Consider the following 54,443-nt stretch of genomic DNA (forward strand, 5'->3'; position numbering starts at 1 on the left):
CCGATCGCCAGCAGCGATTCCCGTACGACCGCCTCGTAGAGCGCGGCCTGCTCGCGGGTGAGCGGCACCGGGTGATCCGTCTCGGTCTTGGGCGGGAGTTCGGGAACGATGCCCGGGTCGGACTTCTTCCGCCGCAGCAGGAAGGGGCGGACCAGGCGGGCCAGCCGCTCCACCGCCTGCGGGTCCTCGCCGCTCTCCACCGCCCGCGCGTGGCGGGCGCGGAAGGACTTCAGGGGGCCGAGGAGTCCGGGGGTCGTCCAGTCCAGCAGCGCCCACAGTTCGGAGAGGTTGTTCTCCACGGGGGTGCCGGTGAGGGCGACGCGGGCCGGAGACGGGATCGTGCGCAGCGCCTTGGCCGTGGCGGAGTAGGGGTTCTTGACGTGCTGTGCCTCGTCGGCGACGACCAGGCCCCAGGACTGTTCGGCCAGCCGGGGGGCCGCCGTGCGCATCGTGCCGTAGGTGGTCAGGACGAAGCCGCCGTCCACGTCGTCCAGGGTGCGCTCCGGGCCGTGGAAGCGGCGGACCGGGACTCCGGGAGCGAACCGGGTGATCTCCCGCTGCCAGTTCCCGAGCAGGGACGCCGGGCAGACCACCAGTGTGGGCTCGCGGCGTGCCCGGCGCAGATGCAGGGCGATGACGGTGACCGTCTTGCCGAGGCCCATGTCGTCGGCGAGGCAGCCGCCGAGGCCGAGCGAGGTCATGAGGTCCAGCCAGGCCAGACCGCGCAGTTGGTAGTCCCGCAGCCGGGCGGCGAGGCCCGGGGGCGGATCCACCGGGCCGATGCCCGCCGTGAGCCGGTCCCGGAGTGCGGCCAGTGCGCCGACCGGCACGGCCTGCACCGTCTCGCCGTCGACCTCCGCGGTCCCGGTGAGGGCGACGGCGAGCGCGTCGACCGGATCGAGCAGGCCCAACTCCCGCTTGCGGGCCTTGCGGACGAGCGCCGGGTCGACCAGCACCCACCGGTCGCGCAGCCGGACGACCGGGCGGTGGGCCTCCGCGAGGGCGTCCATCTCGGCCTCGGTGAGCGGATCGCCGCCGAGCGCCAACTGCCAGCGGAAGCGCAGCAGTTCCTCGCTCTCCATGAAGCCGGTGCCGTCGGTCGCCGAGCCGGGCGCGGGCCGTACGACCGCCGTCGCGGTCAGGTCGTGTGCCAGGTCCCGGGGCCAGTGCACCGCGACCCCGGCCGCGCCCAGCCGGGTGGCGGCGACGCCCAGCAGGTCGCTCAACTCGGCCTCGGACAGCGCCAGGACGTCCGGCACCTCCTGTTCGGCGAGCCGGTCCAGCGGCGGCCAGACCCGGGCCGCGCGGCGCACCGCGAGGGCCGCGTCCACGCGGGCGCGGGGGCCGAAGGCCGCGTCCGCCTCACCGGCCCACAGTGCCGCCGCGTCCACGACCAGCGTCGGGTCGGCGAGGCTGTGCACCTGCACGATCGCCGCACCGGCACGGCCCGCTCCCTCCCCTTCGTCGAACAGGTCGTACGCCGACAGGTCCAGGCGCAGGGAGATCCGCACGCCCGCGTCCATGCCCGCGGCGACCTCGGCGGCCCACTCGTGCGCCTGTGGCAGCCGCTGCGGCTCCCGGGCCGCGAACGGCCTGCCAGCGGTGTGAGCGGCGGCGGGGGTGCGCGGCAGGGTGTCCGCGACGGCGTCCAGGAAGGACCGGACGAGGGCCTCCGGCTCGGGCAGCAGCAGGGGGCCCTTGCCGGGGAGCGGGACGGCATGGCCTTCGTAGGGCAGGGCGGCGGCGACGGCCCTGAGGTGGGTGATGTCGTCCGGCTCCAGGGGGCCGGCCCGCCATGCGTCGTGTCCGTCCGGGGTGAGGCCGGGCAGCAGCCGGCCGCGCGCGACGAGCCGCAGGGCGTGCAGGGCGGCCGCGCCCCAGCAGGCGGTGGCGGGGTGGGCGGCGGGGGCACGGCGGGCCCGGGCGAGCAGCGGCAGGGCCTCGGCGAGGGGCAGGGTCACGGCGGGCACGGTGCTTCTGCGTGCTGCGGATCCGTGCGGCCGTACGACCGTCAGGTCCTCGGTGCGGACCGTCGGGTCCTCGGTGCCGTCCGACGGCAGCGGGCCGCCCTCCGGGTCCCAGAAGGCCACGCGGCTCCGGCGCGGCAGCGGTGCGGGCAGGAAGACCGCGGCCAGCCTCTCCCACGCGGGCGCCCGCCCGGGCGCGGCCGCCTCGGCCACCTGTTCCGCCATATGTCCGGTCACCTCCCGCCACCTGGTCGTGTCAGTCGTCTTCGACTCTACGGGCGGGGTCTGACAATCGGCTCCGGCCGGGGGCCGGGGCTTGACGGGTGGGCGGTGGGCGGGCGGATCACCGGTGGGGGGGATCGTCCGCCGGGGTCCGTCAGGGAATGGTCCGCGACACGACGTACACGGTCGGGTGCTGCGGCTGGGACGTGTTCACGACGACGTCGAGGGTGGGCGCCGGGTTCTTCTGCGCGTGGGTCAGGCCGTACCAGGGGCCCTGTCCCGTGAAGGACCACCTGACGACGTGCTGGTCGCGCGTGCTGATGGCGATGTCGTCCTTCTTCAGCGAGGAACGGTCGGCCTTGAGGGTCCACAGGAACCGGTTCAGTCCGTCGTCGCTGGTGGTGAACTGCACGTAGAGCCGGCTGGTCTTCCAGTTGTTCGTCTCGTACGAGGCGACCTTCGTCGCGTCGTACGGGATCCACACCTGGTACAGGCGGCGCTGCACACGCGAGGGCCACCCGGGGACGAGGCCGGTCGCCGAGTACTTGTCCTCCTTGTCCTTGCCGCTGTTGCGGGACTGGTTCGCGGAGATGATCAGGTACCCGGCGGGCACGCCGATGAGCAGCACGATGATCAGCAGGGTCAGCGCCCGGCGGCGGATCGTGCGCCCCCGGTCCTCCGGCGGACGCGGCGGCTCACCGGAGGCTGAGGTCTGGCGCGGCAGTGAGGCGGCTGCCGTCACAGCAGCCCCTTGGTGGTGCGGGACTGTGCGTAGCGCTCGTAGCGCTCGTACCGCTCCACACGGCGCCGGTTGGCGCGCCGGAAGCGGCGGGCGACGAGCCGGGCGAGGTCCGCGGCGCCGACCATGCCGGCCTCGGGGCCGAGCTGGGCGCGGGCGATGCGGGCCTCGGGGCGGTAGCCGCGGCCGGTGAGGTGGCGCTTGAAGGCGTCCCGGGCGGGGCCGATCAGCAGGTCGTCGGCCGCGCTGACGCCGCCGCCGATCACGAAGCAGGACGGGTCCAGGGCGGCCGCAAGGTTGGCGATGCCGACGCCGAGCCACTGGCCGATGTCCTGGAGCAGCTCGACGCACATGGCGTCGCCCTCACGCGCCAGCTCGGTGATCATCGGGCCGGTGATGTCGGAGATGTTGCCCTTGACGTGCTCGATGATCCCGTAGGCGACCGGGGAGTCGGCGGCGGCCAGCTCCCTGGCCTCGCGGACCAGGGCGTTGCCGGAGCTGTACTGCTCCCAGCAGCCGCGGTTGCCGCACGGGCAGCGGTGGCCGCCGGGCACGACCTGCATGTGGCCGAACTCGCCCGCGACCCCGTACTTGCCGCGCTTGACCTGGCCGTCCTCCAGGATGGCGCCCCCGATGCCGGTACCCAGGGTGATCATCACCAGGTGGTCCTCGCCGCGGCCGGCGCCGAAGCGCCACTCGGCCCAGGCGGCGGCGTTGGCGTCGTTGTCGACCAGCACGGGGACGGCGAGCCGCTCGGCGAGACGGTCGCGCAGGGGCTCGTTGCGCCAGGACAGGTGCGGGGCGAACAGGACGCGGTTGCGGTCCGCGTCCACCCAGCCGGCCGCGCCGATGCCGACGGCGTGCACGTCGTGCCGGTCGGAGAGGTCCAGGACGAGCTCGACGATGGTGTCCTCGACGACCTTGGGGCTCTTGGACTTGTCGGGCGTCTCGGTGCGGAGCTTCTCCAGGATGTTGCCGTCGGCGTCGACGACGCCGGCCATCACCTTCGTGCCGCCGATGTCGATGCCGACCGTGGGGACACGCGGCGCCGACAGATGGGAACGGCGCTCGCGCGTGCCGACGGTCCGCAGGACGGTGGCCCGGGCGGAGCCGCGGTGGGTGAAGTCGCGGTAGGTGCTCACCGGGCCGATTCTGCCGCACGCCGGAGCCCGCCCGCACCGTGGGCCCCTTCGCTGCGCCGGGGCCCGGCCGGGCCACGGTCGGGTGCGGAGTGCCGACGCGCTGCGGTTGCCGGCGCCCACGCGGACGCTGCCGCGCGGTGTCGCAGCCCCGCGCCCTGTGGGGCGCGCTCACGGGGCGCGTTCCAGCTCGTGGCGCAGATCGTCCGGTTCCTCGCCTCCCGCGATCTGGCGTGTCAGCTCCTCCGGAGTGATCTTCTCGCACACGTGGTCGGCGATCATCCTGCCGCGTTTGAGGGGGACGAAGCGGTCGCTTGCCAGGTACCCGCAGTGGGGGTTGTGGGTGATGAAGACAACGCCCAGGCCTGTGTCCCGTGCGGCGGCCACGTATGTGAGGACCACACCTGGCTGCTTGACGCCCAGAACTGATCGACGCCGCAGGTCAGGGCATGGGTGGGGTGGTGACGGGACCCGGAAGAGGCAGGGGGCAGGGGGATGGGGCGGGCGCGGGGTGGGGCGGCGCACCCCGGCGGCTCAGGAGCGTACGAGGAGCTGGAACTCGAACGAGTAGCGGGAGGCGCGGTAGGTGTGGGTGCCGAACTCCACGGCGCGGCCCGTGTCGTCGAACGTGGTGCGCTGCATGGTGAGCAGCGGGGCGCCCTCGGGCTCACCGAGCCGTTCGCCCTCGACGCGGTCGGCGGCGCGGGCCCCGATGGACTGCCGGGCGCTGTGCAGGGTGATGCCGGCGGCGCGCATCAGACGGTAGAGGCCGGTGGCCTCCAACTGGTCGCTGTCGAGATCGAACAGCCCGGTCGGCAGGTAGTTGCACAGATACGCCATCGGCTCGCCGTGCGCGAGGCGCAGCCGTTCGACCTGGTGCACCTCCGTGCCCTCGGGGACGCCGAGCGCGGCGGCGACCTCAGCGGAGGCGGGCGTGAAGGTGTTGCGGAGGACCCTGGTCGCGGGACGCTGCCCGGCCGCCTCCAGGTCGTCGTAGAGGCTGCTCAGCTCCAGGCCGCGTTTGACCTGGCTGTGCACGACCTGGGTGCCGACACCCCGGCGGCGCACGAGCAGGCCCTTGTCGACGAGGGACTGGATCGCCTGCCGGACGGTGGGCCGCGACAGGCCGAGCCGTCCGGCCAGTTCGATCTCGTTGCCCAGCAGGCTGCCCGGCGTCAGCTCGCCGTGCTCGATCGCGGCCTCCAACTGCTGGGCGAGCTGGAAGTAGAGCGGCACCGGACTGCTCCGGTCGACGCTGAGCTGGAGCGGGACGGTGGGGTCCCCATCTGGTTTCGGCACGGGGCGAGCGTAGCTCCGGTGCTTGTTGACGGGAAGTTGTGTAGTCCGGTTGTCCGGACAAAGCATTGACACAGCGGGAGAACGCGCCCACGTTGGACCCATGCGCATCGGACTCATCGGGGCGGGCCGTATCGGGACGTACCACGCGGCCACGCTCAACCGCCACCGTGAGGTCGGCTCGCTCATCATCACGGACGTCGACACCGCCCGGGCCCATCGGCTCGCGGACCGGCTGGGCGCGACGGCGGCGCCCGGCACGGACGAGATCTTCACCTGGGGCGTGGACGCGGTGGTCATCACCGCGGCGACCGCGGCGCACGCCGAGCTGATCGGCCGGGCGGCGCGCTCCGGGCTCCCGGTGTTCTGCGAGAAGCCCATCGCGGTGGACCTGCCGGGGACGCTGGCGGCGCTCGCCGAGGTCGACGCCGCCGGGACGGTGCTGCAGATGGGTTTCCAGCGACGGTTCGACGCGGGCTACACGGCGGCGCGGGAGGCCGTGCGCTCGGGCCGGCTCGGGCGGCTGCACACGGTCCGCGCGCTGTCGGCCGACCAGGCACCACCGCCGGCCGCGTACCTGACGGTCTCGGGAGGCATCTTCCGGGACTGCCTCATCCACGACTTCGACATCCTGCGCTGGGTGACCGACCGCGAGGTGGTCGAGGTGTACGCGACGGGGTCCGACGCGGGCGGGGCGATGTACCGGGAGGCGAACGACGTCGACACGGCGGCGGCCGTGCTCACGCTGGAGGACGGCACGCTCGCCACGGCGACGGCGACGCGCACGAACGGTGCCGGCTACGACGTGCGCATGGAGCTGGCCGGCGAGCTGGACACGGTCGCGGTGGGCCTCGACGACCGCACGCCGATCGCGTCCACCGAGCCCGCCGGCCCGCCGCCCGCGGACAAGCCGTGGACGGGGTTCCTGGAGCGGTTCGCGCCCGCGTACCAGGCCGAGGTGACGGCGTTCGTCGAGGTGGTGCGCGGTGAGCGTGCCAATCCCTGCGACGGCCGGGAGGCGCTGCAGGCCCTGCGCATCGCGGAGGCCTGCGAACTGTCCCGCCGGGAGCGCCGCCCGGTGAACCTCGGGGAGATCCCGGGCGCCCGCGACTGACCGCTCCGGGTGCGCGCCGGGGAACGGGACCGCACCGCCACGCCGGGCCGCGAGGCGTCCACCGCCCCGGGTACGCGCCGGGGAACGGGACCGCACCGCCACGCCGGGCCACGAGGCGTCCACCGCCCCGGGTACGCGCCGGGGAACGGGACCGCACCGCCACGCCGGGCCACGAGGCGTCCACCGCCCCGGGTACGCGCCGGGGAACGGGACCGCACCGCCACGCCGGGCCACGAGGCGTCCACCGCCCCCGGCCGTCCCGGTGCCGGACCTGCGCCGGGTGCGGCTCGCCCCGCGGCCGCCGGGGAGAGCGGTGCGCGGGGCGAGGCGGATGAGTGTGCGGTCAGCAGCCGAAGTCGATCAGGTTGAACGTGGCGTAGTGGTCCGAGGTGTAGTAGTCCTCCTGGTAGTCCTCGCCCGTGACGATGCGGCGGGCGCCGCGCGTGGAGGAGCGGGGCGTGATGACGGTGTACTCGTGGTAGTAGCCGGAGGGCTGCCGGGGCAGCACGCCTTCGCGGTTGGAGAAGACCGTGCCGTCCTGCGAGTACGGGAAGGGGCCGCCCTGGTCGATCAGGTCGAGCGTGTCGTACGCCTGGGACGGCAGGTCGCTGTAGCAGATGCTGCCGACGGAGGTGGCGGCGGCGTCCGCCGTGGTGGCGGAGACGGTGCCGCCCAGGAGGAGGGCGGACAGGAGCGCGGCTGCGGCGCCGGTGCGCATGGCGCGTGTGGGGGTTTTCATGGTGGCATGATGACGCGCGTAGATCATGGCATGTCAATGACAATCAGCGAGAGTTTCCCGCTCAAGTGCCATCTGTTCTCGGCGAGTTAACCCGCCGCCGGGCGACCCGGCGACGGGCGGAGACGGACGCGGCGCTCAGCCGTCCGTCGGCGGCCCGGAGGACCCGCCCCTGTCGGGTGCCCTCCTTCTCGGGCGGGGTCCGCCGTCATGAGCCGGGACCCGGCCGGCACCGGGAACTCATCGGATCACCCGACGTTCGTCGAGAACAGTCCACCCGTCGGCCCCTGCTTGTCGCCTCCCTGCGCCTTCTTCAGAGCGTTGGCGAGGCTCTCGATGGTGAGGGACTGCAGGATGACGCGGCCGTTGCCCTCGAGGGTGGCCAGGGACAGTCCCTCGCCGCCGAAGACCATGTTCATCAGCCCCTGGCGGTTGAGGCCGCCGACGCGCTGGACGCCGTACTGGATGCCCTCCTCGAAGGCGACGACGCAGCCGGTGTCGACCTCGATACGACCGCCGAAGTCGGCGGGGTTGAGGTCGATGAAATTGCCCGCGCCGGCGATGATCACGGTGCCGTGCCCGGTGAACTTCTCCAGGATGAAACCCTCGCCGCCGCTCATGCCGGTGCGGCCGCCGGCGAAGGCGATGCCGAAGTCGACGGTGGACTCGGCGGCCACGAACGCGTCCTTCTCCGCGAACCACGCCCGCGTGCCGTCGAGTTCCAGCGCCCGCATCTCTCCGGGCAGCACGCCCGCGAAGCCCACGGTGCCCTCGCCGCCCTGTGCCGTGAAGTACTGGAACGCCAGGCTCTCGCCCGCGAGCGCACGCTGCCCGACCTGCATGGCGGTGCCCATGGCCTGGCGCAGGAAGCCGCCCATGCCGCCGCCACCAGCTCCGCCCTGGGGCTGGCCGCCGCTGTTGGACGGGCCGGACAGGCGGGTCTCCATGGTGACGTTCGTGGTCTTGAAGAGGAACTTGCCCGCCTCGCAGTACACGGTCTGGCCGGGGTACAGGTTCACGACCGCCATCTGCATGGCGTTGCCGACGATTTCTTGCTGAAGAGTCACGTGGGGAGAACGCGATGGGCGGGGCGGAGAGTTCCGGCCCGCCCCAGGCCGGTGTCGCACAGGGTCCCGGGCCGGGCCGGACCGGCGGCGCAGAGCCCGGCAGGCGGTGGATCGGCGCCGGGCCGGGATCCGCGAGAGGCTGGCGCGGGCCGGGTCCACCCAGCACCGGACCGGCACCGTACAGGCCGTGTCCCCGACGCGCCCCGGAAGGCCTCAGCCGCCCAGTTCCCGATGGCGTGCCCTCAGGTGTGAGGCGCCCTCCTCCGTCAGGGAACCGTGCAGGCGCAGCCGGGAGATGCCGCCGTCCGGGAAGATGTCCACGCGCGCGTGCGTGCCGATCGCCGGGGACGGCAGGGCGAAGCGGTGGTTGGTGTCGGGCTGGAGGCGGGTGCGCGGGAGGATCTCGCGCCAGTCGCCGTCCTCTCCGTCCCTGACCGACAGCGAGGCCCAGCCCGCCGCGTTGCCCTTCAGGTACGCCGTGTCGATCTCGACCGCCCGGATCCGCGCCTGCGCCGCCAGCCGGTAGCGGATCCAGTCGTGGCCCCGGTCGCGACGGCGCCGCGTCTCCCAGCCGTCGTCCATCTTCCGGGAGCGGCCCGGCTGGATGGTGTTGGTGGCGGGCGAGTAGAACAGGTCCGAGGCGCCCTCCACCTGGCCCCCGTTCTCCAGGGCCACCACGTCGAAGGTGTCCAGCACCTCCAGCCATGCCGGGTCCGGCACGACCTCGCCGTACACGCGCAGGCGCGCGATGCCGCCGTCGGGATGCTGGTTGACCTTCAGGTGGGTGAAGCGCTGCGCCACGTCCACCTCGAAGCCGTTGGCCGCGTGGCCGCCGACCGGGGTGCGCGGCACCAGCGTCGTCCACTTCACGTCGCCCCCGAGCAGTTCCCGCGGGGACGGGGAGCCGGCGACGGACGCGCCCTCGACGGACACCGCCTGCGGGTGGTTGCCGCGGAAGTGGGCCGTGTCGACGACGATGCCCCGTACGACACCGGGTGCGCCGAGGCGTACCAGCGCCCAGTCGTGGTCGTCCTGCGCGGGCCAGGGGTGCTCGGCCGAGGCGCCACGGCGGCGGCGCGTCTCCCAGCCGTCCATGACCTTGCCCTTGTGCCCGAAGTGCTCGGGGTCGAACTCGGCGCGCCCGGGCAGGAGAAGGTTCTCGCGCTCGGCGAAGAACTCGTCGTTGGCGGCGACGACAGCGCCCCCGAGCCGGCGGTCGGCGAGGTCGGCGTACCGGGTGAAGGGAAAGTCGGCGGTGCGGTAGTCCGCGTACGGGTCTCCGCCCCGGTAGGGGTTCGCGTCGCCGGTGAAGGCCGTCCGACCTGGTTGATGCTGCGCCGTCACGGTGATCAGTTGTTCCCTTCGGTGCCGGCCGCTGCGGGCGCGGGAGTCGGCGCGGTGCAGTCGGTCCTGCGGAGCAGTCGCCCCTTCGGTTCGGTGAACTCGCCGTCCGCCATGATGCGTTCGCCGCGCAGCCAGGTGGATCTGACGACGCCGTACAGCGTCCTGCCCGCGTACGCGGTGACCCGGTTGCGGTGCTGGAGGGCCGCCGGGTCCACGGTGAAGGTCTCCTCGGGCGCGAGCACGGCGAAGTCCGCGTCACGGCCCGGCTCGATGGCGCCCTTGCGGTCCAGGCCCGCGAGGGCCGCCGTGCGCCGGGACATCCAGCGGACCAGGTCCTCGAGGCCGTGCCCCCGCTTGCGCGCCTCGGTCCACACCGCCGCCAGACTCAGTTGCAGGCCTGAGATGCCGCCCCAGGCGGTCGCGAAGTCGTCGGTCTTCAGGTCGGCCGTCGACGGGGAGTGGTCGGTGACGACGCAGTCGATCGTGCCGTCCGCCAGCGCCTGCCACAGCAGGTCCTGGTTGGCGGCCTCGCGGATGGGCGGGCAGCACTTGAACTCGCTGGCGCCGTCCGGGACTTCCTCGGCGGTCAGGGTGAGGTAGTGCGGGCAGGTCTCCACCGTGATCCGTACGCCCTCCGCCTTGGCGGCGGCGATCAGCGGCAGGGCGTCGCCGGAGGACAGGTGCAGCACGTGCACGCGCGCGTCGAACTGTTTCGCCCGGGCGATGAGGGACGCGATGGCGGTGTCCTCCGCGCGCCGGGGCCGGGAGGCGAGGAAGTCCGCGTACCGGGGACCGCCCTGCTGCGGGGCGGCGGCGAGGTGGCGCGGGTCCTCCGCGTGCACGATCAGCAGACCGCCGAATCCGGCGATCTCGGCCAGGGAGCGGCCCAGTTGCTCCTGGTCGAGGTGCGGGAACTCGTCCACGCCCGACGGCGACAGGAACGCCTTGAAGCCGAACACGCCGGCGTCGTGCAGCAGCCTGAGGTCCTTGACGTTGCCGGGGAGCGCGCCGCCCCAGAAGCCGACGTCGACATGGACCTTCGCGGACGCGACGTCCTGTTTGACGCGGAGGTGGTCGACCGTCGTGGTCGGCGGCAGCGAGTTGAGCGGCATGTCGATCAGGGTGGTGATGCCGCCGGCCGCCGCAGCGCGGGTGGCGGTCCAGAAGCCCTCCCACTCGGTGCGGCCCGGGTCGTTGATGTGCACGTGCGTGTCGACGAGGCCGGGCAGCAGCACGTCGTCGCCCAGGTCCTCCAGGCGGGCCCCGGCCGGTACGGCGGCGTCGTACGGCAGGACGGCCGTGATCGTGCCCCCGGCGACGGCGACCGACGCGGCGCACATGCCCTCGGGGGTGATGACGCGCGTGGAGCGCAGCACCAGTTCAGCGTCGGACACCCGGGCCCCTCTCTGCCGTTGCCCTGCCTCCGGTCGAGTTCCGGATGACGGGATTTACATCCGCGTAACGGAATTCAACGTTCTGTTGAAGGAGTCTTCCCTCCCGCACCCGCGCCGTCAAGGGCACTATTCCCCGTGACAGCCTCGTGCACGGGCCATCGACCGACCCTGGACCTTTCCGCTTAGCGGAATTAAACTTCCGTCAAGCAGAACGCATGCGAAAGGATCGCGCCGTGCCGAGGTCGACGTCCAGCGCCAGCGACGCCCCCGTCAAGTCCGCCGGGAGCGGTGGTGTCCAGTCCCTCGAGCGCGCCTTCGACCTGCTGGAGCGGATGGCGGACGCGGGCGGCGAGGTCGGCCTGAGCGAGCTGTCCGCGACCAGCGGGCTGCCGCTGCCCACGATCCACCGCCTGATGCGCACCCTGGTGGCCTGCGGCTACGTGCGGCAGCAGCCCAACCGCCGCTATGCGCTCGGCCCCCGGCTGATCCGGCTCGGCGAGTCGGCGTCCCGGCTGCTCGGCACCTGGGCCCGGCCGCACCTGGCGCGCCTGGTGGAGGAGACCGGCGAGACCGCGAACATGGCCCTGCTCGACGGGGACGAGATCGTGTACGTGGCGCAGGTGCCGTCCAAGCACTCGATGCGGATGTTCACCGAGGTGGGCCGGAGGGTCCTGCCGCACTCCACGGGCGTGGGCAAGGCGCTGCTGGCGAACACGCCGGACGAGGAGGTGCGCGCCCTGCTCGCCCGTACGGGCATGCCGGCGGCGACCGACAGGACGATCACCACGCCGGAGGCGTTCCTCGCCGCGCTGGAGGAGGTGCGCCGGCTCGGGTACGCGGTCGACGACAACGAGCAGGAGATAGGGGTCCGGTGCCTCGCGGTGTCCGTACCCGGCTCCCCCACGGCCGCCGCGATCTCCATCTCGGGACCGGCGGGCCGCGTCACCGAGGCGGCGACGGAACGGATCGTGCCGGTGCTGCAGCAGGTGGCGGCGGAACTGTCCCGGACACTGGCGGCCTCGGGCGGCCCGGCCGCCTGAGCCGCCCCGGCACCGCACACGGCCCTCTTAGCCGCGCGGCGGCTCCCCGAACAGTTCCACCGCTTCGCGGACCTCCGTCAGCCCCCTCGCCAGGGCGCTGACCGAGCCGATCGATCCCGCGATCAGCAGCAGGGAGCGGCGCAGGCGGGGGATCTCGGGGGTGCCGCCCGTGGCCATCGCGGCGAGTGCGGCCAGCTCGTCCTCGGCTACGGCCCGATCGGGGAACTCGGCCGGGTGTGCGGCGAGTTCACGGCGCAGCCGGGACACGGCGGTCCGCAGTTCCGCCACTCTGGGATCCTCTTCGCTGCCGGTCACTGGCCTCTGTCCCAAGCTCCGCACCACAGCCATCCCCCTCGAAACGCCGTTGTGCTCGTACGTCCCCCGGCGCCCCGCGCGTGGTCGGGCGCCGGGGACGCGGGCCAGTAAACGCCACCGGGCGCGCCGGGCGCCACCGTGTGGACCGAAATTCAGCCCCTGGAAACGGCGCGGCCGGCACGGGGTCAGGTATGCAGGACGTATGACGGGCGAGGAAGGGCGGATCGCCGGGCTGCTGCTCGCGGCCGGCGGTGGACGGCGGCTCGGCGGACGGCCCAAGGCGCTGCTCGGGCACCGGGGGCGACCGCTGGTCGAGCACGCGGCGGGAGTGCTGCGCGCGGCCGGATGCGGCCGTGTCCACGTGGTACTGGGGGCGGCGGCCGCCGTCGTGCGGGAGCGTGCCGACCTCGCCGGCTGTGTCCTGGTGGACAACCCGGACTGGGACGAGGGCATGGGCTCCTCGCTGCGGGCCGGGCTCGCGTCGCTCGCCGGGACGGACGCACGGGCGGCCCTGGTCCTGCTCGTCGACCAGCCCGGCATCGGACCGGAGGCGGTGACCCGCGTGCTGTCGGCGTTCCGGGACGAGGAGTCGCTGGCGTCGGCCGCGTACGCGGGGGTGCGCGGGCATCCGGTTCTGCTGGGCTCGGCCCACTGGGCCGGTGTCGCGCGGGCGGCGACCGGCGACCGCGGGGCACGCGCCTATCTGAAGGCGCACGCCGACGCGCTCACGCTGGTCGAGTGCGGGGACGTTGCACAGGCGTACGACATCGACACGGCGGCGGACCTGGCGCACCTCGAGTGACCAGGACGGCGGACCCGGCGCACCTCGGTGAACGGGACGACCGACCCGGCGCACCTCGGTGAACGGGACGACCGACCCGGCGCACCTCGAGCGAGCGGGACGACATGAACGGGACGGAACCGAGCGCCACGTCGTCTCGCCCCGGAGAACCCCGACGTCGACAGCAGACCATTGAACTTCCACCATGAGGAAACTAGTATCCATTTTCCAGAAGCGCTCGACCGTTCCCCAGGCGCCGCCGACCGCGTACGGGGCCCCTGGCACGCGGTGCCGCGACGCCCTGATGTCAGCTCGCCGAAGGAAGTGACAGCCTCATGTCCGCACCAGCGCCGTCCCCGGCGGCCATCGTCGACGCCGAGCCCCTGCCCCGGCAGGAGGAGGTCCTCACGGACGCGGCGCTCGCCTTCGTGGCCGAGCTGCACCGGCGGTTCACTCCGCGCCGCGACGAGCTGCTGGCCCGCCGCGCGGAGCGCCGTGCCGAGATCGCCCGCACCTCCACGCTGGACTTCCTGCCCGAGACCGCCGCGATTCGCGCGGACGACACCTGGCGGGTGGCCCCGTCACCGGAGGCCCTCGACGACCGCCGGGTGGAGATCACCGGACCCACCGACCGCAAGATGACCATCAACGCCCTCAACTCGGGTGCCCGGGTGTGGCTCGCCGACTTCGAGGACGCCTCCGCTCCCACCTGGGAGAACGTGGTCCTCGGCCAGCTCAACCTGATCGACGCCTACACCCGGAACATCGACTTCACCGACCCGGCGACCGGCAAGTCGTACGCTCTGCGCCCGAACGAGGAGCTGGCGACGGTCGTCATGCGCCCGCGCGGCTGGCACCTGAACGAGCGTCACCTCCGGGTCGACGGGCAGCCGGTCCCCGGCGCCTTCGTCGACTTCGGCTTGTACTTCTTCCACAACGCCCGGCGTCTGCTCGACCTCGGCAAGGGGCCGTACTTCTACCTGCCGAAGACCGAGTCGCACCTGGAGGCCCGCCTCTGGAACGACGTCTTCGTCTTCGCCCAGGACCACCTCGGCATCCCGCAGGGCACCATCCGCGCCACGGTCCTGATCGAGACGATCACGGCGGCGTACGAGATGGAGGAGATCCTCTACGAACTGCGCGACCACGCCTCCGGGTTGAACGCGGGCCGCTGGGACTACCTGTTCTCCATCGTGAAGAACTTCCGCGACGGCGGGCCGAAGTTCGTCCTCCCGGACCGCAACGCGGTGACGATGACCGCCCCGTTCATGCGCGCGTACACCGAACTCCTCGTGCGCACCTGCCACAAGCGCGGCGCGCACGCGATCGGCGGCATGGCCGCGTTCATCCCCTCCCGCAGGGACCCGGAGGTCAACAAGGTCGCCTTCGAGAAGGTCCGCGCCGACAAGGACCGCGAGGCGAACGACGGCTTCGACGGCTCCTGGGTCGCCCACCCCGACCTGGTCCCGATCGCGATGGAGTCCTTCGACAAGGTCCTCGGCGACCGGCCGAACCAGAAGCACCGGCTGCGCGAGGACGTCGACGTCAAGGCGGCCGATCTGATCGCCGTCGACTCCCTCGACGCCAAGCCGACGTACGCGGGCCTGGTCAACGCCGTCCAGGTCGGCATCCGTTATATCGAGGCCTGGCTGCGCGGCCTCGGCGCGGTCGCCATCTTCAACCTGATGGAGGACGCCGCCACCGCGGAGATCTCCCGCTCGCAGATCTGGCAGTGGATCAACGCGGGTGTCGTCCTCGACAACGGCGAGCGGGTCACCGCCGACCTGGCCCGCGAGGTCGCCGCGGAGGAACTCGGGAACATCAGGGCGGAGCTCGGCGAGGAGGCGTTCGCGGCCGGCCGCTGGCAGCAGGCCCACGACCTGCTGCTGAAGGTCGCCTTGGACGAGGACTACGCGGACTTCCTGACGCTGCCCGCGTACGAGCAGCTCGAGGGCTGAGGTCTCACCTCTCCGAGTGGCCCAGGGGCTTCCCCGGGGCCACTCGGTCGCGTACGAGCTGCTTCACGGCGGTCGGCTCCGGGAACCCCTGCTCGCGCCGGTCCCACACCACCTCGTCGTTCACCCGGACGACGAACACACCGCCGGTACCGGGCTTGAGCGACAGCTCGGTCAGCTCCGACTCGAACGTGGTCAGCAGTTCCTGCGCCAGCCAGGCCGCCCGGGGCAGCCAGCGGCACCGGGTGCAGTACTCGATCTGGACGCGGTGGGTCATCCCAGATGCACCGACCAATCCTGTTCCGCGGCCGGTTGGCCGTGCAGGTCCGGGACCCGCTTGAGCCAGTCCGGCCGGCCTTGCCGTGTCCGCGCCGCGCGCCGGGCCTCCTCGGCGGCGCGCTCCTCCTGGGTGGGGAAGTCGGTGGGCAGCCACGTCTCCGACGCCTTGACCCGGGCCGAGAGGTAGTCCACATAGGCGTCACGGACGTCGCCGGGCGTGGCGAACCCCGGCTCGCCCGTCAGCCAGGCGTCCGGAACCTCCTCGGTGACCTCGCGCAGCAGTTCCTCGGTGACGAGCGGCGCGAGGGCGTCCTCGGCGGCCCGCATGTCCGGGGCGAAGTGGCCGAGGGCGTGGTGGCGGAAGTCGTAGGCCTTCTCGGGTGCGGAGGCGTCCCAGCGGTGGTGGAAGACGAGCGCGGCGCCGTGGTCGATCAGCCACAGTCGCGGGGGTGCGGTGCCGAACGTGGGCCAGACCATGAGGTTGGAGCTGTGCACCGTGCGGTCCACGTTCACGGTCAGGGCGTCGAGCCAGATGATCCGGCCGGCCTCCACCGGGTCGACGGGGAAGACCTGGGCGACCTCGGGGGTGAAGTCCCGGCCGCCCGGCAGGTAGTCCATGCCGAGGTTGAGGCCGGGGCTGGCGTTCAGCAGGTCGCGTACCTCCTGGTGCGGTTCCTGCGCGCCGAGCGCCGGGTCGAAGTGGGCGAGGACCAGTTCGGGTACGCGCAACCCGAGCCGGCGCCCCAGCTCCCCCACGATCACCTCGGCGACCAGGGCCTTGGTGCCCTGCGCGGAGCCCGTGAACTTCACGACGTAGGTGCCCAGGTCGTCGGCCTCGACGATTCCGGGGACGGAGCCGCCGGAGCGGAGGGGTTCGATGTAGCGGGTGGCGGCGACCTCTCTCAGCATCTTCAAAGGCCCCACAGCTCGATTGTCCTACATTTCATGGCACGCTCCAACGCGGTGGGAATCCGGGAACCTCCCCGCTCAGCCCTGGGGAGAATCCGGCGAGTTTCGGCCGGCCGGCATGCTCGTCTCCCGTTCTCCCCAGCAGTCCGACAATGACGCCGCGCCCCTTGCTTCCGGCCTCCCGCATGAAGTGAGCATAGTAACCAAGCGTGACAGCCGGGGAGGAATGCCCGAGCCATCGTGCGGGCGTCACGTCTTCACCGGTTCCGAAACGGATCACGGTCCCTTCGCGGTGCACGTACGCTCTGAATGCGCGCGGTCGACCGCGGCGCGCCGGGCCTGCGCTCGAGAGGTTGGACGAAGGGAGCGTTCCCCTGTGACGCCTGCTCACGAGGAAGAAGTCCTGGCCCGGATCGCCAAGGGGCTGGTCTACACCGAGTCGGAAGCCGCCTTCCAGGCCCCTCGGCGCCGCACCGAGCAGATCTTCGAGTACAACCACACGCCACCGGGCGAAACCGACAAGCGTCGATCGCTGCTCGTCGCGATCTTCGGCTCGGTCGGTGAACGCACGGTGCTGCTGCCGCCTTTCCACGCCGGGTTCGGCAGCAACGTCCACATCGGCGACGACTTCTTCGGGAACGTGAACCTCACGTTCGTCGACGATGTGGACATCCGCATAGGTGACGGTGTCATGATCGCCCCCAGCGTGACACTGACCACGACGGGACACCCAGTGCATCCCTCACGACGGGCTGACTTCGGACGGTTCTCGGAACCGATCGTGATCGAGGACAAGGTGTGGATCGGCAGCAACGCCGTGGTCCTGCCCGGCGTTCGCATCGGATACGGCTCGGTCATCGGCGCCGGCAGCGTCGTCAGTCGCAGCATTCCCCCGATGACCGTCGCGGTCGGAACCCCTTGCCGGGTGGTCCGCCCCATCACGGACGAGGACCTCACCACACGTACCGCCTGACATCAGGGCGTCGATGTGGAGGCCGCCGTCAGTAGCGGTAGTGGTCCGGCTTGTACGGGCCCTCCACCGGCACACCGATGTAGGCGGCCTGCTCCGGGCGGAGCTCGGTGAGCTTGACGCCGAGCGCGTCCAGGTGGAGGCGGGCGACCTTCTCGTCGAGGTGCTTGGGCAGCACGTACACGCCGATGGGGTAGGCGTCGCGCCTGGTGAACAGTTCGATCTGGGCGAGGGTCTGGTCCGCGAAGGAGTTGGACATCACGAACGACGGGTGTCCGGTGGCGTTGCCCAGGTTCAGCAGGCGGCCCTCGGAGAGCACGATGATCTTCTTGCCGTCGGGGAAGGTCCAGGTGTGGACCTGCGGCTTGATCTCGTCCTTGACGATGCCGGGGACCTTGGCGAGGCCGGCCATGTCGATCTCGTTGTCGAAGTGGCCGATGTTGCCGACGATCGCCTGGTGCTTCATCCTCGCCATGTCCGAAGCGAGGATGATGTCCTTGTTGCCGGTCGTGGTGACGAAGATGTCGGCGGTCTCGACGACCTCGTCCAGCGTGGTGACCTGGTAGCCGTCCATGGCGGCCTGCAGCGCGCAGATCGGGTCGATCTCGGTGACGATCACGCGGGCGCCCTGTCCGCGCAGGGACTCCGCGCAGCCCTTGCCCACGTCGCCGTAGCCGCAGACGACCGCGGTCTTGCCGCCGATCAGGGTGTCGGTGGCGCGGTTGATGCCGTCGATCAGGGAGTGGCGGCAGCCGTACTTGTTGTCGAACTTCGACTTGGTGACGGCGTCGTTGACGTTGATCGCCGGGAACAGGAGGGTGCCCTCGCGCTGCATCTCGTACAGGCGGTGGACACCGGTCGTGGTCTCCTCGGTCACGCCGCGGATCTCGGTGGCGACGGTGGTCCAGTCGAGGGTGCTCGCTTCCAGCAGGGCGCGCACGACGGCGAGTTCCTCGTTGTCGGCGGGCGGGAGTTCGCCGGTCTTCTGGTAGGCGACGCCCTGGTGGACCAGGAGGGTGGCGTCACCGCCGTCGTCCAGGATCATGTTCGGGCCCGCCCCACCGGGCCAGGTGAGGGCCTGCTCGGTGCACCACCAGTACTCCTCCATGGTCTCGCCCTTCCACGCGAAGACCGGGACACCGGCAGCGGCGATGGCGGCGGCCGCGTGGTCCTGGGTGGAGAAGATGTTGCAGGACGCCCAGCGGACCTGTGCGCCGAGCGCGACGAGAGTCTCGATGAGGACGGCGGTCTGGACGGTCATGTGCAGGGAGCCGGTGATGCGGGCGCCGGCCAGGGGCTGCGCCTCGGCGTACTCCTCGCGGATCGCCATCAGGCCGGGCATCTCGTGCTCGGCGAGGGTGATCTCCTTGCGGCCGAACTCGGCCAGCGAGAGGTCGGCGACCTTGAAATCCGTGAAGTCAGCGGTCGGCTGAGAGGACATACTCGGCACTCCTTGGAATCACGATGTTCTGGATGTTCAGAATGTTCTGGTGGATCTCGAGCGTCGCCAGGGACCTGTTGAGCGTGATGTAGTGCAGCCCGGGAGCGCCTTCGGCGAGCAGTCGGTCGGCCATGGCGGTGGCGTGGTCGACACCGATGCGGTGCCCGGCGGCCGGATCGTCACGGGCCGCCTCCAGGCGGTGGGCCAGCTCTTCCGGGAAGGTCGCGCCGCTGAGTTCGGCGAAGCGGCTGATCTGGCGGACGTCGGTGGCGGGCATGATCTCGGGGATGATCGGGGTGTCGCAGCCCGCCGCGGCGACCCGGTCCCGCAGCCGCAGGTAGTCCTCGACGCGGAAGAACATCTGGGTGATGGCGTAGTCCGCGCCTGCGCGGCACTTGGCGACGAAGTGCTCGATGTCGCTGTCCCAGTCGGGCGAGCGCGGGTGGCGTTCGGGGAAGGCCGCCACGCCGATGCCGAAGTCGCCCAGCTCCCTGATGAGGGAGACCAGTTCATGGGCGTGGGTGAAGCCCTCCGGATGAGCGGTCCAGGGGGCGTTCGGGTCGCCGGGCGGATCGCCGCGCAGGGCGAGCACGTCGTGGACGCCCGCATCCGCGTACTGACCGATGATGTGCCTCAGTTCGGCCACCGAGTGACCGACGGCGGTGAGGTGGGCGACGGGCCGCAACGTGGTCTCCGTCGCGATGCGCTTGGTCACCTCGACCGTACGGTCACGTGAGGAGCCGCCCGCGCCGTAGGTGACGGACACGAAGGTGGGCGACATGGCCTCGATCCGGCGGATCGCGTTCCACAGGGTGCGGGCGCCCGCCTCGGTCTTCGGGGGGAAGAACTCGAACGAGAAGGACCGGGTGCCGGTCGCGAGGATGTCGCGCAACGTGGTCATGTGCGGCCTCCCGCGTTGAAATAGCCCGCCTCGGGGTGGTGGACGACCAGGGCGTCGGTGGACTGCTCGGGGTGGAGCTGGAACTCCTCGGAGAGGTGGACGCCGATCCGCTCCGGCTGAAGGAGCTCGGCGATCTTGGCGCGGTCCGCCAGGTCGGGGCAGGCCGGGTAGCCCAGCGAGTAGCGGCAGCCCTGGTACTCGGTGCGGAACATGCCGTCCATGGACTGCGGGTCGGCGGCGGAGATGCCGAGCTGCTCACGCACGCGGGCGTGCCAGTACTCGGCCAGCGCCTCCGCCAACTGGACGGACAGGCCGTGCAGTTCGAGGTAGTCGCGGTAGGAGTTCGACTCGAACAGCCGCGCGGTCTCCTCGCCGATCCTCGAGCCGACGGTGACGACCTGGAGGCCGACGACGTCCGTCTCGCCCGACTCCTCCGGGCGGAAGAAGTCGGCCAGGCACAGGCGCCGGCCTCGCGACTGGCGGGGGAAGGTGAAGCGGGTGCGTTCGGAGCCGTTCTCGTCCAGGATGATCAGGTCGTCGCCCTTGGACACGCACGGGAAGTAGCCGTGCACGACGGAGGCTTCCAGGAGATGGGCGGCCTGCAGGTGGTTCAGCCAGCCGCGCAGGCGGGGCCGGCCCTCGGTCTCGACCAGTTCCTCGTATGTCGGTCCCTCGCCGGTGCGGGCCTGCTTCAGCCCCCACTGGCCCTTGAACAGGGCGTCTTCGTCGAGCCAGCCCGCGTACTCCTTGAGCTGGATGCCCTTGACGACACGGGTGCCCCAGAACGGCGGCTTCGGCAGCGGGTTGTCGATGGCCACGTCCGAACGGACCGCTCCGGCCGGCTCCTCGGTCCCCAGCGGCGCCGCGGCCCTCCTGGCGACGCGGCGTTGTCTGAGTTCCGGCAGCTTGGCCCCGGGCACACCTCTCTTGACCGCGATCAGGGCGTCCATCAGGCGCAGGCCTTCGAACGCGTCGCGGGCGTAGCGGACCTCGCCCTCGTAGATCTCGTGCAGGTCCTGCTCGACATACGCGCGCGTCAGGGCGGCGCCGCCGAGGATCACCGGGTATTTCGCGGCCAGACCGCGCTGGTTGAGCTCCTCCAGGTTCTCCTTCATGATCACCGTGGACTTCACCAGCAGCCCGGACATGCCGATCACATCCGCACGATGCTCCTCGGCAGCCTCCAGGATCGCCGACACCGGCTGCTTGATACCGAGATTGACCACGTTGTAGCCGTTGTTCGACAGGATGATGTCCACCAGGTTCTTACCGATGTCGTGCACATCCCCACGCACGGTGGCCAGCACGATCGTGCCCTTGCCCTCGGCATCCGACTTCTCCATGTGCGGCTCCAGATAGGCGACCGCGGACTTCATCACCTCCGCGGACTGCAGCACGAACGGCAACTGCATCTGACCGGAGCCGAACAGTTCGCCGACGACCTTCATGCCGTCCAGCAGGGTCTCGTTGACGATGTCGAGGGCCGGGCGCTCCTGAAGAGCCTCGTCCAGGTCGGCTTCGAGGCCGTTGCGCTCACCGTCGATGATCCGCCGCTTCAGCCGCTCCTCCAGCGGCAGCGCGGCCAGCTCCTCGGCCTTGCCCGCCTTCAGGGACTTGGCGGTGGCGCCCTCGAACAGCGCCATCAGCTTCTGCAGCGGGTCGTAGCCCTCACCACGCCGGTCATAGATCAGATCCAGGGCCGTGGCCACCTGCTCCTCGTCGAAACGAGCGATCGGCAGGATCTTCGAGGCGTGCACGATCGCCGAGTCCAGCCCCGCCTTCACACACTCGTCCAGGAACACCGAGTTCAGCAGGATACGGGCGGCCGGATTGAGACCGAAGGAGATGTTCGACAGGCCCAGCGTGGTCTGCACCGCCGGGTGACGCCTCTTCAGCTCCCGGATCGCCTCGATCGTCGCGATCCCGTCCTTGCGGGACTCCTCCTGCCCGGTGCAGATCGTGAACGTCAGACAGTCGATGAGGATGTCCTCCTCACGAATACCCCAGTTCCCGGTCAGATCGGCGATCAGCCGCTCGGCGATCTCCACCTTCTTCTCAGCCGTGCGGGCCTGGCCCTCCTCATCGATCGTCAACGCGATCAACGCAGCCCCGTGCTCCCGCGCAAGCTCCGTCACCCGCACGAAACGCGACTGGGGCCCGTCACCGTCCTCGTAGTTCACCGAGTTGATCACCGCCCGGCCGCCCAGCTTCTCCAGCCCGGCCCGCAACACCTCCACCTCGGTGGAGTCCAGCACGATCGGCAGCGTGGAAGCGGTCGCGAACCGGCCGGCCAGCTCCTCCATGTCCGCCACACCGTCCCGGCCCACATAGTCCACACACAGGTCGAGCATGTGCGCGCCCTCACGGATCTGCTCCCGGGCCATCTCCACACAGTCGTCCCAGCGGCCCTCCAGCATGGCCTGACGGAACTTCTTCGACCCGTTCGCGTTCGTCCGCTCACCGATCGCCAGGTACGAGGTGTCCTGCCGAAACGGCACCGCTTGGTACAACGACGCCGCACCCGGCTCCGGACGCGGATCCCGCACCGGCGGAGTCATCCCCCGCACCCGCTCCACGACCTGCCGCAGATGCTCCGGCGTCGTACCACAACAGCCACCCACCAGCGACACCCCGTACTCCCGTACGAACGCCTCCTGGGCGTCCGCCAGTTCGGCAGGGGTCAGCGGGTAGTGGGCGCCGTCCTTGCCCAGGACCGGCAGGCCCGCGTTCGGCATGCACGACAGCCGCACGCGGGCGTGCCGGGCGAGGTGGCGCAGGTGCTCGCTCATCTCCGCCGGGCCTGTGGCGCAGTTCAGGCCGATCACGTCGATGCCCAGCGGCTCCAGCGCCGTCAGGGCCGCGCCGATCTCCGAGCCGAGCAGCATCGTGCCCGTCGTCTCCACCGTCACGGAGCAGATCAGCGGCAGGTCCGCGCCCGCCGCCCGCAGGGCCCGGCGCGCGCCCAGCAGCGCCGACTTGGTCTGCAGCAGGTCCTGGGAGGTCTCCACCAGCAGCGCGTCCGCGCCGCCCGCGATCAGGCCCTCCGCGTTGCGCTGATAGGCGTCGCGCAGCACCGTGTAGGGGGCGTGGCCCAGGGTCGGGAGCTTGGTGCCCGGGCCCATGGAGCCCAGCACCCAGCGCTGCCGGCCGGTCCGCCGCGTGTAGGAGTCGGCGACCTCGCGGGCGATCCGCGCGCCCGCCTCGGACAACTCGAAGATCTGCTCGGAGATGTCGTACTCCCCCAGTGCCGCATGGTTCGCACCGAAGGTGTTGGTCTCGACGCAGTCGACACCCGCCTCGAAGTACGCCTCGTGGACCGAGCGCACGATGTCCGGGCGCGTGACGTTCAGGATCTCGTTGCAGCCCTCCAGTTGCCGGAAGTCGTCGAGGCTGGGGTCCTGCGCCTGGAGCATGGTGCCCATCGCGCCGTCGGCCACCACGACACGGGTGGCGAGTGCTTCGCGGAGGTCTGCGCTGCGGGAGTCTGTCATGGGGTGCCGTCCAGGGCCGGGAGGAGTTCTCGGGCCGCGGCCTCGCCATAGGCGCGCGCGGCGGTCGTCAGGATGTGCGAACGGTCGATGCGGTAGGCCTGGGAGCCGACCGTCGACAGGGCCGTCGACGCCACCACGCAGCCCAGGCGGGCCGCGGCGGCAGTCGGCAGTCGGTGGCTGAGGGCGGCGAGGAAGCCCGCCCGGAAGGCGTCGCCCACGCCGGTCGGGTCGGTGATCGGCACCTCGGGTACGGCCGCGACGTCCACCGGGGGCAGGCCCGCGCGGTCGACGCGCACGCCCTCGCCGCCCAGGGTGGTGATCCAGGCCCCGACGCGTTCGAGGACGTCGTCGCGGTCCCAGCCGGTGCGTTCGAGGAGCAGGGCCGCTTCGTACTCGTTGGTGAACAGCCAGCGGGCACCGCTCACCAGGTCCCGCACCTGCGGGCCGTCGAGGCGGGCGAGTTGCTGGGAGGGGTCGGCGGCGAAGGGCAGGCCGAGGTCCCGGCACTCGCGGGTGTGGCGCAGCATCGCCGCCGGGTCGTTCGGGCCGACCAGGACCAGGTCGGGGCGCGCCCGCCCGCCCAGCACCCGCCCCAGGTCGATGTCGCGGGCCTCCTGCATGGCGCCCGCGTAGAACGAGGCGATCTGGTTGGCGTCCTCGTCGGTGATGCACATGAAGCGTGCGGTTGCCCGCTCGGCGGAGACCTGGACGGCGCTCGTGTCGACACCGTGCTCCTTGAGCCACACCTCGTACTCCGCGAAGTCGCTGCCCACCGCCCCGACCAGAAGGGGGGCGAGGCCCAGGCTGCCGAGGCCGAAGGCGATGTTGGCCGCGACTCCCCCTCGGCGGACCTCGAGGGCGTCCACCAGGAAGGAGAGGGAGACGCGGGCGAGCTGGTCGGGGAGGAGCTGGTCCGCGAACCGGCCGGGGAAGACCATCAGATGGTCGGTGGCGATGGATCCTGTCACCGCGATACGCACATCAACTCCTGCACTCCTGTCGGGTGGCCGGCGCGGTCGGGTCGCCGGCCGGCTGCGTGGGGCCGTTCCAGAGGTCGGGTTCCTGCGGCTTGCCGGGTCAGATTCCCGCGGCGGTCCTGAGCGCCTCGGCCCGGTCGGTGCGCTCCCAGGTGAAGTCGGGCAGCTCACGGCCGAAGTGGCCGTAGGCGGCCGTCTGGGAGTAGATCGGCCGCAGCAGGTCCAGGTCGCGGATGATCGCAGCCGGACGCAGGTCGAAGACCTCGGCGATGGCCCGCTCGATGCGCTCCTGGGCGACGGTGCCGGTGCCGAAGGTCTCCACGAACAGGCCCACCGGCTCGGCCTTGCCGATCGCGTACGCGACCTGCACCTCGCAGCGGGCGGCGAAGCCCGCGGCGACCACGTTCTTGGCGACCCACCGCATCGCGTAGGCGGCCGAGCGGTCGACCTTGGACGGGTCCTTGCCGGAGAAGGCGCCGCCGCCGTGCCGGGCGTATCCCCCGTACGTGTCGATGATGATCTTCCGGCCGGTGAGTCCGGCGTCGCCCATCGGGCCGCCGATCTCGAAGCGGCCGGTGGGGTTGACCAGCAGCCGGTATCCCTCGGTCTCCAGCTTGATGTCGTCCTCTGCGAGCCGGTCCAGGACGTGTTCGACGACGTGCGTACGGATGTCGGGGGCCAGCAGCCCGTCCAGGTCGATGCCCGGGGCGTGCTGGGAGGAGACGACGACGGTGTCCAGGCGGACCGGCCGGCTGCCCAGGTACTCGATGGTGACCTGCGTCTTGCCGTCGGGGCGCAGGTAGGGGACCGTGCCGTCCTTGCGGACCTCGGCCAGGCGACGGGACAGGCGGTGCGCCAGCTCGATCGGCAACGGCATCAGGGTGGGCGTCTCGTCGGTGGCGTAGCCGAACATCAGGCCCTGGTCACCGGCGCCCTGGCGGTCCAGCTCGTCCACCTCCGCACCCGCGGCGGCACCCCCGACCCGGGCCTCGTAGGCCGCGTCCACGCCCTGCGCGATGTCCGGGGACTGGGTGCCGATGGACACCGACACACCGCACGAGGCGCCGTCGAAGCCCTTGGCCGAGGAGTCGTAGCCGATCTGCAGGATCTTCTCGCGGACGAGCGTGGCGATGTCGGCGTACCCGGCCGTCGTCACCTCACCGGCGATGTGCACCTGACCGGTGGTGATCAGGGTTTCCACGGCGACGCGCGAGGACGGGTCCTGGCGCAGCAGTTCGTCGAGGACGGCGTCGCTGATCTGGTCGGCGATCTTGTCGGGGTGGCCCTCGGTCACGGACTCCGAGGTGAACAGGCGGCGGGACATGTCTCTCCTGGGAAGTGAGTGGTGACAACGGTCGGTGTGCGGGGCGGTCCACGGGCCGGGTGGGTGCCGGGGCGTCCCGCGGGCGGCTCAGTCGGTGCCGCGGTAGATCCACGGGTCGGGCGCTTCGCGCTCCTCCCCCGCCAGCAGCGCGGGCCATACGGCGGCGGGCGCGGGCCGTACGACGGCGGGCGCGGGTTCGTCCGGGGCGTCGTGGTCGGTGGCCAGGCCCGGCTCAAGGGTGTCGATGCTCATCTCTGCCTGTCTTTCGGTGGCGTGTGTCTCCGATCGGATCAGCGGTGCCTTCGGGCGGCCGGGAACGGCGGGTGGGTCAGCGGTGCCGTCCGGCCGTCGGGAACGGCTGGTGGGTCGGCGGCTGGTGGGTCGGCGGCTGGTCGCGGCGGCTCACAGGGCGGCGGCCGGCCGGCTCACGGGGCGTGGGCTCCGCCGGGCGGGTGCCGCGTCCTCGGCGAGGAGGCAGTCCTCCAGAAAGCCGAGGGCCTTGAGGTGGTAGGCGCGGGCTGCCCAGCCGAGGCTGAGGTTGTGCCCGGCGTCCGGCTGGTGGTCGACCACGACCTTCGGTGCGGCCAGCGGTCGCCGCAGGGCGGCCACGGCCGCATCGTCGAACAGCCACCACTGCTCCTGCTCGGCGAAGGTGAAACGGACCGGTATGCGCACCTTACGGGCGATGCGCGGGTACATCCGGGGCCACAACGGCCCCTCGCGCGCCTCCAGTTCGGGTACCGGTGACACCAGGTGCCGCCCCTGCCGGAAGGCGTCCGGCGGGTAGAGGCGCAGTGAGCCCCAGTGTCGGCGCCAGTCACCGTGCCCGTTCTGTCCGGGCAGTTGGTGCGTGCGCACGGCGAGTCGGCTGCCGAGGCCGGAGATGTCCAGGCCGAGCAGGGTACGGCCGCGCTCCTCGGCTGCCGCGGCCAGGGCGAGTTTGCCGCCGTTGGAGTGGGCCACGAGGAACAGCCCGGCGCCGGTGTCATGGGTGGCCGCGAAGGAGGCGAGCGCGTCGTGCAGTGTCGCCGCCTGTTCCGCCAGGGTCTGCCCGCGTGGCAGCCAGGGGGCCGAACTGCCGTATCCGGGGCGGTCGACGGCCAGGACGGTGTATCCGAGGTCGGCGCCGAGAGTGAGCAGGGAGAGGCCGGGGCGGACCCGGCTGTCGAAGTATCCCGCCCGCATGCCGCCGCCGTGGACGGCGACCACGACGGCCCTCGGGGGCCCCGGCCATGCTTCGGCGATCAGGCCGGACAGCGGAATCCCGCCGGCGTCGAGGGTGATCTCACGGGTCGGGGAGGCAGCGGTGTTCAACGGCTGTGACATGTGATCATCGATGCTTCGCTCCGGATGCCCACGTCAGCGGCGCATGTCGTCGCGCCAACTGCGTGGCGTGCCGGGTCCGGAGCGGCGTTCGAGCCGGCGCCAGCCCGCTGTGCGGCGGCCTGCCTGCTGCACGTCGTCGTCCGATTCCGCGCAGGCGGCCGCGCGGGCGAGCAGCACCGAGGTGAGCGCCGCCAGTTCGCACGCGTCGGGGTTGCCCTTCTCGATGCGCAGCAAGGTCTCGGGACCGGCCGGGGCGGCAGGGGTGGCCGGCGCGTCCGTGGAAAGTGGCATGACGTCGTCTCCATGGGTGGGGTGGGACGGAAAACACGAACGCCGCGCGAACTCGCCGGTCCAAGGCGGGGGATTCCAGAAGGACCGTCGAATTCGCGCGGCGGGCTGGGTGTCGCGGCAGGTCAGGCGGCGGTGGGACCGAACTGGCCGACGAAGCGGCCGGTGAACAGATCCGCACCCTTGAACTCGGAGACCATCGAGGCCGGGGCGACGAACGGGCCGTCGGGCGAAGGAAGCTGTCCGACACCGCCCTTCGGGCCGAGCGGGAGCAGGATCATCGGGAAGCCCAGCGGCTGGTAGGTGGCCGTCGGCTGCTCGCCCTTGAGCTGGGCGGCGATGTTCTTGGCGACGACCTCGGCGTGCTGCATCGCGAAGCCGGCCATCTTGGCCTCGGCGACATCGGTGAGGTCACCGATCGCGTAGACGTGGTCGTGGCCCTTGACGTTGAGGGTCTCGGTCACGGGGACCTGGCCCTGCGGGGTGAGGGTGGTGAGCTTGCCGTCGGCGAGGTAGCCGCTGTTGATGGTGGTGCCGTAGGCGCGGTACCAGACGTCGGCGGTGATCTCGTCGCCGTCGGTGGTGGTGACGGTGAAGGTGCCGGCACGGCCGGACTCGACGCCCGGCTGCGCCGCCAGGCCGGTGCCGAGGCGCACCTCGACGCCCAGCGCGTCGAGCTGGCCGCGCAGGTCCTCGACCACCTCGGGCTTGAAGCCGGGGAGCAGCTCCTCGGCCGGGTCGACGATGGTCACGCGCTTGTCCGGCCAGATCTCCTTGATCTCTCCGGCGAGCTCGAGGCCGACCGGGCCGGCGCCCAGGATGAGGACCCTGTCGGCCTGCAGCAGTTCCTTGTGCGACCGGCGGAAGTCCTCCAGCGCCTCGGCGACGGTGTCCGCGGCGGGGTTGGCCGGGTAGGCGTAGCTGGAGCCGGTGGCCAGGACCACGTAGTCCGCCGCGACGTGCTCGCCCGAGGACAGCGTGACACCGGTGGGGTCGACCGAGACGGCGCGGTCGCGGATCACCTTGCCCTGCGTGAGCAGCGTCTTGAAGGGGTAGAACATGTTGCCCGCCCACTCGGGCTGGGCCAGCGCGCGCAGGGACCCGGCCACGTTGACGAACGCGTCACGGGGGTCGATGAGGACGACGTCGGCCTCGGACTCCAGCGCCTTGGCGACCGCGGCGCCCCCGTAGCCTCCGCCGACAACGGCGACTGTACGACTCATGATTCACGCTCCAGAGACCAAGAAAATCACTTCGGTTTCGAGTTCAGAACCTAACTGATTCGCAGTACGAACCACAACCAATAAGACCCACAAGAACTACAGATGTTGGTTAAGCGACTACAGGAATACGTCAACCGACTTCCAGAAGTTCTTGCTGCGAACTTTCCCCGTTTCCGTGGTACGCTGCCCGCGTGGCTGAGCGTGAAGACGGCGACATGGGACTGGTGGCCGCACTGGTGCGGTCCTCGTTCCTGGTGAATGCCGTGTATGCCCAGGCGGGCCGGGAGCACGGCCTCACGCCGCAGCAGGGTCAACTGCTGTGCGTGTTGATGGCCCAGCCGTACGGCATGGGCGAGTTGTGCGCGATGCTGGGCCTGGCCAAGTCGAGCCTCACCGGTCTGGTGGACCGCACGGAGAACAACGGGCTGGTTCGACGGGAGGCGGACCCGCGGGACAGCCGTGCGGTGCGGGTGGCGCTCACCGCGCGGGGCGCGCGGCTCGCCGACCACTTCTACACCGAGGCCTGCCGCCGGATCGAGGAACTGCCGGCCGCCCTCGACGAGGCGGAACGCGACACGCTCGCCGGGCTGCTCGGCCGTGTCGTGCTGGACAACAAGGTTCCCGTGGTCTTCCTGGAACCGGACTCCGGGAACGCCGCCCGCGGTTGAGCCCCTGTGCTCCGAGTTCCCCGATGAGGACCGGGCCTTCTCCGGCACGGACGAGGCGTCAGGAGGCGACCAGCCGCTGCGTGTAGGCCAGTGCCGCCGCCTCGAACTGGAGGGCGGCGTGCGAGCCCGCCGCGTGGACGTCCCGCCAGATGCGCTGCATCCCGTGTGACGTCGCCTGCCCCCGGGTCCCGGTCACGTGGAAGAGCCGGTCCACCGCCCCGACGAGGAGCTCCACCGCGAGTGTGCTGTCGCGATGGCTGCGTGCGGCCACCCCGTCCTCCCCGAGCCGGCCCTGATCGGCGGTCTCGGCGACCCGTGACAGCAGCAGGCCCGCCGCGTCGATCTCGCCCGCCGCGCGGGCGAACGCGATCCGGCTCGACTCCCGTGCCACCGCGCGTGCCCCGCTCGGCTGGTGGGCGAGGTGCCGCTCGACCAGGCGCAGGGCGCCGCGGGCCGCGCCGAGGATCGGTGCCGCGAAGGTGAGCCCGTTCACCGCGAACAGCGGGGCGGAATGCACCGTGGAGCGGGAACCGGGCAGGTTTCCCCGCCGCATGTCGTCCCAGAGGAACGACCGGTGCTCCGGCACGAACGCCCGGTCCACGACGAGGGTGTGGCTGCCCGTGGCACGCATGCCGAGGGTCGACCAGGTCTCCTGGTGGGTGAACGAGTCCTTGGGAACGGCGAACACCCGGATGGAGCGGTCGCCCTCGCGCGGGGGCGCCGAGCTGAGCAGCGCCCAGTCGGCGAACTCGACGCCGCTGACGTAGAGCCACGTCCCGGACAGCGTCCAGCCGCCGTCCACCGGTTCCGCCTCGACCCCGGCCGCGACCATCGAGCTGACCAGGCGCGTGTCCGGCCCCTTGGCCCAGACGTCCTGCCGTCCCTCCTCCGGCAGGTAGGCGCTGAAGCGCCCGTTGTACGCCCACAGCGAGGCGATCCAGGCGGCGGACGTGCATCCTTCGCCGATCGCGGCGACGGCCCTGGTCACCTCGTCGAACGTGGCCCCGGTGCCGCCCTGGCCCACCGGCGCGAAGCCGCCGGGGAAACCGGCCGCGGCCAGCGTCCGGACGGTATCGGCGGCGAGCTTCCCGGTCGCGTCCGCGTCCGTGGCGTGCCGGCCGGCCGTCTCTGCCGCGGTCCGGAGCGTGGTCGCGTCCGGCCAGGTCCCGTGGTCGTTCACGACCGCTCCCGGATGTACTCGATCTCGCTGAAGTACAGCTCGACCTCGACGGACAGGTCGTCGAGCGGCGAAGGAGCCTTCGGCCTGCTCATGAAGGCGTGGAAGCGCTCCTCGTCCTCCCACTGGGCGTACTTGATCACGTGCTCGCCGGACAGGCCCCGGTGCACGGCGTGGGACACGTAGCCCGGTGTCCCGGCCAGTTCCGGGGGATCGTAGGTCATCTCCTTGAGCACCTCGGCCTGGTCCTCCGGAGCCGACTTGACGACGATCACCACGGTGTACCAGGGCTTGTCGAGCGAGATGCGGGGCGCCGGGTCCCAGGTGTGGACCACCTCGCAGGCGATGCTGTCCAGCCGGGAGACGGTGAGGGCGCTGCCGAGCCGGCCACGGGTGCCCTGCTCGCTCATGAAGGCGTCGTACGCCGCCCTGCTCTCCCACTGCGCGTAGTTGATCACCGAGGTGCCGTCGAGGCCCCGGTGGAAGTTGCCCGAGACCAGGCCCGGCTGGACGTTCGCGGGCGGCAGGCTGCGCCACTGGTCGAACAGCAGCTTCTGCCCCTCGGGCCCGTCCGTGTGAAAGATGTTGAACAGCGTGAAGTAGCCGTCCTCCACCCTGATGGAACTCATGTGCTCTCCCTAGTCGAGCGCCGTGGGTGTGTGCCGGGAACGCGAGTGACGGGAACCGGGGTGCGTGGACGCCAGGCGGTCCCCGCGGCCGAAGAACTTGTGGCGCAGCGTGCCGTCGGAGTACTTCTTCTTGTAGGCGCCGCGGCGCTGGAGTTCGGGCACGATCAGGTCGGCGAAGTCCTCGTAGGTCGAGGGCGTGACGACGTGGCCGAGGTTCAGGCCGTCCGCGCCGGTCTCCTCGATCCACTGCTGGATCTCGTCCGCGACCTTCGCCGGCGAGCCGACGATCACCGGCGGATGGCCGAGCGCGAGCCGCTCCAGAAGGTCGCGTACCTTCCAGTCGCCCTGGCCGAGGGTTTCCGCGATGGACTGCACGGCGTGGTTCGGCACGACGCGCACCGGGTCGTCCAGGCCGTAGGGGGACAGGTCGAAGCCCAGCCAGCCGGAGAACAGCGCGAGCATGCCCTTGGGGTCGATGTAGCTCCGGTAGACGTCGTACTTGGCCCTGGCCTCGGCATCGGTCTCGCCGGTGATGACGGTACAGCCGCTGAACACCTTGATGTCGTGCGGATCCCGGCCTGCCGCAGCCGCGCGGGCACGCAGGTCGTCGACCTGCTTGCGCAGCATCGACGCCTCCGGCGCCACCGCGAACACGGCCTCGGAGTGCAGCGCGGCGAAGTCCTTGCCCCGGTGGGACGTGCCGGCCTGGAACAGGAGGGGGGTGCGCTGCGGGGACGGCTCGCACAGGTGGATTCCCGGCACCTTGAAGTGGCGTCCGTCATGGCCGATCGGGTGGATCTTCGCGGGGTCCGCGTAGCCGTCGTCCGCCCGGACGGCGTCGTCCTCCCAGGAACCCTCCCACAGCTTGTACACGACCTGGAGGTACTCGTCCGCGATGTCGTACCGCTCGTCGTGCCCGGTCTGGCGGTCTAGCCCGAGGTTGCGGGCGGCGCTGTCCAGGTAGGAGGTGACGATGTTCCAGGCGACCCGGCCGCCGGTGAGATGGTCCAGTGTCGACATCCGGCGGGCGAACGGGTACGGGTGCTCGTACGAGGTCGACGAGGTGACCGCGACACCCAGATGCTCCGTGACGTGCGCGATCGCGGAGACCAGCATCATGGGGTCGTTGACCGGGACCTGGGCGCCGCCGCGCAGCGCCGCGTCGGGCGTGCCCGCGTACACGTCGTACACGCCGAGGACGTCCGCGATGAAAAGACCGTCGAACAGCCCGCGTTCGAGGGTCCTGGCGAGATCGGTCCAGTACGTCAGGTCCTTGTACCTGCGGCCCTGGCTGTCCGGGTGGCGCCAGGTTCCCGGTGACAGATGGGTCGGGGTGTTCATGTCGAAGGCCGTGACGAGGATCTGCTTGTCCATGACGCTTCCCCTCAGGCGGCGTACGGGCGCCGGGTGCGGGCGTCCCTGAGCGCGGCCGCCCACCAATGGAGCTTCTCGAGCATGACCTTCGCGGGGACCGCGGCGTCCGGCGCGCGGAGCGAACCGTCCTCACCGATGTACTGCCACACGCCGTGGAAGCTCACCGTGTCCCGGATCGTGGTCGCGTGCAGCTCGGCGAACACCTGGCGGAGCTGCTCCACGGCCCGCAGGCCGCCGGAGAGCCCGCCGTAGGAGACGAAGCCGATCGGCTTGGCCTGCCACTGGGTGCGGTGCCAGTCGATCAGGTTCTTCATCGGGGCGGTGAAGCTGTGGTTGTACTCCGGAGTGATCACGACGAACGCGTCCGCGGCCCCGAGGCGTCCGCCGACGCCGGCGAGCACCTCGGCCGATGCGCCACTGGAGTCCTGCGTCAGGGACAGCGGCAGTTCCACCTCGGCCAGGTCCATGACGTCGACGTCGTACATCGCACAGGACTCGGCCTCCTCGACGAACCAGCGCGCGACGGCCGGGCCGGTGCGTCCCTCCCGGGAGGAACCGATGATCACGGCCAGCCGCAGTTTTTCCTCGGACATGACTTTCCTTCCTGTGGAGAAGCGACAGACGGGTGCGGGGCGCGTCGCACGCGCCCCGCACCCGCGGTGACGGTCGGCCCGGTCAGGTGTCAGGGGCGGCCACCGCTGCGGATCGCGCGCATCTGTGCCACCCACTTGTCGGCGTCGTCGGCGCGCAGGCGGAAGGAGTCGGCCGATCCCTTGTGCGTGAAGATGTGCATCCGGTTCTCCTCGATGCCGGCGAGGGCGGCCTGCGCCACCTGCTCGGGCTCCAGCACCTCGGAGTTCTCCTTCAGCAGGGCGAGCTGCTCGTTGCTGCTGACGCTGGCGGCCAGCATCGGGGTGTTGACCGCCTGGGGCAGCAGACAGGAGACGCCGATGCCCCGGTCCCCGTACTCGACGGCGAGGTACTCGGCGAACGCCACAGCGCCCTGCTTGGCGACCGCGTAGGGCGCCGCACCGAACGCGGTGAGGACTCCGCAGGCGGCGATCGTCTGCAGCAGATGGCCGCGGCCGGCCTCCAGCATCGCCGGGAGCACCGCACGCGCTGCGTACACGTGCGACATCATGTTGACGATCATCGCGCGCTTCCAGTCCTCGTCCGGCGCGTCGAAGCTGCCCGTCACGGTGAGGCCCGCGTTCGAGACGAAGATGTCGACCTCGCCGAACCGCTCCCGGGCGCGCGCGACGAGTGCCTGCACGGACGCCTCGTCGCCGACGTCGGCCTGCACCGCCAGCGCGCCCGCGCCGATCCCGGCGGCCACCTTCTCGGCGCCCTCGGCGTCGATGTCGGACACGACGACCCCGCGGGCGCCGGCGAGACTGAGCTGTTCCGCGATCGCCTTGCCGATGCCGCTCGCGGCTCCGGTGACCACCGCGACACTGCCTTGTATCTTCATGTCACAGGCTCCCGAACGGGTTGGTGATGATGTAGCGCCACTCGCCCCTGGCGTTCTTCTTCAGGACGTCGAGCCCGCGCCCGGTGCCGGTCATCTCGGGAGCTCCCGGCACCTCGATGCTCCAGTCGACGACGAGCGCGGCGGTGTCGCCGACGATGTAGCTCTCGCTGACCTTGGCCGACAGCTTCGGCTCCCGCTTGAGGAACTCGGCGACGGCCTCCCGGTGTTCGGCGCCGCTGACCGCCTTGCCGGGCTCCCAGACCGCCGCGGCATCCGGCGCGTACACCGCCATGATCGCGTCGACGTCACGCGCGGCGTAGGCGTCCAGGTACCGCTGGTTCATCTCCGCCGGGTCGGCGGGCTCGGTGGGCTCGGCGGGCTCGGGAGAGGGGCCGGTGAGGTGCAACTGGCGCACCTCCAGCTCCTTCTGCAGGTACTCCGCCCGGCCGGCCAGGAACTCCTTCATGTACGGCTGGGCGAGGTGGCGGGCCAGGTCCTTGCGGGTCGCCCAGATCTCGTAGAAGACGAAGAGGTGCGGGTCGTTCGCGTCCTGGTTGATCCAGCTACCCAGGCAGCCCTCCTCGGTCCGCGACCGTTCGGCGAAGTCGACGAGGAGCGCACCCAGCTCCGCCGCCTTCTCCGGCTTGGCGTGGGCGAAACCCACCGCCGACTGCATCTCGTTCTGCATGCGGGGCTCCTCAGCCGAGTAGGGTGCCGCCGGTGGCGTCGATGAACGCGCCCGTGATCCACCGGGCCTCGTCGGAAGCGACGAACGCGACGATGTCGGCGACCTCGGAGACCTCGCCGACCCGGTTGAACACCGACAGGGCGGCCATCTGCTGGACCGCCTCGGGGTCGTCGAACACGGGGTCGCCGTTGTTCGTGATGCCGGGGGCCACGGTGTTGATGGTGATGTTCCGGGGCGCGAGGACCGGGGCCATGTGCAGCGTGATCTGCTCCAGGGCGGCCTTGCTCATCGCGTAGGCGATCTGGATCGGGAAGGCGGAGTGCGTGACCCCGGACGAGACGTTGACGATGTGGCCGCCGTCGGGGATCAGCTCCAGCGCCTTCTGGATGAGCAGGAACGGCGCCTTGGCGTTGATGTTGTAGCAGTTGTCGAGGATCTCCTCGGTGACCGAGCTCGGACCTGCACCCGCGAATCCGGTGGCGGCGGCGTTGTTCACCAGGATGTCCAGCGTCGCGGCGCCGGTGTGCTCGACCAGGCCGGCCTCCACACCGGCCAGCAACTGCTCCACCGCGCCGGGCGTACCGAGCTGTGCCTGCACGGTGAAGGCACGGCCGCCCGCCTCCTCGATGAGGGCCACCGTCTCCTTCGCCGCGGTCTCGTTGTTCGAGTAGTTCACGGCGACGACGGCACCGTCCTGTGCCAGGCGCAGCGCGATGCCGCGCCCGATGCCCCGGCTGGCGCCGGTGACGAGCGCCGTCTTGTTCTTCAGCCTGCTCATGGATGACCCTTCGGGATCTGGGAATGCGGAATGCGGATCGGGAAGAAGATCTCTAGCGGTGGTGCTTCGCGACGGCCTCGCGGATCGCCGGGACGATCTCGCCGGCCCAGCGGCCGAGGGAGGCGACGTCCGGTGTGCCGCCGCGGGGCGAGAAGAGCATGAAGCCCGACGCCCCGTGTTCGAGGACCGCGCCGGTCAGTTCCTCGACCCACTGGTCGACGTTGCCGCCGATCCAGCGGCCGTCCCGGTCGCGGGTGGCGGGCAGCGGCTGGTCGGTGATCCGGCCGGGGAAGTTGAAGATGGTGCGGACCTCCCGCGGGTCACGGCCCACGGCCGCCGCCGCCTCGTCGATGACCGGCCGCGACGCCCGGTAGCGCTGGCTGAGCCAGTCCGCCGCGTGGCCGGGGATCCAGCCGTCGGCGACCCGGCCGGTGGCGGCCAGGGACTTCCGGCCCACCGAGCCGGTCCACACCGGGGGCGCGGGCACCGGGGCGGGGTCGATCTGGTTGACCTGGTGGTGACGGCCGCGGAAGGTGACCGGGGGCCCTCCGCCCGACAGCTTCTTGATGAGGACGATCGCCTCCTCGAAGGCCTCCACGGCCTCGCCGGGCGTGAGCGGCTCCCGGCCCATGTCGGCGATCCGCTGCCACAGCCCGCCGGCGCCGAAGCCGAGCACGACACGGCCGCCGGAGAGCGCGGACAGCGTCGTCACCGTCCGCGCCAGCATGGCGGGAGGCCGCAACGGCACGTTGCTGACGTTCGCGAATCCGGCCAGGCGCCGGGTCCGTCCGATGACGAACCCGACGGTGGCGTACGCGTCCAGACGCTCCCCGATGTAGGGGTGGTCCGACAGGGAGAAGAGGTCGAGCCCTTCGCGGTCGGCCAGTTGCGCCATGCCGAGCAGCTCCGGTGCTTCCTGGATGGTGCTGTGCGCACCGAAGCCGAAGACGACTTCGCGTGTGGACAATGTGCTGCCCTTCAGTTCGTTCGGTGTCCTGTCGCCTCAGCCGGTCGCGGAGACGGTCGCGTGGAAGGTGTAGCGGCGGCCCGCTCCGGCCTCGGCCTGTCCCATGTATTCCAGGAGCGGTTCGATCTCAGCCTTGATGTGCACCAGCGCCTCGGCCTCGGAGGCCCACTCGGACAGCAGGAAGATCCCCGTGTCGTCGGCCGAGACGTGGAAGTTGGCGGCGATCGCCCCCGGGTACGCCCGGTCCTCGCCGACCGTCTTCTCCTCGGTGCCGAGCAGCCCGTCGACCCAGGCGCGCGCCGTGTCGCCGTCGTTCATGGAGAAGAACGCGGCGGGGTAGCACCCGACGGGCGGCAGCGGGTCCGGCAGTACGGTGGGCTGGACCCTGCGGTACAGCCGGAACGTCCGGGGCTCGCCCGGGGCGAAGCCCAGCGCCCGCCAGTCGGGCCGCAGCGCGTCGAAGGCCTTCCGCAGGGCCTCTTCGGCTCCGCCGTCCGACGACCACTGCGCGTAGGTCAGCAGCGACGTGCCGTCGGTGCCGGTGAACAGGGACAGGGCCACCAGGCCGGTGGGCCACTCGGCGGACTCCCAGTGCCGCAGGACCGCGGCCGCGGCGGCCTGAAGGCGTCCTGGGTCGCCGGTGACGACTTCCTCTACCAGTGCGGCGGTGACGTCCGGGCGGCCGATGACCGGCCGGACGTCGGAGGTGGTGGGCATCGTCGACTCCTCGTTCTCGTGGGTCACTCGGCCTTGCGCCCGATGACCAGGACGTCGTCGTGCAGGCCCTCGACCTCGACGGTCTCGGGCCAGAAGCCCGCCTCGCGCAGCCAGCCGTGCAGTTCGTCGGCGGTGTACTCGTGGCCGCCGCGGGACCAGACGAGCATGGTGAGCCCGGCCAGGGCGCCGTGCATCGACGGCTGCTGGCCACCGGCCATGGGGTCGTAGACGAACACCGCGCCGCCCGGCTTCAGCGCGTCGTAGGCCCGCTTCAGCAGCGTGATGCGGTCCTGGACGCCCCAGTTGTGCAGCACGTGACCGAAGACCAGCACGTCCGCCGCGGGGAGGTCGTCCTTGAAGAAGTCACCGCCGTGGAAGGCGATCGGCGAGGCGGTCTCGCCGAGCCGCTCCATGTGCCTCTTGAAAGCCGGCTCCAGGGGCGGCAGGTCGAAGACGGCGCCCTTCAGGTGGGGGTTGTGGGTGACCACCTGGTGCGCGAAGTTGCCGCGCGCCCCGCCGATGTCGACGAAGGAGGTGTAACCGCTCCAGTCGAAACCGCTCATGGCGCCGGCGATCGGCGCGTTGAGCAGGTCCATGCTGTCCAGGAAGCCGTCCGTGGCGTCGGCGTCCGCGTACAGCGTGTCGTACGGGTTTCCGATGACCGCGGCCTGGTTCTGCGGCCTGCCGGTGCGCAGCGAGGCGGCGAGGCCGTTCCACGCGGGGTTCAGCTCCTGCTCGCAGAAGTGCAGGTAGCCGCCGAGGTACGCGGGGCGGCCCCGGACCAGGAAGTGGTCGCTGACGGCGGAGTTGGTGAACTTGCCGTCCGTCACCTCCAGCAGGCCGAGGTGGGCGAGGCCGGAGAGCAGGTCCTTGGTGCCGAGTTGCACCAGGCCGATCCGGTCGGCGAGTTCGTCGGACGTCGCCGCGCCCTTGGACAGTTCGGTGAAGATGTCGTGCTCGACGGCTGCCAGCAGCATCCGGGACTGCCAGGAGCCGAGGATCAGGCCCATGATCGGACCGGGGTTCGGGGTGCTCTCGGGTGATTCGACGGCCATTTTCGGTGAGCCTCCGTGTGGTGAGGAACGGGTGGGAACGTGGGTCACGGACCGGAACGGACCGGGCGGCGCGCGAGCGCGGCGACGAGGCCGAGCGCTCCGACCGCCGTGATGAGCGCCAGCGCCGGGCGGAGGCCGTCGCCGTGGGTCATGAGGAGCGCGACCAGCGGCAGGAGCACTCCGGCGCCGAGCTGGACGCAGGTCTGGTACAGCGACACGGCCGGGCCCCGGTCCTCCGCGTCGAATTCCGCCGCCGCCTGCGCGTTCAGGGCGACGAACGCACAGCAGAAGCCGGCCTCGACCAGCAGCAGGGTCGGCAGCATGCCCAGCGCATAGCCGCTGCCGTCCGGCCGGGCCAGGTAGAGGCCGTAGCCGAGGAGCGGGAAGAGCGCGCCGAGGGTGATCAGCCGGCGGGTGCCGTACCGGGCGATGAACCGGCCGGCGAAGGGCACGGTCAGCGCCAGTGGGACGCAGGCGGGCAGCAGGGCCAGCGCGGCCCGCCAGGCGGACCAGCCGAACTCCTGCCGCATCTGGAAGACGATCAGCACCAGCAGCGCCTGGTAGGTGCCGTTGAGCGAGGCGGCGCCCACCGCGGAGCGCAGCAGCGGGCCGCGCTTCAGCAGGGCGAGGCGCGGCGGCCGCGGCGGGCTGCCGCCCTGCTCTCGCGGCAGGACGTACAGGCCGCACAGCAGCAGGACCAGGGCGACCGGCGCGGGGAAGACGAAGACCCAGCGCCAGCCGGTCTCCAGCAACGCGCCCGCGAGCAGCAGTCCGGCGGTGAAGCCGGCCGCGCCGAACAGCGAGTAGACCGACAACGCCCGCCGCCGCTGCGGCCCTTCGGGGAACAGGTCGTTGATGATGGCCAGTCCGGTCGGCGCCGTCAGGGCCGCGCAGCAGCCCTTGACCGCCCGGACCAGGACGAGCAGCGCCGGGCCGCCGACGAGTCCGCCTGCCACGGAGGCCAGGCCGAACAGCAGCATGGCGCCCAGGTAGCTGCGTCGTCGTCCGATGCGGGCGGCGAGGGCCGGCCCGAGCAGCAGCAGTGCGGCGAAGCCGAGGGCGAAGCCGCTCATCAGCCACTGGGCGCCCCACGGCGTCAGGCCGAACCGGTCGGCGATCGTGGGCAGGGCGATGAGGACGACGGACACCTCGACGGCGTCCAGCAGCATGTTGCCGGACAGCACCAGCAGCCGGGCCCACTGCCGGACTTCCCAGCGCTCCCGCGTCGCGGGGGTGTCGACGAGGGTGCCGGTCACCAGGGCAGCACCTGCCCCTCGGGGGTTCCGTCCTCACCCAGGAAGGTCGCGGTGGGGCCGTCGTCGTCGAGGGTCGCGAGCAGTACGGGGATGCGCGCGCCCTGCTCGGGGGTGAGAACGCCGTTGTGTCCGTTGATGTCGGTGGCCACGAAACCCGGCGAGGCCGCGTTGACGAGGATGCCGGTGCCGCGCAGTTCGTTGGCGTACGTCAGGGTGACCGCGTTGAGCGCGCTCTTGGACGTGGCGTACGAGAGCATGACCGGGAACTCGCCGGGCGGGTGCACCCCCGTCGGGTCGAGGTTCTCGGCGGCCGCCGACAGTGAGCCGATCGCGCTGCTGACGTTGACGATCCGGGCGGACGGGGCCCGGCGCAGCAGGGGCAGCAGGGCGTTGGTCACCGTGATGACGCCGAACACGTTGGTCTCGTAGACGGTGCGCACCTGCTCGGCGGGGGTCTCGCTGGGCGGCTGCATGGGGCCGCCGATGCCGGCGTTGTTGACCAGGACGTGCACGACCCCCGCCTCCTCCTTCAGCCGTTTGGCGGCGAGCGCGACGGATGTCTCGTCCGTGACGTCGAGGTGCAGGAACCTCACATCCAGGCCGTCGGCGCGCAGGGAGCTCTCGGCTGCACGGCCACGCTTCTCGTCGCGGGCTCCCAGATAGACGGCCAGGCCGCGTTCGGCGAGCTGCCGGACGATCTCGCGGCCGATGCCCTTGTTGGCCCCGGTGACTACGGCGATGCGCGCGGTCTCAGTGGGCATTGATTCCCTCTCACACTGGTCGGGTCGGAACGTCGACGGCTCAGCCGAGCAGGGTGCCGCCGGTGGCGTCGATGAAGGCGCCGGTGATCCAGCGGGCCTCGTCGGTCGCCAGGAAGGTGATGACGTCGGCCACGTCGCCGGGCTCACCGACCCGGTTGAAGGCCGAGAACCGGGCCATCGCCCGGACCGCCTCCGGGTTGTCGAAGATCGCGCCGCCGTTGTTGGTGATGCCCGGTGCGACGCTGTTGATCGTGATGCCGCGCGGCGCGAGGATGCGGGCGAGCTGGAAGGTGAGCTGCTCCACCGCGCCCTTGGTCATGGCGTAGGCCACCTGGTCGGGGACGGAGGTGCGGGTGACGCCCGTGCTGATGTTGATGATGCGGCCGCCGCTCGGCATCACTTCCAGGGCGCGCTGCACGATGAAGTACGGTGCTTTGGCGTTCACGGCGAAGTAGCGGTCGAACTCCTCGGGGGTGAGGTCCTCCGGCGCCGAACCCGTCGAGGTGACGGCGGCGTTGTTGACCAGGATGTCGAGGCGGGTCTCGCCGATGCGCTCCTTCAGGCCCCGTTCGAGGCCCAGGAACAGCTCGTGCACATCGCCGGGGACGCCGAGTTCCGCACGGACCTTGAAGGCGCTGCCGCCCTCCTTCTCGATGAGCTCGACGGTGTCGTCGGCCGCCGCTTCGTTGGCCGTGTAGTGCACCGCGACCAGCGCGCCCTCGCGGGCGAGACGGAGCGCCGTCGCCCTGCCGATGCCGCGGCTGGAGCCGGTCACGAGGGCCGTCTTGTCGGTGAGCCTGTCCACGGTTGACCTTCCGGGTAGGTGGGTGTGCGAGAGGGGCGGCCGGGGCTTCGGCGGGTTGTCCGGCCGGGGCTGTTCCGGTACGTCGAGGCCGCTGATCATGCGTGCGAGGTGCCGGCGGACCGCGGCGGACTCCAGCAGCTCGCCGAAGACGTCGCGCAGCGCGGTGACCTCGTCGGTGCCGAACAGCAGGTGGGCCTGTGCCTGGATGTTGGCCAGCGTGCGCGCCCCGACCGGATGGCGCTCGGCGTGGTAGGAGTCGAGCAGTTCGGGCCGGGCGCGTCCGGTGGCCACCCGGGCGAGCTTCGGGCCGAGGTCGGCCGCGTCCTGGAGACCGAGGTTGACGGCCTGCCCGCCGACGGGCATCTGGGTGTGCGCGGCGTCGCCGGCGAGCAGCACCCGGCCTCTGCGGTACTCGGTGGCCTGGCGGGAGGCGTTGTCGAACCGGTTGAGCCACAGCGCCCGCCCGTGGCTGATGTCCTCGCCCGTCACGGCGGCCCAGGCCTCGACGACCTGCTCGAAGGTGACGTCGCCGGACGGCTGCGCGCCGAACCGGTGGATCATGAGCCGGGTGGTGCCGTCGGGCCTGCGGTAGGCGGTGGCGATCCCGCCGCCGAACCGCTGAAGGCGCCGGTTGTCGATCTCTATGCCCGCGATGTCGGCGCGCAGCATCACCTTGTCGGCGTCGCGTCCGGCGAACTCGAAGCCGCCGAGTTCGCGTACGGTGCTGTGCTCGCCGTCGCAGCCGGCGACGTAGCCGGCCGTGAGCGCGTACGTCCCGCCGTCCGGCCCGCGCACCTCGACGCGGACCCCGTCGCCGGTCTGCCGCAGCCCGGTCACCGTGTGCCCGCGCCGGATCTCGGCGCCCAGGTCGAGCGCATACGTCTGGAGTTCGGCCTCCAGGTGGTGCTGCAGGCACTCCCACTGTCCGGCGAACGGATGGTCCGGGTCGGCCTCGGCGAGATCGAGGCGCAGGCCGCCGAAGTGGCCGACGCCCACCGCCGGCAGCTCGCCGAGCCGGGGCAGGAACCCGCGGTCGGCGAAGATCTCCATGGTCCGCGCGTGCAGGATGGAGGCCCGTGATTCACCGCTCGGCTCCGTCAGCCGCTCCACCACGACGGCGCGCGCACCGCCTGCCCGCAACTCGGCCGCGAGGAACAGTCCGACGGGCCCGGCGCCGACGACGACGACATCCGTGTCGTGTTCGTGCCGTGCCATCAGCGCTGCCCCAGGGCCGGCCCGAACCAGCGGGTCAGTGCGGAGTTCAGGTCCCCGTGGCTGCCGGGGGCGGCCCAGGCGACGTAGCCGTCCGGGCGCAGCAGCACCGCGGCGGTCCCCGCCAGGGGGCCGTCCTCCGGGACCGGGTCCGCGGTCGCGGTCACGATGTCGACGCGGTCCCGCCAGGCGTGGGCGCGGCGGCGGAGCACGGCGTTGTCGTCGAGGTCGAGGAGCACACCGCGTCCGGTGCGCAGGAGTTCGGTGCTGCTGGTCCGGCCGCGCGACGTCGTGACCGGCAGGTGCGGGAGCCGCCGCCCGAGCAGCGGGTTGGTGCCGCCGCCGACGTCGTAACGGATGTCCAGGCCGCTGACCTTGGCCGCCAGGTGGCGGGCGACGTCGGGGTAGCGGATCAGCTCGGACAGGATGTCGCGCAGTGGCTGTGCCTCCTCGCCGCCCAGCACCAGCAGGCTCTGGGCGCGTGTGTTGGCGAGGAGTCCCTTGCCCACCTCGTGGCGCTCGGTGTGGTAGGTGTCGAGCAGTTCCTCGGGGGCGTCGCCGCGCAGCACCGCGGCGAGTTTCCAGCCGAGGTTGTGCGAGTCCTGGACGCTGGTGTTCATGCCCTGGCCGCCCGCGGGCAGATGCACATGGGCGGAGTCGCCCGCCAGCAGGACCCGGCCCCGCCGGTACTCGGTGACCTGCCGTGTGGCGTTGCCGAAGGCGCTGATCCAGACCGGCTCGGCATGCGAGATGTCGCCGCCCGTGAGCCGTTTCCACAGGTCGGCCACTTCGGCGAAGGCCGGGGGCTCGGTGCGCCGCTGCGGCGGGATCCCGTGCTCCCCGACGATGATCCGGTGGATCCCGCCGGCCAGCTTCGCGACCATCACGAAGCCGCCGCCGACGTGCCGGCCGGTCATGCGCGGCTCCAGCTCGACACCGCGCAGATCGGCCAGCAGCATCTCGGTCGTGGCGGCGGTGCCGGGGAAGTCGAACCCGGCCGCCTTGCGCACCGCGCTGCGTCCGCCGTCGCAGCCCACGAGATAACGGGCCCGCAGCCGCTCCTCACCGCCCGAGTGGCGCACGGTGACCGTCACGCCGTCGCCCGTGTCGTCGTACGCGACGAACTCGTGCCCGCGCCGTATGTCGGCGCCGAGTTCGCCGGCCCAGGACTCGAGGGCCTCCTCGGTCACCGACTGCGGGACGGTGCGGGCCGCCTCGTGCACCGCCCCGAGGACGCTCATGTCCAGCGGCAGGCCACCGAAGTGACCCATGCCGCCGGTCTCGTACTCACCGAGCCTGCGGAGGAGTCCGCGCTGGTCGAACACCTCCATGGTGCCGATGGTCAGGCCGATCCCCCGGGACTCGCCGGTGCGGCGGGGATGCCGTTCGAGCACCGTGACGTCGATCCCCGCCAGACGGAGCTCCCCGGCGAGCATCAGCCCGGCGGGTCCCGCTCCAACAACGACCACCGAAGCGTCCATGAACCTCTCCTTCTCAGAGCCATTAGCGGAGCCGCGGACAGTGGCAGTCCCGCTTCGCCGTCGTACAGGCACGCCACCGGCAGCGTGCGCAGCGTGATGAGCGGTTCCGCGGGAACGGCCAGGGCGGCGGCGGCAGCGTGATGGGGCCCGGCCGGCACGTCCCGGACGATCCAGCCGGGCGGGCCGGGCGGGGCGTCGGCGTCGGTACCGACGCCCAGGTAGTCGAGGCCGGGTCTGCGGCCCAGGCCCGTGCCCAGGCCCTTCAGGTACGCCTCCTTGCGGGTCCACAGCTGCGCGAAGGCCGCCGGTCGTCGCGCTTCGGGAAGGACAAGGAGTTCACGCCACTCCGCCGGATGCAGAGCGGGTCCGCATACCTGCACCGCCTCGATCGTCGGCGTGCGCTGCACGTCCACGCCGACGGCCGTGGCCGCCGTACCGATGAGGATCAGCCCGTGACTGTGCGAGAGCGAGAAGTGGACCGGTACGGGCGGATGCCGCAGAACGGGCCGGCTCGTGCGGAGCGAGCGGGCCGTGCCGGGTTCCCGGCCCAGGCGCAACAGCCCTGGCGGGTAGCCCGTGGAGGCGGCGAGGATCCGGCGCAGCGCGATGTGCGCCGACAGGTACTGCACGCGGTCCTTGGGCCGCACGAACAGCTCGGCCCGGCGCACTTCGTCGGCGTCGAGCTCGCTCACCGCCAGCCGGGCCGCGGCGGCGCTGCCCGGAGACGGTGAGCGCAGCAGCCAGAGCGAGAGTTCCGGTGCCTCGCGGAGCAGCGGGATCAGAGGGCGCCGCGGGTGCTCGACCGCCCGTCGTGCACCACCGTCGTCAGCGCCTCGCCTCGGCATGGGCTTTCGCGTGGCCGAGCGTGGCCTTGCTGTTGGTGCTCAGCGCGTTGTGCACGTACGCGCGGGCGTCGGCGACGGTGGCGTCCTCGCCCAGGATCCGGGCGATGTTCTCGGTGTTGAGCGTCACCGTGTGCTGCGAGGAAGCCCTGACGCCGGTCTCGGTCTCGGTGAACGTCCAGTACCCGGTGTGCAGCGTCATGAGCGCCGGGAGGGTCACCTGCTTGTAGGCGATCTTGTGGTGCGGGAACGTCACCCGGTACGACTTGGTGGTGTGGACGGAGCCGTCCTGGGCGCGGGTGTCCATCTCCAGGGTCTGCAGGCCGGGGGTGTCCTCGGTCAGCCGCACCGTGGCGACGTGCGGCAGCCGCTCGGACCACAGGTGCGCCTCGTTGATGAAGTCGTAGACGTCCTTGGCCGCTCCGGCGATGTCGACGGAGTCCTCGAAGGAGAAGGTGAGTTCGGCCTCGGCGTGGGCGCGTTCGACGTTGGTGCGCAGGGCGGCCAGCTCCGCGCGCGAGTTGCGGTCGACCGCCTCGTCGATCCAGGCGAGGTGGCCGGGATCGTCGTCCACCGCCCGGTAGTCGTGCAGCAGCCGGATCCGCGACTCGGTCGCCGAGACCGGCTCGATGATCCAGGCGCCGCCCATGGCCGCCACCGGCGGCGTGGACACCTCCTGGCGGAAGTCGATCCGCAGGTTCTCCGGGTCCAGGGTGCGGCGCGACGTCCAGTTCTTGGGCTCGCCGTTGGCGGTCGCCCAGATCTGGATGCGCTCGTCGCGCTCGCCGCGTTCGACGTGCTCGACGTGGATGGTCGGCGGGAAGATCCGCGGCCAGTTCTCCACCTCGGCGATCAGCCGGAACACCGTCTGTGCGGGCGCGTTCGCGGTGATCTCGTGTTCGACCTCACGGATGGTCATGGTCGTCTCTCCTCGAGGTCGTCAGAAGTTGCCCAGTCCGCCGCAGACGTTGAGCGCCTGGGCGGTGATGGAGGCCGCCGTGTCGGAGGCCAGGTAGCCCACGAGGCCGGCCACCTCCTCGGGGGTGGAGTACCGGCCGAGCGGGATCTTGGCCTGGAACTTCTCGAGGATGGCGGCCTCGCTGGTGTCGTACGCGGCCGCGTAGCCCTGCCGGACGCGCTGGGCCATGGGGGTCTCCACGTAACCGGGGCACACCGCGTTGACGGTGATCCCGGTGGGCGCGAGCTCGTTGCCGAGCGCCTTGGTGAAGCCGACGACGCCGTGCTTGGAGGCCGAGTACGGCGCGCCGAGCACCACGCCCTGCTTGCCCGCGGTGGAGGCGATGTTGATGATCCGGCCGCGGTCCTTGTGCCGCATGCCGCCGGCGTTGAGCACCTCGCGGGTCAGGCGGAAGACGCTGTTGAGGTTGGTCTCGATGACGTCCGCCCACAGCTCGTCCTCGATGTCGGCCGTGACGCCGCCGCCGCTGCGGCCCGCGTTGTTGACCAGCACGTCGATGGTCCCGAACGCGGTGACCGCGGCCTTGACGAAGGCCCGGACGTCGTCGGGCGAACGGACGTCGACGGTCGTGCCGTCGACCTCCAGGCCCTCGTCACGCAGTTCCTTGACGGTCGCTGCGACGTTGTCGGCGTTGCGCGCGCCGATGAACACCCTGTGGCCCTGCTCGGCCAGGAGCCGGGCGGTGGCGAGGCCGATCCCGCTGGTGGCTCCGGTGACGAGAGCGACCCGCTTGTCCTGATCTGGCATGTCTGTCGTCTCCAGTGGTCGGTTGTGGGGGTGCGAGTGCTGCGGAAAACGGGGACCGCCGGGCGGTGGCAGCGCACCGCCCGGCGGATGCCGGGGTCGGACCGTGGATCACACCAGGGAGGCGAGACCTTCGTTGACGGTGTCGATGAGCAAGCGCGGGGTGTTCGCGATGCTCAGCACCTCCTCGTCGAGCGAGATGCCGTATTCGCGCTCTATGCGGCCACCGGTCTCCAGCAGGGCCAGCGACTCGTAGCCCAGCTCCTCGAAGTCGGTGTCGAGGATGTCCCCGTCCAGGTTGTAGGACTCGTCGGCGCCCGCCGCCTCGATCAGGATGCGGCGGAGGTCGTCGAGGGTGAATGCCTGCTCGGCCATGGCGGTTCCTTTTCGGTTCGGCTTCGATTCGGGTGGGTCAGTCGGCGGAGCGGACGACGAGTGCGGAGTTGAAACCTCCCTGGCCACGCGCCAGCACCAGCGCGGTGCGCACCTCGGTGGTGCGCGGGTGGCCGACGACGAGGTCCAGGCCGTACTCCTCGGCCGGCTCGGTGTTCATGGTGGGCGGGATCAGGCCCTCCTCCATCGCGAGGAGGACCGTCGCGATGTCGAGCGCGCCGGCGGCGGAATACAGGGCTCCGGTCATCGTCTTGGGGACGGTGACGGGCACCTGCCCGCGGCCGAACACCTCGTTCAGGGCGTCGGCCTCGATCCTGTCCAGCTCCGGGACGGCCGCACCGTCGGCGAAGACCACGTCCACGTCACGGGCATCGGCACCGGCGTCGGCCAGGGCGGTCTCGATCGCCCTGCGCAGCGTGGGGGGACGCCCGCTGCCGGGCTTCGGGTCGAACGTGGCGCCGTAGCCGGCGATCTCCCCGTACACCTTCGCGCCGCGGGCACGGGCGAAGTCCTCTCGCTCCAGGATGAGGATGGCGCCGCCCTCGCCCGGTACGTGTCCCGACGCCCTGTGGTCGAAGGGCAGGTAGGCACTGGCCGGGTCGTCCCGGGTGCTGACCCGGCCGCTCGTCATCTGGGCCACCCACCCCCACGGGCACAGGGAGGCGTCCACGGCGCCGGAGACGACGAGCGGCGTGCCCTTGCGGACCTGGCGGCGGGCCTGGGCGACGGAGTCCAGGCCGCCGGCCTGCTCGCTGACGACGACGCCGCTGGGGCCCTTCATGCCGTGCCGGATGGAGATCTGGCCGCTGTTGACCGCGTAGAACCAGGCGAAGGACTGGTAGGCGCTGACGTACTCGCTGCCCTGGCTCCACAGCCGTTCCAGCTCGCGCTGGCCGAACTCGAAGCCGCCGGACGCGCTGGAGGTGACCACGCCCATGTCGAAGGCGGGCAGGTCCTGCGGACGCACCCCGGCGTCCGCGAGCGCCCAGTCCGCGGCGACGAGCGCCAGCCGGGTCATGCGGTCGGTCTGCGGCAGCAGCCGGCTCGGCAGGTGCTCCTCGGCCTCGAAGCCGTGGATCTCGCCGGCCAGTCGGGCCGGGTACTGCGTGGGGTCGAACCGGGACAGCCGCCCGATCCCGCTCTTGCCGATGCGGGCCGCCGACCAGTATTCCTCGGCACCGAGGCCGTTGGGCGCGACCACGCCAAGGCCGGTCACCACGACTGGGGCGCTCATGCGGCGGTCCTTTCCGGGCGGGCCAGCACCATGGCGCTCTGGAAACCTCCAAAGCCACTGCCCACGGTCAGCACGGCGTCCGTCCTGTGTTCGCGGGCGGTGATGGGCACATAGTCGAGATCGCATTCGGGGTCGGGTTCGTGAAGGTTCGCCGTGGGCGGCACCACGTTGTGCGTCATCGCCAGGGTCGACGCGGCGATCTCGATGGCACCGATGGCACCGAGGGAGTGGCCGACCATGGACTTGATGGAGCTGACCGGCGTGTCGTACGCGTGGCTGCCGAGGCTCTTCTTGAACGCGGCGGTCTCGTGCCGGTCGTTCTGCTTCGTACCGGAACCGTGCGCGTTGATGTAGTCGATCTCTTCCGGGTTCATCCTCGCCTCGTCGAGCGCGACACGGATGGCCTCGGCCATCTCCGCGCCGTCGGGGCGGAGCCCGGTCATGTGGTAGGCGTTGCTGCGCGTCGCGTAGCCGGCGATCTCCGCGTAGATCCGGGCGCCCCGCCGGCGGGCGCTCTCCAGCTCCTCCAGCACGAAGAAGGCCGAACCCTCGCCGAGGACGAACCCGTTGCGGGTGCTGTCGAACGGACGGGAGGCGCGCTCCGGTTCGTCGTGCCGCGGGGTGGTCGCACGGATCGCGTCGAAGCACGCCATCGTGATCGGCGAGATCGGGGCGTCGGTGGCGCCCGCGACCATGACGTCGGCGGACCCCTCGCGGATCAGCTCGATGGCGTATCCGATGGAGTCGATGCCGGACGTGCAGCCCGTGGACACCACCGCGTTGGCGCCCTCGGCGCCCACGGCCCAGGCCACTTCGGCCGCGAAGGAACTGGGCACCAGGTGGTTGTAGAGATGCGGGACCGCGTACCGGTGGTCGACCAGGTTCAGCCGCCCGCCGTCGCTGACGACCCGGTACTCCTCGTCGAGCCCCATGGTCGCGCCGACCGCCGTGCCGACGGTGACGCCGACGCGGTGCGGGGCGTGCTCCGCCAGGTCCAGCCCGCTGTCCGTGACGGCGCCCCGCGCGGCGACCACGGCGAACTGGCCGGCACGGTCCATCCGCCGGATCTCCTGCGGGCTCAGTCCGTGCGCCTCCGCATCGAAGTCGATCTCGGCCGCGACCCGGGAGCGGAACGGCGACGGGTCGAAGAAGGTGATGCCGCGCGTGGCCGTGCGGCCCTCGCTCAGCAGGGACCAGAACGCGTCGCTGCCCACCCCACCGGGGGCCAGCACGTCCAGGCCCGTGATGACAACGCGCCGGTCGCTCACGACCCCGCCTCCCAGTGGTAGAAGCGGGTCGCCATGGCGTCGGCCGGCGAGCGCCAGGTCGCCGGGTCGTACGCCTCGATGAACGGCTTCAGGTCCTCGCTGATCCGGATGAAGCGCGGGTCCGTCTTGGCTTCCTCGATCTGCCGTCCACCGTTGTCCGTGTCGAAGTCCTGGAGGTGGAAGTACAGCCCGCGGTAGTGGAAGAGCTCACGCCGGCGGGTGCCCATCAGGTGCGGCATCTCAGTGGCGTCGAAAGCCCGGAAGAGATCGGCCACCTGGGCGTGATCGGCAGGGGCCATCCGGGCCACAATCAAATTGCTGTGCATACGTTTCGTCTCCAAGTTGTCCAGTCCCGAAAAGGGCATACGAAGCCGTACGGCGGATTGGAGGTCTCACGTCACGTCGACGGTCCGACAGCAAGAGGGCCGGAACCGGACGGAGTCGGAAGGAAAGAGGGCGCTGTGACAGAGCGCCGGACTCTGACATCCATCTTCTTCGGCAACTCCCCGTATTTCAAGGGGAATTACTACAAATCCAGGTGCAGAAGTACAGGGACGTCACTGCGGGGCGTTGCCGTGCTTCCGCGAGGGCAGGTCCGCGTGCTTGGCGCGCAGCATCTCTAGGGAGCGGATCAGTACCGAGCGGGTCTCCCGCGGGTCGATGACGTCGTCGATCAGTCCGCGCTCGGCCGCGTAGTACGGGTGCATGAGCTCGTTCTTGTACTCCTCGATGCGCTGTCGGCGTACGGCGTCGGGGTCCTCCGCGGCGTTGATCTCGCGGCGGAAGATGACGCCCGCGGCTCCCTCGGCGCCCATGACCGCGATCTCGTTGGTCGGCCACGCCAGGGCCAGGTCGGCGCCGATGGACCGGGAGTCCATGACGATGTACGCGCCGCCGTACGCCTTGCGCAGCACCAGCGAGATGCGCGGAACGGTGGCGTTGCAGTACGCGTACAGCAGCTTGGCGCCGCGCCGGATGATGCCGTCGTGCTCCTGGTCCACGCCGGGCAGGAAGCCGGGCACGTCGACCAGCGTGACCAGGGGGATGTTGAAGGCGTCGCAGAACTGCACGAAGCGGGCGCCCTTTTCGGAGGCGTCGATGTCCAGTACGCCGGCCATGGCGGCGGGCTGGTTGGCGACGACTCCGACGACGTGCCCGTCGAGCCGGGCGAACGCACAGACGATGTTCGTCGCCCACAGCGGGTGGACCTCGAAGTACTCGCCGTCGTCGACGACTTCCTCGATGACCTTGCGGATGTCGTAGGCCTGCCCGGCGGCGGCCGGGACCAGGTCCAGCAGCGCGTCGTTGAGCCGGTCGACGGGGTCGCCGGAGCGCTCGACGGGCGACAGCTCACGGTTGTTGGCGGGCAGCAGCGAGAGCAGGTAGCGGACGTCCTCGATGCACTCCTCCTCGTTGTCGTAGGCGAAGTGCGAGACGCCCGAGGTGGTGGAGTGGACGTCGGCGCCGCCGAGGCCGTTCTGGGTGATCTCCTCGCCGGTCACCGCCTTGACGACGTCGGGGCCGGTGATGAACATCTGGCTGGTCTCGCGGACCATGAAGACGAAGTCGGTCAGCGCCGGGGAGTAGGCGGCGCCGCCCGCACACGGACCGAGCATCACGGAGATCTGCGGGATGACTCCGGAGCAGCGGGTGTTCCGCTGGAAGATGCCGCCGTAGCCGGCGAGCGCGGTGACGCCCTCCTGGATGCGGGCACCGGCCCCGTCGTTGAGCGAGACCAGCGGGGCGCCCGCCGCCTCGGCCAGGTCCATGATCTTGTGGATCTTCTGGGCGTGGGCCTCGCCGAGCGCGCCGCCGAAGATCCGGAAGTCGTGCGCGTAGACGAAGACGGTGCGGCCGTGGACGGTTCCCCAGCCGGTCACCACACCGTCGCTGTACGGCTTCTTGTGCTCCAGGCCGAACCCGGTGGCCCGGTGCCGGCGCAGGGGCTCCACCTCGTTGAACGAGCCCTTGTCCAGGAGCAGGGCGATCCGCTCGTGAGCCGTCAGCTTGCCCTTGCGGTGCTGGCGTTCGGTGGCCGCCGGGTCCGGGCCGAGCCGGGCCGCCTCCTTGATCTCGGTCAGCTCGTCGATCCGGGACTGGATCGAGTCGTGCGGTGTGGCCATGGTGTTCCCCACCTCCGTGGGTCGTCGGATTCGTCGTGTCAGCGGCCGGTTCCGGGCCGGTACAGCCGGATGAAGTCCGCGACACCGGCTGCGACGAGCGCCTCCGTCTCGAAGTCGGCCAGCGGCAGGGCCCCGTGGAAGGAGCGCTGGACGACGCCGCCCGCGACGAGCTGGATGAAGCGCTCGGCGGCGTGGTCGGAGTCGTCGAAGGCGAGCAGTCCCCGGTCGGCGACGCGCTCGAGGCGGCGGGCCAGTTCGCGGGTGGCCTGCCGGGGGCCGGCGGTCCGCCACATCTCGACCACGCCGGCCGGCCATGTGGCGATCTCCGCGCCGAGGTGGCGGACGATGGCGAAGTGCTCGGGGAAGGCGGCCAGCGGGGTCAGCCAGGCGTGGCCCAGCGCGATCAGGTCCTTCTCCAGGTCGGTGATCTCGGCGAGGTGGTTCTCGGCGATGACCGTCAGCGCGGCGGCCACCGAGGCGGCGCCCTCCAGCAGGACGGTGAGCAGGAGGCGCTCCTTGTCCTGGAAGTAGTGCGTGACGGTGGCCTCGTCGAGGCCGCTCTCCAGGGCGATGTCCGAGACGCCGGTGTGGGTCCAGCCCTCACGGGCGAAGACGGCACGTGCCGCCCGAACGACGTCCCGGCGTTCCTCCGCCGATCCGGTCACGGGGCGCGTGATCGTCGCTTGCTGGATGGCCATGTGGTGTTCCTCCGTCTGGCGTGCGGATCTGATGGGTGTGCGGATCTGATGGGTGTGCGGATCTGATGGGTGTGCGGGTCCGGCCCGCGGGTGGTGGTCCGGAGGGCGTGCGGGTGCGGCCGCGGTGGGCGGGTGAGCGGCTGTCAGGCGGACGGCCGCGTCATCGGGCCGGCTCCTCGGAGCGCCGGGAGCGGCGGCCCTCGTACCCCTCGGTGCGCGCGGTCGTGAAGTGAGCGCGAAGATGGACGAGGAGCACGGCGGTCGCGGTGAGGAGCGTGGCCGCGCCGCCGGTCAGGAGACCGGACCGGGCGCCGTAGCGTTCGCTGAGGGCGCCGACCAGGAGCGAGCCCAGAGGTGTGGTGCCCTGGAAGACGACGGTGTAGAGGGCCATGACCCGGCCTCGGTAGGCGGGGTCGGTGCCGAGCTGGATGCGGTGGTTCGCGGCCTGCGCGAAGTAGAGGGAACCGAAACCGGTGCCCAGCAGCAGGACCACGGCGAGCGTGTAGGTCGGGGCGAGCCCGGCAGAGGTCTCCAGGGCACCGAACCCGAGGGCCGAGCCGATGACGAGGCCGGCCCGGGGCCGGCCGCGGCGGCGCGTGGTCACCAGCGCCGCGAGCAGCGAACCCGCCGCGAAGGCCGTGGTGAGCAGACCGAAGCCGGAGGCCTTCGCACGGAAGACCGTCTTGGCGAGCAGGGGCAGCGTGAGCTGGAAGTTGAAGCCCAGCATGCCGACGACGGCCACCAGGATCATGGGCAGCAACAGGTCGGGACGGGTCGCCATGTGCCGTACGCCGTCCATGACGGGGGCCCGAGGGGGACGCCTGCCGGCGCGGTGCAGCTCCGCCGGGCGCATCACCCGCAGGGCGACGACCGTCGCCAGATAGCTCACCGCGTTGAGGAGCATCACGGTGCCCGTGCCGAACCAGCCGATCAGCAGGCCGGCGAGCGCGGGGCCGACGACGCGTGCGGAGTTGAAGTAGGCCGCGCTGAGCGCGGATGCGTTCGGCAGCAGGTCCGCGCCGACGAGTTCGCTGACGAAGGACATCCGGGTGGGCACTTCCACCGCGCTCACCACGCCGAGCCCGAGGGCGAAGAGACAGACGTGCCACAGTGCGGCTCCACCGGTCAGCACGAGGACGCCGAGGAGCAGGGACAGGGCGCCGGAGGCGAGGTTCGCGGCCATGAGCAGCCGCCGTTTGTCGTGACGGTCGGCGAGGCCGCCCGCGTAGAGGGTGAGCAGCAGCAGGGGCGCGAACTGCAGGGCGGTCACCACGCCGAGGGCCGTCCCGGAGTCGCCGGTCAGGGAGAGCACGAGCCAGTCCTGTGCGACGACCATCATCCAGGTGCCGGCCACGGAGACGAGTTGTCCTGCCGCGAAGAGCCGGAAGTTGCGAATCGTCAGGGACTGGAACGTACTGGCGAGGGGAGATCTCATCTCGTCCTTGGGTTCGTCGGTCTCTGCCGCAACGAGTGCGAGTGGCTGATCGGCACACGGCGGGGGACTCTGCCTCAAAGCTTCTTCGACCCCGGCCCGCCGGTCAAGGAATGCAATGTCAGATCACGGCAAATCCTTGTCAGGGATAAGTCATTTCGCGGCCGGACACGCCTGTACGTCAGACATTCGAAAAGTACATCCGAGAACTCATCGAATTCCGTCGCGAATCACAGGTGATGTCTTCCTGCTCTTGCCGCCGCGAGAATTGCGGAAATAGCGTTCCAGAGTCCGTAGGCGACCACACGTAGGAGTTTCGGTGATCCAGGGGAGAGTCCGTGTGTCCGTGGTGACGACAGCCTGTTCCGGAAGCGGCTGCGCCCGTCGTGCGGCCGACGGCCAGGCCCGGCGCCTCGCCGCGCCCGGCACCCGGCTGTGCCGGACGTGCCACGACCACCTGGTGCGTGACCTGAGTCGGCTGCCCGAGCTGTACGAGGAATGCGCGAGGCACCTCGGCGGGGGAAGCGAGCGGAGCGTGGAGCGGACCTCCGGCGGCCCGCTGCCCGGCATGCCGTTCAACTCCTGTGCGGCCGACGTGCGTTCCTCGATCCTGGGAGTGCTCAGCTCCTGGGCGACCATGGTCCTGGACGAGCGGGGCCTGGCCGGTCCGCGGCGTGCGGTCGGCCCGCTCGCACAGTTCCTCATCCGGCACAGCGACTGGCTCGCGGCACACGACGCCGCGGGTGACGTCTCCGCCGAGGTGGCGCAGTTGGTACGCAGGGCGCACAGCGTGATCGATCCCACGAGGAGCCGGCGCATACCGATAGGCGACTGCGTGGAGCCGGGCTGCTCCGGCGGGCTCACCGCTGTCGTAAGGGCCCGACAGCCCCAGTTGCCCGCCGCGATCACGTGCACCGCGAACCCCTCCCACCGCTGGTTCGGGCACGAGTGGCTGCAGCTCAGCCGCCGGATCGGCGCAGCCGCCGCATGGGCTCCGGCCGGCCCGGAGACCACCGAAGGGACCGTCCCGGCCGGGACGGACGCGGAGGACCGGCCCGGCTCCGTCGACGCCTCGCAGGCGGTGCGCTGGGTGACCGCCGCCGACATAGCCCGGCTGTGGGCCATGTCGCCGGGCAGCGTCTACCGGCATGCCAGCACGGAGAAGTGGCGCCGCCGCAGCCGTTCCGGACGGACCTACTACCACGCCGCGGACGTCTACGAGACGTTCAAGCACCGAGCGAGTGCGGCATAGGACCGACCGACGACTCACGTCGTGGAGGTGTGCTCCTCCGTACGGCGAAGGGCTCCCGGCGATGTGCCGGGAGCCCTTCGCCGTACGGAGGAGCGAGGTTCAGTCGTTGATCTCGCAGATGGCGGCGCCGGAGGTGATGGAGGCGCCGACCTCGGCGGTCAGGCCCTTGATGGTGCCGGCCTTGTGCGCGTTGAGGGGCTG

General features: G+C 71.2%; 51 protein-coding genes and 1 pseudogene (1 of these 52 only partly in view). 7 read left to right on the top strand and 45 right to left on the bottom strand.

Annotated elements, in window-relative coordinates; genetic code table 11:
• The 5 genes and pseudogenes from ACZ4SW_RS33110 to ACZ4SW_RS33130 all read right to left on the bottom strand — a co-directional run.
• Nucleotides 1-2,192, bottom strand: partial view of a DEAD/DEAH box helicase gene (locus ACZ4SW_RS33110; RefSeq protein WP_468252690.1) — the 5' portion only. The gene continues 652 nt to the left of window position 1, outside the view; 2,192 of the gene's 2,844 nt are visible here — the first part of the coding sequence; its start codon is at nucleotides 2,190-2,192; the stop codon falls past the left edge of the window.
• A 151-nt stretch (nucleotides 2,193-2,343) separates the two neighbouring features.
• Nucleotides 2,344-2,931: a sugar kinase gene (locus ACZ4SW_RS33115; RefSeq protein WP_468252692.1), complete on the bottom strand. Its 588-nt coding sequence runs from the start codon at nucleotides 2,929-2,931 to the stop codon at nucleotides 2,344-2,346.
• Complete coding sequence (locus ACZ4SW_RS33120) at nucleotides 2,928-4,070, bottom strand: ROK family glucokinase (RefSeq protein ID WP_468252694.1); 1,143 nt, start codon at nucleotides 4,068-4,070, stop codon at nucleotides 2,928-2,930. Before ACZ4SW_RS33120 ends, ACZ4SW_RS33115 begins: the two co-directional genes overlap by 4 nt.
• Nucleotides 4,071-4,238: 168 nt before the next feature.
• A pseudogene (locus tag ACZ4SW_RS33125) lies at nucleotides 4,239-4,496 on the bottom strand (ATP-binding cassette domain-containing protein); the annotation flags it as partial.
• Nucleotides 4,497-4,601: 105 nt separating this feature from the next.
• Nucleotides 4,602-5,366: a GntR family transcriptional regulator gene (locus ACZ4SW_RS33130; RefSeq protein ID WP_468252695.1), complete on the bottom strand. Its 765-nt coding sequence runs from the start codon at nucleotides 5,364-5,366 to the stop codon at nucleotides 4,602-4,604.
• 100 nt (nucleotides 5,367-5,466) lie between these two features.
• Between ACZ4SW_RS33130 and ACZ4SW_RS33135 the strand changes: the two genes are divergently transcribed.
• Entirely contained in the window at nucleotides 5,467-6,477 is a 1,011-nt protein-coding gene (locus tag ACZ4SW_RS33135) for a Gfo/Idh/MocA family protein (protein ID WP_468252697.1), read from the top strand.
• Between the two features lie 343 nt (nucleotides 6,478-6,820).
• Here ACZ4SW_RS33135 and ACZ4SW_RS33140 read toward each other — a convergent pair whose 3' ends face one another.
• The 4 genes from ACZ4SW_RS33140 to allB all read right to left on the bottom strand — a co-directional run bounded on the left by ACZ4SW_RS33140 (nucleotide 6,821) and on the right by allB (nucleotide 11,018).
• Complete coding sequence (locus tag ACZ4SW_RS33140; RefSeq protein WP_468252698.1) at nucleotides 6,821-7,216, bottom strand: guanyl-specific ribonuclease; 396 nt, start codon at nucleotides 7,214-7,216, stop codon at nucleotides 6,821-6,823.
• Nucleotides 7,217-7,461: 245 nt separating this feature from the next.
• Nucleotides 7,462-8,280 (bottom strand): AIM24 family protein, encoded by an 819-nt coding sequence (locus ACZ4SW_RS33145; RefSeq protein ID WP_468252700.1) that lies wholly within the window; start codon nucleotides 8,278-8,280, stop codon nucleotides 7,462-7,464.
• Nucleotides 8,281-8,493: 213 nt separating this feature from the next.
• Nucleotides 8,494-9,624, bottom strand: a complete 1,131-nt coding sequence (gene alc / locus ACZ4SW_RS33150) for an allantoicase (protein ID WP_468252701.1) — start codon at nucleotides 9,622-9,624, stop codon at nucleotides 8,494-8,496.
• 5 nt (nucleotides 9,625-9,629) lie between these two features.
• A complete protein-coding gene (gene allB, locus ACZ4SW_RS33155; protein ID WP_468252703.1) occupies nucleotides 9,630-11,018 on the bottom strand; it encodes an allantoinase AllB in 1,389 nt (462 codons plus the stop codon).
• A gap of 233 nt (nucleotides 11,019-11,251) precedes the next feature.
• Here allB and ACZ4SW_RS33160 point away from each other — a divergent pair, with 233 nt between their 5' ends.
• Nucleotides 11,252-12,058, top strand: a complete 807-nt coding sequence (locus ACZ4SW_RS33160) for an IclR family transcriptional regulator (protein ID WP_468252704.1) — start codon at nucleotides 11,252-11,254, stop codon at nucleotides 12,056-12,058.
• A 27-nt stretch (nucleotides 12,059-12,085) separates the two neighbouring features.
• On the opposite strand, the gene ACZ4SW_RS33165 is transcribed toward ACZ4SW_RS33160, so the two are convergent.
• Nucleotides 12,086-12,406 carry a DUF5955 family protein gene (locus ACZ4SW_RS33165; protein WP_468252706.1) on the bottom strand — a complete coding sequence of 107 codons (321 nt, stop codon included), beginning with the start codon at nucleotides 12,404-12,406 and terminating at the stop codon, nucleotides 12,086-12,088.
• 169 nt (nucleotides 12,407-12,575) lie between these two features.
• On the opposite strand from ACZ4SW_RS33165, the gene ACZ4SW_RS33170 reads away from it, so the two are divergent.
• The gene (locus ACZ4SW_RS33170) at nucleotides 12,576-13,175 is read left to right on the top strand and encodes a nucleotidyltransferase family protein (RefSeq protein ID WP_468252707.1); all 600 of its coding nucleotides are present in this window, start codon (nucleotides 12,576-12,578) and stop codon (nucleotides 13,173-13,175) included.
• A gap of 314 nt (nucleotides 13,176-13,489) precedes the next feature.
• On the top strand, nucleotides 13,490-15,112 hold the full coding sequence (gene aceB, locus ACZ4SW_RS33175; protein WP_468252708.1) for a malate synthase A: 1,623 nt from the start codon (nucleotides 13,490-13,492) through the stop codon (nucleotides 15,110-15,112).
• 4 nt (nucleotides 15,113-15,116) lie between these two features.
• Here the strand turns inward: aceB and ACZ4SW_RS33180 are convergent, their stop codons facing one another.
• Together ACZ4SW_RS33180 and ACZ4SW_RS33185 are read right to left on the bottom strand one after the other, a co-directional pair.
• The gene (locus ACZ4SW_RS33180; RefSeq protein WP_468252710.1) at nucleotides 15,117-15,386 is read right to left on the bottom strand and encodes an Rdx family protein; all 270 of its coding nucleotides are present in this window, start codon (nucleotides 15,384-15,386) and stop codon (nucleotides 15,117-15,119) included.
• On the bottom strand, nucleotides 15,383-16,297 hold the full coding sequence (locus ACZ4SW_RS33185) for a HipA family kinase (protein ID WP_468252764.1): 915 nt from the start codon (nucleotides 16,295-16,297) through the stop codon (nucleotides 15,383-15,385). The genes ACZ4SW_RS33180 and ACZ4SW_RS33185 overlap by 4 nt, the downstream gene beginning before the upstream one ends.
• A 376-nt stretch (nucleotides 16,298-16,673) precedes the next feature.
• Here ACZ4SW_RS33185 and ACZ4SW_RS33190 point away from each other — a divergent pair, with 376 nt between their 5' ends.
• Nucleotides 16,674-17,270 (top strand): sugar O-acetyltransferase, encoded by a 597-nt coding sequence (locus tag ACZ4SW_RS33190; RefSeq protein WP_468252711.1) that lies wholly within the window; start codon nucleotides 16,674-16,676, stop codon nucleotides 17,268-17,270.
• A 28-nt stretch (nucleotides 17,271-17,298) separates the two neighbouring features.
• Here ACZ4SW_RS33190 and ahcY read toward each other — a convergent pair whose 3' ends face one another.
• The 9 genes from ahcY to ACZ4SW_RS33235 form a co-directional block, all read right to left on the bottom strand.
• The gene (gene ahcY / locus ACZ4SW_RS33195) at nucleotides 17,299-18,708 is read right to left on the bottom strand and encodes an adenosylhomocysteinase (RefSeq protein WP_468252713.1); all 1,410 of its coding nucleotides are present in this window, start codon (nucleotides 18,706-18,708) and stop codon (nucleotides 17,299-17,301) included.
• A complete protein-coding gene (gene metF / locus ACZ4SW_RS33200) occupies nucleotides 18,686-19,609 on the bottom strand; it encodes a methylenetetrahydrofolate reductase [NAD(P)H] (RefSeq protein ID WP_468252714.1) in 924 nt (307 codons plus the stop codon). The genes ahcY and metF overlap by 23 nt, the downstream gene beginning before the upstream one ends.
• Nucleotides 19,606-23,100: a methionine synthase gene (gene metH / locus ACZ4SW_RS33205; RefSeq protein ID WP_468252716.1), complete on the bottom strand. Its 3,495-nt coding sequence runs from the start codon at nucleotides 23,098-23,100 to the stop codon at nucleotides 19,606-19,608. The genes metF and metH overlap by 4 nt, the downstream gene beginning before the upstream one ends.
• Nucleotides 23,097-24,080, bottom strand: a complete 984-nt coding sequence (locus tag ACZ4SW_RS33210) for a carbohydrate kinase family protein (protein ID WP_468252718.1) — start codon at nucleotides 24,078-24,080, stop codon at nucleotides 23,097-23,099. Before ACZ4SW_RS33210 ends, metH begins: the two co-directional genes overlap by 4 nt.
• Before the next feature lie 97 nt (nucleotides 24,081-24,177).
• Nucleotides 24,178-25,401 carry a methionine adenosyltransferase gene (metK, locus tag ACZ4SW_RS33215; protein WP_468252720.1) on the bottom strand — a complete coding sequence of 408 codons (1,224 nt, stop codon included), beginning with the start codon at nucleotides 25,399-25,401 and terminating at the stop codon, nucleotides 24,178-24,180.
• 87 nt (nucleotides 25,402-25,488) lie between these two features.
• Nucleotides 25,489-25,653: a hypothetical protein gene (locus tag ACZ4SW_RS33220; protein ID WP_468252721.1), complete on the bottom strand. Its 165-nt coding sequence runs from the start codon at nucleotides 25,651-25,653 to the stop codon at nucleotides 25,489-25,491.
• 150 nt (nucleotides 25,654-25,803) lie between these two features.
• Nucleotides 25,804-26,727, bottom strand: coding sequence for an alpha/beta hydrolase (locus ACZ4SW_RS33225; protein WP_468252723.1), 924 nt, complete (start codon nucleotides 26,725-26,727; stop codon nucleotides 25,804-25,806).
• A 33-nt stretch (nucleotides 26,728-26,760) separates the two neighbouring features.
• Nucleotides 26,761-27,018 carry an acyl-CoA carboxylase subunit epsilon gene (locus ACZ4SW_RS33230; RefSeq protein ID WP_468252724.1) on the bottom strand — a complete coding sequence of 86 codons (258 nt, stop codon included), beginning with the start codon at nucleotides 27,016-27,018 and terminating at the stop codon, nucleotides 26,761-26,763.
• Between the two features lie 122 nt (nucleotides 27,019-27,140).
• Complete coding sequence (locus ACZ4SW_RS33235) at nucleotides 27,141-28,238, bottom strand: NAD(P)/FAD-dependent oxidoreductase (protein WP_468252726.1); 1,098 nt, start codon at nucleotides 28,236-28,238, stop codon at nucleotides 27,141-27,143.
• A gap of 215 nt (nucleotides 28,239-28,453) precedes the next feature.
• Between ACZ4SW_RS33235 and ACZ4SW_RS33240 the strand changes: the two genes are divergently transcribed.
• Nucleotides 28,454-28,906, top strand: a complete 453-nt coding sequence (locus tag ACZ4SW_RS33240) for a MarR family winged helix-turn-helix transcriptional regulator (protein ID WP_468252765.1) — start codon at nucleotides 28,454-28,456, stop codon at nucleotides 28,904-28,906.
• A 58-nt stretch (nucleotides 28,907-28,964) separates the two neighbouring features.
• Here the strand turns inward: ACZ4SW_RS33240 and ACZ4SW_RS33245 are convergent, their stop codons facing one another.
• From ACZ4SW_RS33245 to ACZ4SW_RS33360, 24 genes are all read right to left on the bottom strand, one after another.
• Nucleotides 28,965-30,086 carry an acyl-CoA dehydrogenase family protein gene (locus ACZ4SW_RS33245; protein WP_468252727.1) on the bottom strand — a complete coding sequence of 374 codons (1,122 nt, stop codon included), beginning with the start codon at nucleotides 30,084-30,086 and terminating at the stop codon, nucleotides 28,965-28,967.
• The gene (locus ACZ4SW_RS33250; protein ID WP_468252729.1) at nucleotides 30,083-30,712 is read right to left on the bottom strand and encodes an antibiotic biosynthesis monooxygenase; all 630 of its coding nucleotides are present in this window, start codon (nucleotides 30,710-30,712) and stop codon (nucleotides 30,083-30,085) included. Before ACZ4SW_RS33250 ends, ACZ4SW_RS33245 begins: the two co-directional genes overlap by 4 nt.
• 9 nt (nucleotides 30,713-30,721) lie before the next feature.
• Complete coding sequence (locus ACZ4SW_RS33255) at nucleotides 30,722-32,086, bottom strand: LLM class flavin-dependent oxidoreductase (protein WP_468252730.1); 1,365 nt, start codon at nucleotides 32,084-32,086, stop codon at nucleotides 30,722-30,724.
• Nucleotides 32,087-32,097: 11 nt separating this feature from the next.
• Entirely contained in the window at nucleotides 32,098-32,679 is a 582-nt protein-coding gene (locus tag ACZ4SW_RS33260) for an NADPH-dependent FMN reductase (RefSeq protein WP_468252732.1), read from the bottom strand.
• 89 nt (nucleotides 32,680-32,768) lie between these two features.
• On the bottom strand, nucleotides 32,769-33,557 hold the full coding sequence (locus ACZ4SW_RS33265) for an SDR family oxidoreductase (RefSeq protein ID WP_468252733.1): 789 nt from the start codon (nucleotides 33,555-33,557) through the stop codon (nucleotides 32,769-32,771).
• A 1-nt stretch (nucleotide 33,558) separates the two neighbouring features.
• Complete coding sequence (locus tag ACZ4SW_RS33270) at nucleotides 33,559-34,245, bottom strand: antibiotic biosynthesis monooxygenase (RefSeq protein ID WP_468252735.1); 687 nt, start codon at nucleotides 34,243-34,245, stop codon at nucleotides 33,559-33,561.
• Between the two features lie 10 nt (nucleotides 34,246-34,255).
• On the bottom strand, nucleotides 34,256-35,023 hold the full coding sequence (locus ACZ4SW_RS33275; RefSeq protein ID WP_468252737.1) for an SDR family NAD(P)-dependent oxidoreductase: 768 nt from the start codon (nucleotides 35,021-35,023) through the stop codon (nucleotides 34,256-34,258).
• Between the two features lie 52 nt (nucleotides 35,024-35,075).
• On the bottom strand, nucleotides 35,076-35,990 hold the full coding sequence (locus ACZ4SW_RS33280) for an LLM class flavin-dependent oxidoreductase (RefSeq protein ID WP_468252738.1): 915 nt from the start codon (nucleotides 35,988-35,990) through the stop codon (nucleotides 35,076-35,078).
• A 36-nt stretch (nucleotides 35,991-36,026) separates the two neighbouring features.
• Nucleotides 36,027-36,707 (bottom strand): hypothetical protein, encoded by a 681-nt coding sequence (locus ACZ4SW_RS33285; protein WP_468252740.1) that lies wholly within the window; start codon nucleotides 36,705-36,707, stop codon nucleotides 36,027-36,029.
• 23 nt (nucleotides 36,708-36,730) lie between these two features.
• Nucleotides 36,731-37,762 (bottom strand): methyltransferase, encoded by a 1,032-nt coding sequence (locus ACZ4SW_RS33290; RefSeq protein WP_468252741.1) that lies wholly within the window; start codon nucleotides 37,760-37,762, stop codon nucleotides 36,731-36,733.
• A gap of 44 nt (nucleotides 37,763-37,806) precedes the next feature.
• Entirely contained in the window at nucleotides 37,807-39,018 is a 1,212-nt protein-coding gene (locus ACZ4SW_RS33295; protein ID WP_468252743.1) for an MFS transporter, read from the bottom strand.
• Nucleotides 39,015-39,779: an SDR family oxidoreductase gene (locus tag ACZ4SW_RS33300; protein ID WP_468252744.1), complete on the bottom strand. Its 765-nt coding sequence runs from the start codon at nucleotides 39,777-39,779 to the stop codon at nucleotides 39,015-39,017. The genes ACZ4SW_RS33295 and ACZ4SW_RS33300 overlap by 4 nt, the downstream gene beginning before the upstream one ends.
• A gap of 40 nt (nucleotides 39,780-39,819) precedes the next feature.
• Entirely contained in the window at nucleotides 39,820-41,799 is a 1,980-nt protein-coding gene (locus tag ACZ4SW_RS33305) for an SDR family oxidoreductase (protein WP_468252745.1), read from the bottom strand.
• On the bottom strand, nucleotides 41,799-43,277 hold the full coding sequence (locus tag ACZ4SW_RS33310) for an FAD-dependent monooxygenase (RefSeq protein WP_468252747.1): 1,479 nt from the start codon (nucleotides 43,275-43,277) through the stop codon (nucleotides 41,799-41,801). Before ACZ4SW_RS33310 ends, ACZ4SW_RS33305 begins: the two co-directional genes overlap by 1 nt.
• A complete protein-coding gene (locus ACZ4SW_RS33315; protein ID WP_468252748.1) occupies nucleotides 43,232-44,122 on the bottom strand; it encodes a 4'-phosphopantetheinyl transferase family protein in 891 nt (296 codons plus the stop codon). The genes ACZ4SW_RS33310 and ACZ4SW_RS33315 overlap by 46 nt, the downstream gene beginning before the upstream one ends.
• Nucleotides 44,103-45,038: an aromatase/cyclase gene (locus tag ACZ4SW_RS33320; protein ID WP_468252750.1), complete on the bottom strand. Its 936-nt coding sequence runs from the start codon at nucleotides 45,036-45,038 to the stop codon at nucleotides 44,103-44,105. The genes ACZ4SW_RS33315 and ACZ4SW_RS33320 overlap by 20 nt, the downstream gene beginning before the upstream one ends.
• Before the next feature lie 21 nt (nucleotides 45,039-45,059).
• Nucleotides 45,060-45,845: a 3-oxoacyl-ACP reductase FabG gene (fabG, locus tag ACZ4SW_RS33325; protein ID WP_468252751.1), complete on the bottom strand. Its 786-nt coding sequence runs from the start codon at nucleotides 45,843-45,845 to the stop codon at nucleotides 45,060-45,062.
• 108 nt (nucleotides 45,846-45,953) lie between these two features.
• Nucleotides 45,954-46,217: an acyl carrier protein gene (locus tag ACZ4SW_RS33330; protein ID WP_468252753.1), complete on the bottom strand. Its 264-nt coding sequence runs from the start codon at nucleotides 46,215-46,217 to the stop codon at nucleotides 45,954-45,956.
• 37 nt (nucleotides 46,218-46,254) lie between these two features.
• Nucleotides 46,255-47,469: a ketosynthase chain-length factor gene (locus ACZ4SW_RS33335; RefSeq protein WP_468252754.1), complete on the bottom strand. Its 1,215-nt coding sequence runs from the start codon at nucleotides 47,467-47,469 to the stop codon at nucleotides 46,255-46,257.
• Nucleotides 47,466-48,737 (bottom strand): beta-ketoacyl-[acyl-carrier-protein] synthase family protein, encoded by a 1,272-nt coding sequence (locus ACZ4SW_RS33340; RefSeq protein ID WP_468252755.1) that lies wholly within the window; start codon nucleotides 48,735-48,737, stop codon nucleotides 47,466-47,468. The genes ACZ4SW_RS33335 and ACZ4SW_RS33340 overlap by 4 nt, the downstream gene beginning before the upstream one ends.
• Nucleotides 48,734-49,063, bottom strand: a complete 330-nt coding sequence (locus ACZ4SW_RS33345) for a TcmI family type II polyketide cyclase (protein ID WP_468252757.1) — start codon at nucleotides 49,061-49,063, stop codon at nucleotides 48,734-48,736. Before ACZ4SW_RS33345 ends, ACZ4SW_RS33340 begins: the two co-directional genes overlap by 4 nt.
• 231 nt (nucleotides 49,064-49,294) lie before the next feature.
• Nucleotides 49,295-50,860: an acyl-CoA carboxylase subunit beta gene (locus ACZ4SW_RS33350; RefSeq protein WP_468252758.1), complete on the bottom strand. Its 1,566-nt coding sequence runs from the start codon at nucleotides 50,858-50,860 to the stop codon at nucleotides 49,295-49,297.
• Nucleotides 50,861-50,898: 38 nt separating this feature from the next.
• Nucleotides 50,899-51,558: a TetR/AcrR family transcriptional regulator gene (locus ACZ4SW_RS33355; protein ID WP_468252760.1), complete on the bottom strand. Its 660-nt coding sequence runs from the start codon at nucleotides 51,556-51,558 to the stop codon at nucleotides 50,899-50,901.
• Nucleotides 51,559-51,718: 160 nt separating this feature from the next.
• A complete protein-coding gene (locus tag ACZ4SW_RS33360) occupies nucleotides 51,719-52,993 on the bottom strand; it encodes an MFS transporter (RefSeq protein ID WP_468252761.1) in 1,275 nt (424 codons plus the stop codon).
• Nucleotides 52,994-53,336: 343 nt separating this feature from the next.
• On the opposite strand from ACZ4SW_RS33360, the gene ACZ4SW_RS33365 reads away from it, so the two are divergent.
• Entirely contained in the window at nucleotides 53,337-54,242 is a 906-nt protein-coding gene (locus ACZ4SW_RS33365; RefSeq protein ID WP_468252762.1) for a hypothetical protein, read from the top strand.
• Nucleotides 54,243-54,443: the final 201 nt, after the last annotated feature.

The organism is Streptomyces sp. NPDC028331 (assembly GCF_055565775.1).

What these genes read in the sequence shown, in the direction of transcription:
- ACZ4SW_RS33240 (WP_468252765.1), top strand. Translation starts at nt 28,454, where the DNA reads ATGGGACTGGTGGCCGCACTGGTGCGGTCCTCGTTCCTGGTGAATGCC.
- ACZ4SW_RS33265 (WP_468252733.1), bottom strand. Translation starts at nt 33,557, where the DNA reads ATGAAGATACAAGGCAGTGTCGCGGTGGTCACCGGAGCCGCGAGCGGC.
- ACZ4SW_RS33185 (WP_468252764.1), bottom strand. Translation starts at nt 16,297, where the DNA reads ATGCTGAGAGAGGTCGCCGCCACCCGCTACATCGAACCCCTCCGCTCC.
- ACZ4SW_RS33355 (WP_468252760.1), bottom strand. Translation starts at nt 51,558, where the DNA reads ATGGCCATCCAGCAAGCGACGATCACGCGCCCCGTGACCGGATCGGCG.
- ACZ4SW_RS33135 (WP_468252697.1), top strand. Translation starts at nt 5,467, where the DNA reads ATGCGCATCGGACTCATCGGGGCGGGCCGTATCGGGACGTACCACGCG.
- ACZ4SW_RS33180 (WP_468252710.1), bottom strand. Translation starts at nt 15,386, where the DNA reads ATGACCCACCGCGTCCAGATCGAGTACTGCACCCGGTGCCGCTGGCTG.
- ACZ4SW_RS33275 (WP_468252737.1), bottom strand. Translation starts at nt 35,023, where the DNA reads ATGAGCAGGCTGAAGAACAAGACGGCGCTCGTCACCGGCGCCAGCCGG.
- ACZ4SW_RS33330 (WP_468252753.1), bottom strand. Translation starts at nt 46,217, where the DNA reads ATGGCCGAGCAGGCATTCACCCTCGACGACCTCCGCCGCATCCTGATC.
- ACZ4SW_RS33345 (WP_468252757.1), bottom strand. Translation starts at nt 49,063, where the DNA reads ATGCACAGCAATTTGATTGTGGCCCGGATGGCCCCTGCCGATCACGCC.
- ACZ4SW_RS33260 (WP_468252732.1), bottom strand. Translation starts at nt 32,679, where the DNA reads ATGTCCGAGGAAAAACTGCGGCTGGCCGTGATCATCGGTTCCTCCCGG.
- ACZ4SW_RS33300 (WP_468252744.1), bottom strand. Translation starts at nt 39,779, where the DNA reads ATGCCCACTGAGACCGCGCGCATCGCCGTAGTCACCGGGGCCAACAAG.
- ACZ4SW_RS33320 (WP_468252750.1), bottom strand. Translation starts at nt 45,038, where the DNA reads ATGACCATCCGTGAGGTCGAACACGAGATCACCGCGAACGCGCCCGCA.
- ACZ4SW_RS33335 (WP_468252754.1), bottom strand. Translation starts at nt 47,469, where the DNA reads ATGAGCGCCCCAGTCGTGGTGACCGGCCTTGGCGTGGTCGCGCCCAAC.
- ACZ4SW_RS33285 (WP_468252740.1), bottom strand. Translation starts at nt 36,707, where the DNA reads ATGCCCACCACCTCCGACGTCCGGCCGGTCATCGGCCGCCCGGACGTC.
- ACZ4SW_RS33350 (WP_468252758.1), bottom strand. Translation starts at nt 50,860, where the DNA reads ATGGCCACACCGCACGACTCGATCCAGTCCCGGATCGACGAGCTGACC.
- ahcY (WP_468252713.1), bottom strand. Translation starts at nt 18,708, where the DNA reads ATGTCCTCTCAGCCGACCGCTGACTTCACGGATTTCAAGGTCGCCGAC.
- metK (WP_468252720.1), bottom strand. Translation starts at nt 25,401, where the DNA reads ATGTCCCGCCGCCTGTTCACCTCGGAGTCCGTGACCGAGGGCCACCCC.
- ACZ4SW_RS33170 (WP_468252707.1), top strand. Translation starts at nt 12,576, where the DNA reads ATGACGGGCGAGGAAGGGCGGATCGCCGGGCTGCTGCTCGCGGCCGGC.
- ACZ4SW_RS33315 (WP_468252748.1), bottom strand. Translation starts at nt 44,122, where the DNA reads ATGCCGAGGCGAGGCGCTGACGACGGTGGTGCACGACGGGCGGTCGAG.
- ACZ4SW_RS33270 (WP_468252735.1), bottom strand. Translation starts at nt 34,245, where the DNA reads ATGCAGAACGAGATGCAGTCGGCGGTGGGTTTCGCCCACGCCAAGCCG.
- ACZ4SW_RS33235 (WP_468252726.1), bottom strand. Translation starts at nt 28,238, where the DNA reads ATGAGTCGTACAGTCGCCGTTGTCGGCGGAGGCTACGGGGGCGCCGCG.
- ACZ4SW_RS33165 (WP_468252706.1), bottom strand. Translation starts at nt 12,406, where the DNA reads ATGGCTGTGGTGCGGAGCTTGGGACAGAGGCCAGTGACCGGCAGCGAA.
- ACZ4SW_RS33140 (WP_468252698.1), bottom strand. Translation starts at nt 7,216, where the DNA reads ATGAAAACCCCCACACGCGCCATGCGCACCGGCGCCGCAGCCGCGCTC.
- aceB (WP_468252708.1), top strand. Translation starts at nt 13,490, where the DNA reads ATGTCCGCACCAGCGCCGTCCCCGGCGGCCATCGTCGACGCCGAGCCC.
- ACZ4SW_RS33305 (WP_468252745.1), bottom strand. Translation starts at nt 41,799, where the DNA reads ATGGCACGGCACGAACACGACACGGATGTCGTCGTCGTCGGCGCCGGG.
- ACZ4SW_RS33225 (WP_468252723.1), bottom strand. Translation starts at nt 26,727, where the DNA reads ATGTCACAGCCGTTGAACACCGCTGCCTCCCCGACCCGTGAGATCACC.
- ACZ4SW_RS33220 (WP_468252721.1), bottom strand. Translation starts at nt 25,653, where the DNA reads ATGAGCATCGACACCCTTGAGCCGGGCCTGGCCACCGACCACGACGCC.
- metH (WP_468252716.1), bottom strand. Translation starts at nt 23,100, where the DNA reads ATGACAGACTCCCGCAGCGCAGACCTCCGCGAAGCACTCGCCACCCGT.
- fabG (WP_468252751.1), bottom strand. Translation starts at nt 45,845, where the DNA reads ATGCCAGATCAGGACAAGCGGGTCGCTCTCGTCACCGGAGCCACCAGC.
- ACZ4SW_RS33310 (WP_468252747.1), bottom strand. Translation starts at nt 43,277, where the DNA reads ATGGACGCTTCGGTGGTCGTTGTTGGAGCGGGACCCGCCGGGCTGATG.
- ACZ4SW_RS33255 (WP_468252730.1), bottom strand. Translation starts at nt 32,086, where the DNA reads ATGGACAAGCAGATCCTCGTCACGGCCTTCGACATGAACACCCCGACC.
- ACZ4SW_RS33250 (WP_468252729.1), bottom strand. Translation starts at nt 30,712, where the DNA reads ATGAGTTCCATCAGGGTGGAGGACGGCTACTTCACGCTGTTCAACATC.
- ACZ4SW_RS33290 (WP_468252741.1), bottom strand. Translation starts at nt 37,762, where the DNA reads ATGGCCGTCGAATCACCCGAGAGCACCCCGAACCCCGGTCCGATCATG.
- ACZ4SW_RS33230 (WP_468252724.1), bottom strand. Translation starts at nt 27,018, where the DNA reads ATGCCACTTTCCACGGACGCGCCGGCCACCCCTGCCGCCCCGGCCGGT.
- ACZ4SW_RS33360 (WP_468252761.1), bottom strand. Translation starts at nt 52,993, where the DNA reads ATGAGATCTCCCCTCGCCAGTACGTTCCAGTCCCTGACGATTCGCAAC.
- metF (WP_468252714.1), bottom strand. Translation starts at nt 19,609, where the DNA reads ATGACCACGTTGCGCGACATCCTCGCGACCGGCACCCGGTCCTTCTCG.